General features: G+C 63.7%; 48 protein-coding genes, 3 tRNA genes and 2 riboswitches (2 of these 53 running past the window's edge). Of the genes, 29 read left to right on the top strand and 22 right to left on the bottom strand.

Annotated elements, in window-relative coordinates; genetic code table 11:
* The 16 genes from C1725_RS15340 to C1725_RS15260 all read left to right on the top strand — a co-directional run.
* Window positions 1-1,125, top strand: partial view of a portal protein gene (locus C1725_RS15340; protein ID WP_102412448.1) — the 3' portion only. Its footprint begins 630 nt before the window's first position; only the last 1,125 of its 1,755 coding nucleotides appear in the window; its start codon lies off the left edge, out of view; its stop codon occupies window positions 1,123-1,125.
* A 62-nt stretch (window positions 1,126-1,187) separates the two neighbouring features.
* Window positions 1,188-1,931 (top strand): hypothetical protein, encoded by a 744-nt coding sequence (locus tag C1725_RS15335; RefSeq protein WP_102412446.1) that lies wholly within the window; start codon window positions 1,188-1,190, stop codon window positions 1,929-1,931.
* Between the two features lie 16 nt (window positions 1,932-1,947).
* Window positions 1,948-2,907 (top strand): N4-gp56 family major capsid protein, encoded by a 960-nt coding sequence (locus C1725_RS15330; RefSeq protein WP_102412444.1) that lies wholly within the window; start codon window positions 1,948-1,950, stop codon window positions 2,905-2,907.
* A 72-nt stretch (window positions 2,908-2,979) separates the two neighbouring features.
* Window positions 2,980-3,216, top strand: a complete 237-nt coding sequence (locus C1725_RS15325; RefSeq protein ID WP_102412443.1) for a hypothetical protein — start codon at window positions 2,980-2,982, stop codon at window positions 3,214-3,216.
* Between the two features lie 27 nt (window positions 3,217-3,243).
* Window positions 3,244-4,695, top strand: a complete 1,452-nt coding sequence (locus C1725_RS15320) for a hypothetical protein (RefSeq protein ID WP_102412442.1) — start codon at window positions 3,244-3,246, stop codon at window positions 4,693-4,695.
* 352 nt (window positions 4,696-5,047) lie between these two features.
* On the top strand, window positions 5,048-6,004 hold the full coding sequence (locus C1725_RS15310; protein WP_102412439.1) for a hypothetical protein: 957 nt from the start codon (window positions 5,048-5,050) through the stop codon (window positions 6,002-6,004).
* A gap of 12 nt (window positions 6,005-6,016) precedes the next feature.
* Window positions 6,017-14,281 (top strand): coiled-coil domain-containing protein, encoded by an 8,265-nt coding sequence (locus C1725_RS15305; protein ID WP_102412437.1) that lies wholly within the window; start codon window positions 6,017-6,019, stop codon window positions 14,279-14,281.
* Entirely contained in the window at window positions 14,278-15,069 is a 792-nt protein-coding gene (locus C1725_RS15300) for a hypothetical protein (RefSeq protein ID WP_102412435.1), read from the top strand. The genes C1725_RS15305 and C1725_RS15300 overlap by 4 nt, the downstream gene beginning before the upstream one ends.
* Before the next feature lie 40 nt (window positions 15,070-15,109).
* Window positions 15,110-15,463: a hypothetical protein gene (locus C1725_RS15295; RefSeq protein ID WP_102412434.1), complete on the top strand. Its 354-nt coding sequence runs from the start codon at window positions 15,110-15,112 to the stop codon at window positions 15,461-15,463.
* Entirely contained in the window at window positions 15,456-18,695 is a 3,240-nt protein-coding gene (locus C1725_RS15290) for a hypothetical protein (RefSeq protein ID WP_102412432.1), read from the top strand. Before C1725_RS15295 ends, C1725_RS15290 begins: the two co-directional genes overlap by 8 nt.
* A gap of 566 nt (window positions 18,696-19,261) precedes the next feature.
* Entirely contained in the window at window positions 19,262-20,134 is an 873-nt protein-coding gene (locus tag C1725_RS19655; protein WP_428829605.1) for a glycine-rich domain-containing protein, read from the top strand.
* 15 nt (window positions 20,135-20,149) lie between these two features.
* Window positions 20,150-20,647, top strand: coding sequence for a tail fiber assembly protein (locus tag C1725_RS15275; RefSeq protein ID WP_346026718.1), 498 nt, complete (start codon window positions 20,150-20,152; stop codon window positions 20,645-20,647).
* A 71-nt stretch (window positions 20,648-20,718) separates the two neighbouring features.
* Entirely contained in the window at window positions 20,719-20,859 is a 141-nt protein-coding gene (locus C1725_RS19455) for a hypothetical protein (RefSeq protein WP_346026717.1), read from the top strand.
* Between the two features lie 57 nt (window positions 20,860-20,916).
* A complete protein-coding gene (locus C1725_RS15270) occupies window positions 20,917-21,648 on the top strand; it encodes an NlpC/P60 family protein (protein ID WP_102412426.1) in 732 nt (243 codons plus the stop codon).
* A gap of 12 nt (window positions 21,649-21,660) precedes the next feature.
* Complete coding sequence (locus C1725_RS15265) at window positions 21,661-22,089, top strand: phage holin family protein (RefSeq protein WP_102412424.1); 429 nt, start codon at window positions 21,661-21,663, stop codon at window positions 22,087-22,089.
* Between the two features lie 151 nt (window positions 22,090-22,240).
* Entirely contained in the window at window positions 22,241-22,582 is a 342-nt protein-coding gene (locus tag C1725_RS15260) for a sporulation initiation factor Spo0A C-terminal domain-containing protein (protein WP_102412422.1), read from the top strand.
* Window positions 22,583-22,729: 147 nt separating this feature from the next.
* Here the strand turns inward: C1725_RS15260 and C1725_RS15255 are convergent.
* From C1725_RS15255 to C1725_RS15245, 3 genes are all read right to left on the bottom strand, one after another.
* Window positions 22,730-22,806: transfer RNA gene (locus C1725_RS15255), tRNA-Pro, on the bottom strand.
* 4 nt (window positions 22,807-22,810) lie between these two features.
* Window positions 22,811-22,886: transfer RNA gene (locus tag C1725_RS15250), tRNA-Thr, on the bottom strand.
* Window positions 22,887-23,001: 115 nt separating this feature from the next.
* Window positions 23,002-23,763, bottom strand: coding sequence for an esterase family protein (locus C1725_RS15245; protein WP_346026716.1), 762 nt, complete (start codon window positions 23,761-23,763; stop codon window positions 23,002-23,004).
* 246 nt (window positions 23,764-24,009) lie between these two features.
* Here C1725_RS15245 and C1725_RS15240 point away from each other — a divergent pair, with 246 nt between their 5' ends.
* From C1725_RS15240 to C1725_RS15215, 6 genes are all read left to right on the top strand, one after another.
* Window positions 24,010-24,480 (top strand): MarR family transcriptional regulator, encoded by a 471-nt coding sequence (locus C1725_RS15240; RefSeq protein ID WP_102412418.1) that lies wholly within the window; start codon window positions 24,010-24,012, stop codon window positions 24,478-24,480.
* Entirely contained in the window at window positions 24,461-25,840 is a 1,380-nt protein-coding gene (locus tag C1725_RS15235; RefSeq protein WP_102412416.1) for an MATE family efflux transporter, read from the top strand. Before C1725_RS15240 ends, C1725_RS15235 begins: the two co-directional genes overlap by 20 nt.
* A 172-nt stretch (window positions 25,841-26,012) precedes the next feature.
* Window positions 26,013-26,942: a glycosyltransferase gene (locus C1725_RS15230; protein ID WP_102412415.1), complete on the top strand. Its 930-nt coding sequence runs from the start codon at window positions 26,013-26,015 to the stop codon at window positions 26,940-26,942.
* A 37-nt stretch (window positions 26,943-26,979) separates the two neighbouring features.
* A riboswitch (cobalamin riboswitch) is annotated at window positions 26,980-27,162 on the top strand.
* 126 nt (window positions 27,163-27,288) lie between these two features.
* On the top strand, window positions 27,289-28,257 hold the full coding sequence (locus tag C1725_RS15225; RefSeq protein WP_102412414.1) for an ABC transporter substrate-binding protein: 969 nt from the start codon (window positions 27,289-27,291) through the stop codon (window positions 28,255-28,257).
* Window positions 28,258-28,278: 21 nt separating this feature from the next.
* Window positions 28,279-29,277 (top strand): iron chelate uptake ABC transporter family permease subunit, encoded by a 999-nt coding sequence (locus C1725_RS15220; protein WP_102412413.1) that lies wholly within the window; start codon window positions 28,279-28,281, stop codon window positions 29,275-29,277.
* A complete protein-coding gene (locus tag C1725_RS15215) occupies window positions 29,270-30,052 on the top strand; it encodes an ATP-binding cassette domain-containing protein (RefSeq protein WP_102412412.1) in 783 nt (260 codons plus the stop codon). Before C1725_RS15220 ends, C1725_RS15215 begins: the two co-directional genes overlap by 8 nt.
* Window positions 30,053-30,119: 67 nt before the next feature.
* Here C1725_RS15215 and C1725_RS15210 read toward each other — a convergent pair whose 3' ends face one another.
* The 12 genes from C1725_RS15210 to C1725_RS15155 all read right to left on the bottom strand — a co-directional run bounded on the left by C1725_RS15210 (window position 30,120) and on the right by C1725_RS15155 (window position 42,128).
* Entirely contained in the window at window positions 30,120-32,093 is a 1,974-nt protein-coding gene (locus tag C1725_RS15210) for a PIG-L family deacetylase (protein ID WP_346026715.1), read from the bottom strand.
* A 26-nt stretch (window positions 32,094-32,119) separates the two neighbouring features.
* On the bottom strand, window positions 32,120-34,084 hold the full coding sequence (locus C1725_RS15205; protein ID WP_102412410.1) for a PIG-L family deacetylase: 1,965 nt from the start codon (window positions 34,082-34,084) through the stop codon (window positions 32,120-32,122).
* Window positions 34,085-34,148: 64 nt separating this feature from the next.
* Entirely contained in the window at window positions 34,149-34,829 is a 681-nt protein-coding gene (gene pflA / locus C1725_RS15200; RefSeq protein ID WP_346026714.1) for a pyruvate formate-lyase-activating protein, read from the bottom strand.
* A 39-nt stretch (window positions 34,830-34,868) separates the two neighbouring features.
* Window positions 34,869-37,100: a formate C-acetyltransferase gene (gene pflB / locus C1725_RS15195; RefSeq protein WP_102412408.1), complete on the bottom strand. Its 2,232-nt coding sequence runs from the start codon at window positions 37,098-37,100 to the stop codon at window positions 34,869-34,871.
* A gap of 54 nt (window positions 37,101-37,154) precedes the next feature.
* Window positions 37,155-37,236, bottom strand: a riboswitch (ZMP/ZTP riboswitch).
* A 73-nt stretch (window positions 37,237-37,309) separates the two neighbouring features.
* Window positions 37,310-37,753 carry a hypothetical protein gene (locus C1725_RS15190; protein ID WP_102412407.1) on the bottom strand — a complete coding sequence of 148 codons (444 nt, stop codon included), beginning with the start codon at window positions 37,751-37,753 and terminating at the stop codon, window positions 37,310-37,312.
* A gap of 26 nt (window positions 37,754-37,779) precedes the next feature.
* Window positions 37,780-38,316, bottom strand: coding sequence for a methylated-DNA--[protein]-cysteine S-methyltransferase (locus C1725_RS15185; protein WP_102413364.1), 537 nt, complete (start codon window positions 38,314-38,316; stop codon window positions 37,780-37,782).
* A 29-nt stretch (window positions 38,317-38,345) separates the two neighbouring features.
* On the bottom strand, window positions 38,346-38,816 hold the full coding sequence (locus C1725_RS15180) for a pyridoxamine 5'-phosphate oxidase family protein (protein WP_102413363.1): 471 nt from the start codon (window positions 38,814-38,816) through the stop codon (window positions 38,346-38,348).
* A 32-nt stretch (window positions 38,817-38,848) separates the two neighbouring features.
* A complete protein-coding gene (locus tag C1725_RS15175; protein ID WP_102412406.1) occupies window positions 38,849-39,232 on the bottom strand; it encodes a nuclear transport factor 2 family protein in 384 nt (127 codons plus the stop codon).
* Window positions 39,229-39,843, bottom strand: coding sequence for a hypothetical protein (locus tag C1725_RS15170; RefSeq protein ID WP_102412405.1), 615 nt, complete (start codon window positions 39,841-39,843; stop codon window positions 39,229-39,231). Before C1725_RS15170 ends, C1725_RS15175 begins: the two co-directional genes overlap by 4 nt.
* Before the next feature lie 371 nt (window positions 39,844-40,214).
* Entirely contained in the window at window positions 40,215-40,385 is a 171-nt protein-coding gene (locus tag C1725_RS19450) for a hypothetical protein (protein WP_346026713.1), read from the bottom strand.
* 53 nt (window positions 40,386-40,438) lie between these two features.
* Entirely contained in the window at window positions 40,439-41,494 is a 1,056-nt protein-coding gene (locus tag C1725_RS15160) for a hypothetical protein (protein ID WP_102412403.1), read from the bottom strand.
* Between the two features lie 67 nt (window positions 41,495-41,561).
* Window positions 41,562-42,128, bottom strand: a complete 567-nt coding sequence (locus C1725_RS15155; RefSeq protein ID WP_102412402.1) for an ECF transporter S component — start codon at window positions 42,126-42,128, stop codon at window positions 41,562-41,564.
* A 216-nt stretch (window positions 42,129-42,344) separates the two neighbouring features.
* Here C1725_RS15155 and xylB point away from each other — a divergent pair, with 216 nt between their 5' ends.
* From xylB to C1725_RS15130, 5 genes are all read left to right on the top strand, one after another.
* Window positions 42,345-43,868: a xylulokinase gene (gene xylB, locus C1725_RS15150; protein ID WP_102412401.1), complete on the top strand. Its 1,524-nt coding sequence runs from the start codon at window positions 42,345-42,347 to the stop codon at window positions 43,866-43,868.
* A gap of 15 nt (window positions 43,869-43,883) precedes the next feature.
* Window positions 43,884-44,297 carry a hypothetical protein gene (locus C1725_RS15145; RefSeq protein ID WP_102412400.1) on the top strand — a complete coding sequence of 138 codons (414 nt, stop codon included), beginning with the start codon at window positions 43,884-43,886 and terminating at the stop codon, window positions 44,295-44,297.
* A 51-nt stretch (window positions 44,298-44,348) separates the two neighbouring features.
* Window positions 44,349-46,064 (top strand): histidine kinase, encoded by a 1,716-nt coding sequence (locus C1725_RS15140; RefSeq protein WP_102412399.1) that lies wholly within the window; start codon window positions 44,349-44,351, stop codon window positions 46,062-46,064.
* Window positions 46,052-46,825 (top strand): response regulator, encoded by a 774-nt coding sequence (locus tag C1725_RS15135; RefSeq protein WP_102412398.1) that lies wholly within the window; start codon window positions 46,052-46,054, stop codon window positions 46,823-46,825. The genes C1725_RS15140 and C1725_RS15135 overlap by 13 nt, the downstream gene beginning before the upstream one ends.
* Before the next feature lie 68 nt (window positions 46,826-46,893).
* Complete coding sequence (locus tag C1725_RS15130; RefSeq protein WP_346026712.1) at window positions 46,894-48,426, top strand: S41 family peptidase; 1,533 nt, start codon at window positions 46,894-46,896, stop codon at window positions 48,424-48,426.
* A 141-nt stretch (window positions 48,427-48,567) separates the two neighbouring features.
* Here C1725_RS15130 and C1725_RS15125 read toward each other — a convergent pair whose 3' ends face one another.
* The 6 genes from C1725_RS15125 to C1725_RS15100 all read right to left on the bottom strand — a co-directional run bounded on the left by C1725_RS15125 (window position 48,568) and on the right by C1725_RS15100 (window position 55,194).
* Window positions 48,568-49,257 (bottom strand): VTT domain-containing protein, encoded by a 690-nt coding sequence (locus C1725_RS15125; RefSeq protein ID WP_102412396.1) that lies wholly within the window; start codon window positions 49,255-49,257, stop codon window positions 48,568-48,570.
* A gap of 74 nt (window positions 49,258-49,331) precedes the next feature.
* Entirely contained in the window at window positions 49,332-50,702 is a 1,371-nt protein-coding gene (locus C1725_RS15120; RefSeq protein ID WP_102412395.1) for an ATP-binding protein, read from the bottom strand.
* Window positions 50,690-51,364 (bottom strand): response regulator, encoded by a 675-nt coding sequence (locus C1725_RS15115; protein WP_102413362.1) that lies wholly within the window; start codon window positions 51,362-51,364, stop codon window positions 50,690-50,692. Before C1725_RS15115 ends, C1725_RS15120 begins: the two co-directional genes overlap by 13 nt.
* A 97-nt stretch (window positions 51,365-51,461) precedes the next feature.
* Window positions 51,462-52,856 carry an MATE family efflux transporter gene (locus C1725_RS15110; RefSeq protein WP_102412394.1) on the bottom strand — a complete coding sequence of 465 codons (1,395 nt, stop codon included), beginning with the start codon at window positions 52,854-52,856 and terminating at the stop codon, window positions 51,462-51,464.
* Window positions 52,857-53,056: 200 nt separating this feature from the next.
* On the bottom strand, window positions 53,057-53,743 hold the full coding sequence (locus tag C1725_RS15105) for a cyclase family protein (RefSeq protein WP_102412393.1): 687 nt from the start codon (window positions 53,741-53,743) through the stop codon (window positions 53,057-53,059).
* A gap of 131 nt (window positions 53,744-53,874) precedes the next feature.
* Entirely contained in the window at window positions 53,875-55,194 is a 1,320-nt protein-coding gene (locus tag C1725_RS15100; RefSeq protein WP_346026711.1) for a peptidoglycan-binding domain-containing protein, read from the bottom strand.
* A 214-nt stretch (window positions 55,195-55,408) separates the two neighbouring features.
* Between C1725_RS15100 and C1725_RS15095 the strand changes: the two genes are divergently transcribed.
* Window positions 55,409-55,484: transfer RNA gene (locus C1725_RS15095), tRNA-Lys, on the top strand.
* 271 nt (window positions 55,485-55,755) lie between these two features.
* On the opposite strand, the gene C1725_RS15090 is transcribed toward C1725_RS15095, so the two are convergent.
* Entirely contained in the window at window positions 55,756-56,751 is a 996-nt protein-coding gene (locus C1725_RS15090) for an SH3 domain-containing protein (protein ID WP_102412391.1), read from the bottom strand.
* A gap of 149 nt (window positions 56,752-56,900) precedes the next feature.
* Here C1725_RS15090 and C1725_RS15085 point away from each other — a divergent pair, with 149 nt between their 5' ends.
* Window positions 56,901-57,671 carry the 5' portion of an iron-containing alcohol dehydrogenase gene (locus tag C1725_RS15085; protein ID WP_102412390.1) on the top strand. It continues 408 nt past the right edge of the window, so only the first 771 of its 1,179 coding nucleotides appear in the window; its start codon is at window positions 56,901-56,903; its stop codon lies off the right edge, out of view.

Genomic DNA, 57,671 nt, shown 5'->3' with positions numbered 1-57,671 from the left:
GAGGGCGAGGCCCCGATCCTGCTGATCGAATACTGGTGGCGGTCGTACGAGGCGGGCGACAGGCGCTACAGGGTGCACATGGCGCAGATCGCGGGCGGGGCGCTGCTGTACGCGAGCAGCGCGAAGTCCGTATACAGCCACGGCGAATATCCGTTTGTGGCGTACCGCTACCGCAGACAGGCCGGGTCCCCGTTTGGGATCAGCCTGATGGACGACTACGCGGATCAGTGGCGGGCGACGTGCCGCTACGCGAAGTACATGGACGACAACGCGCGAGCGTCGAGCCGGCAGCGGTTCATCTACCGCGAGGACAGCGGTCTGGACGGGAAGGCACTGTCAGACTGGAGCCGGGACTTTGTGGGCACGCGAGGCAACATCGACGACGCGAGCCTGCGGGCGTTTCAGGCCTCACCGCTCAATCCGCAGGTCATGAACTTCATGACCTACCTCGTGGACACGATGAAGCAGGACAGCGGCCAAAACCAGTTTTCGCGCGGCGAGGGCGGGCTGGGGGTCACGGCGGCGAGCGCGATCCAGGCCTTGCAGGAGGCAGGCGGAAAGATCACGCGGCTGCATACGGCCAGCTACAAGGAGTGTTTCCGTCAGACGGTGGAGCAGATGATCTACGTGCTGTCGGACAAGATCACACAGGAGCGGGTCATCATGGTAGCGGGGCACGGCAGCTCCGGCGAAATGGTTCCGCGCAACGTGAAGCTCGTGCCCGGCAGCAAGGGACCGGCCATCGAGCGGCCGCCATACAACGTGCGCGTGCAGGTGCAGCGCAGGAGCCCGCTGCAGATTCAGACGAACAACGAGTTCGTTTTGCAGGTGGCGCAGATATGCGGTCAGGCGGGCCAGCCGCTGCCGCCTGTCGCGGTGGTGTCGCTGCTTCAGGGAATCGACAACAAGCAGGAGGTGCTCTCAGCCCTGCAAACCGCAGACCAGACCCGCGAGCAGCTACAGCGGCTGCAGGGGGCCTTGGAACAACTTCAGGGCCAGGTGGAGCAGGAAGGCCGGCGCGCGCAGGCGCTGCGGCAGGCGCTTGTCACCGGCCAGACAGCGAACGCGGATTATACGGAGCTACAGGATGAGGTGGCGGCGGAACCGACAACTGAAACGGCTTGACGCCGATCAGATAAAACGCCGGACAGGCTGACTACGCGGAAAGGCGCGACGATGGAGGACGTATGGACGAGATAGGCACGGTCGTGACGGCGCCGGACGACGCGGCGAATGACACGGTAAACCTGTCTGCACTTTTGGATGAGCAGGCGGAGACGGTCGAAACCGCGCAGGAGGACGCTTCTGCGCATGCCGACGACGGGCAGCCGCAGGCCGAGGAGACGCAGACGACGCTGGAAGCGGAGCGGGAGCGCTGGAAGCTGGGCAAGGAGGCCGCGCTGCGTGCGCAAAGCCGGAAATATCAGCCGGATGTGCAGCTCGCGAAGACCGCGCGCGACGTGTTTGCCGGGATGACCGACGATGAGATCGCGCAGGCGATGCTGGAATACCGTGCGGCCAGAATGGCCGAGGAAGACCCGGAGATCACGCCCAAGGCGGCGAAGCAGATCCTGGAACTGAAAACCGCGAAGGCGAAACCCACGGAGGCGGACGGCAGGCGCGCGCAGCTGGAAGACCAGCTCTTTGCGCTGCAGGGCAGCGGCGCGGACCTCGGCGGCATGTTCCAGGATGAGACGGTGGCCGCGCACATCAACGACGGCACCTGGGACGTCAACACGGCCTATGCCTACTGGCAGGGCATGCGCAAAAGCGCACAGACACGGGACAACCCGCCCGTTGCGACCGCACGGAGCACTTCCGGCGGCGCGAAGATGAAAGATTTTGCGGACATGACGCCGGAGGAATTTGCGGCGTTCAACGCGCGCATCGAACAGCAACTTCGGAGCGGGAAGCGGGTTGTCCTCGGCTAAAAGGAGAGGATAACACATGGCAGTAACCTATAACACCAATACCACAGGTACCGGTACGCTCGCTGTGACCGCGACTAAGCAGTACTACGACAAGCGGCTTCTGGAGAACATGAAGCCCCTGCTGATTCACAATCAGTTTGCGCAGAAGCGTCCGATGCCCGCGCACCACGGCAAGACCATCGAGTTCCGCAAGTGGACGCCCTTCGCGGCGCTCACCACGCCGCTGACGGAGGGCGTGCCCCCGGAAGGGCAGGCGCTGAGCATGACCAACCTGACGGCGACTATCGCCCAGTACGGCGGCTTTGTGACGGTCAGCGACCTGCTCGACCTGACGGCCATTGACAACGTCAAGTCTGACGCCGTGGATCTAATGGCGCAGCAGGGCGCGCTCACGCTGGACACGCTTGCCCGTGAGGAGCTGCATAAGACGGCGAGCGTTATTTACGCGGGAGGCAAGACGGGCCGTGCGCAGCTCACCCCCGCGGACAAGCTTACCAGCCTTGAGCTGCGCAAGGCCGTGCGCGCGCTCAAGAAGGTCAACGCGCCGATGTTCAAGGGGAACGGCACAGGCGCGGGCTACTACGTGGCGATCATCGGCCCGGACACGGAGTTCGACCTGATGGACGATCCCACGTGGAAGGACGTCAGCAAGTACCAGGACAAGGGGAACATCTACAACGGCGAAATCGGCATGCTGTACGGCTGCAAAATCATCTGCACCAGCGAGGCGAAGGTCTTCACCGGAGCGGGGGCGGACAGCGCGGACGTCGCCTCCACGCTGGTATTCGGCCAGAACGCTTACGGTGTGGTGGACATCGACGGCAGCGGCAACGTGCAGTCCAAGATCAAGCCCGCGGGCAGCGGCGAGGATCCGCTGGATCAGCGCGGCACCGTCGGCTGGAAGGTCATGGCCTACGTGTGCAAGGTGCTGCAGCCCGCGTTCATCCAGCGCATCGAGAGCGGGTTCAGCGCGTAACGAACGGGCATAGGGAGAAGAAAGGAGGAAGCAATTCATGGTTGCTTCCTCCATTTTGAAAGGATGAGGATTATGGCGGCAAGGACGAACGAGGAACTGGAAAAGGCTGCGCGCGCGCAGGAGGTCGGCGCGAAGGCCGCGTTTGCTAAGGCGGCGCGCGTAAAGGTCTACGTGCCCAAGGGCGCGGACGAGCACGACACGGAGCTCTACGGCTGCTGGAACGGCATCCCGGTGCGCTACAGGCGCGGCGAAGAGGTTGAGATGCCGGATATGGTACTGCAGATGTTCAGGGACTGCGGGGCGCTTTAAGCCCCGAGCCGACGAGGAGGTGCCGGGGTGATAGCGCGGCTGGAAGACTTTAAGGGCGTGTGGCAGGCGGCGGGCGACAGCGGGCTTTCGGGCAAGTACGCCTACGACGCCTACAACGTGAGCACACAACGCGGCGCGCTCGCGTCGGCGTCGGGCTACGAGGCGTTTCTGCCGCCCATCGCGGTGCAGAGCGGGGCGGGGGCGTATGCCCAGATCGGTACGCTGGCGCGGCTCTACCGCAGGAACGCGGCGGAGGACCAGCGCGAGGTCTTCGTGGCTTGTACGCTGGACGGCATCTACACCTACACCGCCGGGGACGCGGGCTGGACGTGCAGGCTCGCCGGGCCGCTCTACAGCGACGCCTGGGACTGGGTGACCTACGAGACGGTGGACGGAGAGGGCGAGAGCGCCGTGACCTGCGACGTGCTGATCCTTACGAACGCGAAAGACGGCATGAAGGCGCTGTACGGCAGCGACCTGCGCGTGGAGAGCAAGGAGACGCCTGCCCGGTTCGGCGTGCTGGGCAGGCACGCGGAGCGCATCTGGGGCGCGGGTGTGGAGGACGAGCCGGACAGCCTGTACTACTCGCGGCCCTATGACCCGTTCAACTGGACGGCGGACGAGCAGAACCCGGAGCTGGGCGGCGGGCAGATTTTGCAGCCGACCTGGGATGGCGACCGTTTCATCGCGCTGCGCGAGCTGGGCGCGTACCTGATCGCGCTCAAGACCCGCAGCATCTACCAGGTGCGCGGCACGGACCCTTCCAGCTTCGTCGTCACGCAGGAGTACGGCGCGGACGCGCCTGCGGCGGAGAACACCATCGCCGTGGACGGTACACGGATGTATTACCTGACGGGGCACGAGGTCGGCGTGTACGACGGCGTGTCGGCGCAGCTCCTGGCGCAGGACGCGCTGTACGAGGCGCTGAGCGCCGTCGGGAACGCTCAGGGAGCCAGCGGCGTCGTTTGCGGCCACGTATACTACCTGGCGCTGCCGGTGGGCAGCGTTCTCAACAATACGGTGATCGAGTACGACACCATCCGGCGCACGTTCATGGTGCGCCGGGGCATCTATGTGCGGGTGTTTCTGGAAAGCGAGGGACAGGTCTATTTCACGTCGAGCCAGGACCCGTTTCGCGTTTACCGCTACGGCGCGGGCACGAGCTACGACGGACAGCCGATTTCCTGCCGCTGGCAGACGGGTTGGATGGAGGGTGCGACAAAGCGCACGCGTAAGGAAGCCTTTATCCTGCGCTTTTTCGCGCGGGGCGGCGACGGCGCGGTGCTGCGCCTGACGCTGGAGACGGAAAAAAGGCGCAAGGAGCGTGCCGTGAGCCTATGCCCGGAGGGGCGGAGCTACCGCGTGCGCATACCGGTGCGCGGCGTGCGCTGGCGGCTGACGCTGGAAAACGAAGGCGTGCAGGCGTGGAGCATTCCGAGCGGCATCGAGGTCAGCGCGGAAGAGGAGGAGCTGGAGTGAGGATCACGCCAGCGACGAGTAGGCACGCGCGATTTAAAAAATCGCCGTGCCGTAGCCCGCGCGCGAAGGGCGCGGGCCGTAAAAAGAGGAGGAGCTGGAGTGAGAAAACTACAGCCTCCGGCGCTGCCGGTAATTATAGAACAGGAAATACAGCAACCCCGTGGGGCGTCAAGGTACATGGTTTCCTTGACAAGAGCCCTTCGCGCGGCGCTTGACGATATTTACCGTACACTGAGCAGGCACGAGCCGCGGGTGGGCGACATCCTGCTGACGTCGGAGAACAAGTCACCAGGCGCGGGATATGACGCCGCGGGCCAGGTTGGCGCATTTTACGCATGGAAGGTGAAGTGAGATGGCGAAGAACAGCACGGTGACGACGACAACCCATTCGTCCAGTTCGACGCAGGGTACGAGCGGAAGCCAGTCGCAGGGGCAGAGCAGCAGTCAGCAGTCTACACAAAAGGTCGTCAACCAAGAGCTCCTGAGCCAGCTGCTTGCGGGCCTCGCGGACATGGGCTACACGCCCCGCAGCGAGGAAGAGCTGCGGCAGGCAGCGGAGAATCGCTACAACCCCCTATACAACGCTGAGGTCGAGGCGGCCAAGCAGAAACAGCAGCAGACCGATCTCGCGCTTTCGCAGCAGCTCGACGATCTGCTTTCGGGCATCTCGCGCCAGAAGGAGACGCAGAACGCGGCCTATGACAAGGCGCGCGCGAACATCGAGACGGGCGCGCTCTCGCGCGGCATGGGCCGGTCGAGCTACACGACGAGCACGCTTTCAAACAACGACATTGCTCGCGCGAAGGCGCTCTCGCAGATCGACGAGGACGCGAACCGGCAGACCGGGCAGATCGGCGCGCAGCGCACGCAGCTGACGCAACAACTTGCGGAGACGCTGGGGCGGCTTTCCACAGACAAGGAGACGAACATCTCTAGTTATCTGCAGGAGCTGTACGACCAGGAGTACCAGCGCCAAATGGCGGCAAATCAGGCGAAGAACCAGAACTACCTGACGGCGGTGGACCTGTCCATGGGCACGAAGACGAGCGGTCAGACGAATTCGACGGAGAACACCAGCGGCTGGCAGAACCAGAAGGTCAACGGCACGGACACGAGCACGCAGACCACGGAATACTGGGGCGGCTCGTCGGGCGGGAGCGGCGGCGGCTCCGGCGGAAGCGGCATAAGCGGGGACGACGAGCTTGCCGGCATCCTCGAGGACGACGTCGCAGGGAAGAAGACCAAATTTGGGAATACGTGGATTTCCCCGTCACAGAAAAACGGAAAGAACGTCAGAACAACCTACTAAGGGGGCGTACGCATGCAGAGCAAAAAGCGATCGGCCGTTGAAGAAGCCGAGCGGAAAAGGGAAGAGCGCGAGCGGCAGGAGGCACAGTCGCGGGAGGCACAGTCGCGGGAGGCTCGGGAGCGTGCGCTGCGCGGGGAGACGAACGGCAGCAAGGCGGATCTGTCCCGCAGTCTCGCGGAGCATGAGGAACGGCGGCGGGCCGAGACGCAGGAGAAGCTGCGCGCCGGGGGCGACAGCGCGATGCAGGTGCTTCACGGCATTTCTGACCCGGAGAAGCGCAGCCGTGCGCTGGAGCTGTACACCAACGCAACGCGCGATAAGCAGAGCAGCCTGTACAACCCGAACCAGACGCTGACCTACAAGCAGGGCCTATCCGCGCTGGAGAAGCTGGACAAGCAGGCGGCACAGACGAAGGCGGAGAACCAGAGGGCACTGAACGATCTGCAAGTGGAGCGGAACGAGGCCAAGCTGAACCGGCTAGCGAAAAACGCCATCCGGGAAGACGACAAGCTACTGTATGAGCTGAATACGCGCCTGCGGAGCAGCACGGATAAGGGCGTCGTGGGCAAGCTGCGCCGCGGGCAGGAGTTTACGGCGGCAGGGCTCGACAGCTTGGCCGTCGAGCGGATGATCCAGGGCATCCCTGACGAGCAGAAGCGGCGCGAGGCGGCTGACATCTACACAAGGCTGCAAAAGTACGAGGGATCGCCGCTTTACCGCGAGTTTGGTCGCACAAGTGCATCGACGCTGAATAAGCCCACCGAGGATGCTGAGCTGTACGCGGAGTATGGCGGGCAGAGCTATATCGTACCGGCGACGCCGAAGGCTGAGGAGGATCAGGGAAAAGCCGAAAAAGGCATGATCGAGGGTCTTGCGGAGAAATGGCTGGAGATCACGGGAGGCTCGCCGGATTATGCAGCCGGACCGACACCTGGTGAGACGGCGGGGCAGCAGGACACAAAAGAGGCGGACGCGCCGGCAACGGCCATGAGAGTGGTGGCTGCAAGCGGCGAGGAACAAGTTATGGCAACGCCGGGAGAAGCCACAAGCGGCGAAGCCCAGGTGACGACGGGGAAAATGTATGATACGCCCGCGGGGCCGCCTGCGCCAGAGACAAACGCAGCTGAGAAATCGACGACAGGGTTCGCGGATTCGTCGGATGCCCGCGCGCTCAAGAAGGTCGACGAGGAAATCGCGGACATCGAGAGACAGATCGCCACGCTCGACCGGCAGATCGCAGAGCAACCGGGGGCATTTGGCGAATCGCTGGAACCCGTGCGCGCGCAGCTGGTACTGTCGCTGACGCAGAGGCAAAGCGAACGTCTATCACTGCTGGACGCGGCCGGGACCGTCACGGACGAAGAAGCGCTGATCTACTACAAGCGCGGGCAGTTGGACGAGCTGTCCCCTGAACAGCAGCGGATGGCGCAGACGTTCGCGGAGAACAACGAGCTGCTGCTGGAACGGGAAAACTATTTCGTCACGGGGATGCGCGAATCTCATCTGGGCGAAAGCGCGATGGACGTGCTGGCGCTCACGGACAGCGAGTACCTGACCGACCAGGAGCGCGGCGAGGTGCTGCTGGGAATGGCGGACGACCTGCAGGCGGCGAAGGCGGGCGGATACGCGAACCTGGGGGCCTATTACGGTGCCAACCCGGCCGCCAAAAAACGCTATGGCGAGTACGTCATTCGCGAGGCAGGCGTCAGGGCGGAGATGGACGCGCAGCGCGAGCATGAACAGGCGACGGCCCGCGCGCAGCTCGACCGCATGGTCGGCGTCGCGCTGACGAACGACGCTCTGGGCCAGACGACTGATGCGGATCGAAACGTGCTACGTTACCTGGACAGTATCGACGTCTTCGAGGATCAGGAACCGCTTTTCTACAATCTGTACGCGGGTGTGGACGAGCAGTTGCAAAATGAGATCCTCTATGGGGATCTGGCCGGCGGCGACTACGACTACATGACGATGGTGGACTACGCGCGGGACGCACTCAGGCGGGAAAAGCAGTACGCGGCGGCGCTGGGCATGACGCTTGAAACGTTTTGGGCGGGGCATCCTGAGCGCGCGCGCACGGCGGCGGACTACGTCTCCTATGCGACGGCGAGGTACGACACGCTGTGGAACGAGCCCATCGCCCGGGCGGTCGCGAGCGGGGAGATCACGGACGATTCGTACAAGATCGCGCGTTTTTTCATGGGCGACGAGCAGGTCGACGCGCTCATCGCGCAAGGCGGCGAGGGCGTCGGTATGTGGAGCGCTGCGGGCCTTGGCATGAAAGCTGGAACCCTGGACTTCGCTGCGGGCGTGGTGGGCGCGGGCGTGGGTCTTGTGGAAAAGCCCGCGGACAAGCTCGTGACGAACAACGCGCAGGACTACACGATGTTCTACGGTTCGGGCGCGCGCGCGGCACTCCGCGCGGACCTGCTGAAGATCGCCTACGGCCAGCCCGATGAGGCAGAGCGCGATCGCATGCTGCATCTGATCGCCAAGACGCCGGACATCTTCGACGTGCCGATCGACACGCGCGCGCATTTTAACCTGCTCAAAAACGCCCGCACAAACCTTACCCAGAGCGCCGCCGATGTGAAGCGTTTTGCGGACGAGCACATGACGGTGAATGAGCGTCTCCTGTTTGACACATCCGCGAATATTACGACGAACGTAGAGAGCCTCACGGGCGGCGCCCTGGTGACGGCGCTGTCGGGCAGCCCGACGCTGGGCCTCGCCATCGGCTACGGCCTGCCCGAGTACGGCAACGACTATTATGACTACATGGCGGCGACCGGCGGGGACGTGAATAAATCCAAGTGGGGCGCGAGCCTGAGCTTCGCCGCGACGATGGCGACGGAAAGCATACCGTTTGAGCGTTACACGGGCATGATCTTTGGCAGCGGCGTGACGGCGGGCGCCGGCCGAATTGCACAGGACCAGGGCGCTAAGGGCCTGAAAAGCGTCCTGCTGACCAGCGCGCATATTGCGAAAGAGCTGGGTGGAAACACGCTGATTGAGGCCGGGCAGGAGTATCTGGAGGGCACTATCAACGACAGCATCCAGCAGATGCTTGTCGACGGTGATTTAAACCTCCTGCAGGCGCATCAGGTAGGTGTTGAGGGCAGCAAAGCTTCGCTGCTGACGTCGCCCGCACTGTTCTTCCTGTCGTCGACGTCGGGCAAAATCGGCGACACCGTGCGCAAGTATGTCAAAGCCGCAGACGGCGGGCCGATAGACGTCGCGGCGCTGGTGACAGAGCTGAACGAATTGAGCCCGGCCGCGCGTCAGGAAGAGGCAGACACGATCAAAAAAGACGCGGTGCGGAACCGCGCGGACGCGCTCACGGCGGAGCAGGTCGCGGCCGGTGCACTGAACACCCCGGAAGCGCAGGCGCAGGCGGACAGCGCGAACATGGCGCTGTCGGAGGCGCAGGCCGAGAAAAACGCGGCAGACACGGCGCTGGCAGGTGCACAGGAGCAGAAGGTCACCGCGGTGGATGCCGTGGCCGTCGCACAGGGCGCAGAGCTCAAAGCTGCGTCGAAAGAGCTGCAGGCAGCCGCGCAAGCCGCGGCATCTGCCAGTGCAAGAGCGACTGTGGCAAATAAGGCCTATGCGGAGAAGAAGGCTGCCTCGGACGCCGCAAACAGGGCGCTTGAGGACGCGCAGCTGAATACTCTGGACGCGATCCGTGCGGAGAGCCTGCAGCAGGCGCAGAAGGAATACGGGGAAGCGGCCGGGGCCTATGTGCCCGGCTTCACGCTGGCGGACGCCACCGACGCGCAGCTCGAGGCGGCGGCGGAAAAGGCGGCTTCCGGCAGTGTCGCAAGTGCACAGAAGCAATTTGACCAGGCGAACCGCTCCGCGGCCCGCCTGACAGAAAGCCTTGCGGGTCTGACGGAAAGCGCGGGCCGCGCGCAGGCGCGATACGACGAGGCGGCAGCGGCCTACAGCCGTGACCCGTCGCGCGAAAACCGGATCGTGTTGGAGCAGTCAAAGAAGCAGTACAAGAACGCGCTGACGCGGCTACAGCGCACGCAGGGCAATCTCCTGCACGCACGGGAGCGCGTTACGACGACGCAGGCAGCGCTGGCGGCGGAGACGGCGCGCATGCAGGCGGAGACGGCCGTGCTGTCCGGCGTGATGCGCGACGCACGGGACGCGATAGCCGCCCTGCCCGCGGAGCAGCAGCAGGCTATGCGCAAGGCGTGGCAGGAGAATGTCAAGGCCTACGGCACGGCGGAGGGGACAGCCCGGACGCTTGAGGCCGCGCTGGAGCTGCGGGCCGCCGCGGAGCAGGTAAAGGCACAGGCTAAAGCGGACGCGGAGGCCGACACGGCGGACGTCGAGACGGTATTTGCCGGGCGCAGCCTGCGCGATCCGGTTGTGCAGAGGTTTGTATCGGACGTGGCGCAGCGGACGGGCACGCTCATTGAGTTTGCGCAGCTCGCGGCGGGGGACGAGGGGTACTACGACCGCACGCGCGGCGTGCTTGTACTGAGCGACGCGCTCGATGGCGCGGCCGCTGTCAAGGCGGTTGCGATCCACGAGCTGACGCACACGATCGAAGGCACGCAGAGCTACGCAGGGTTCGCGGAGGCCGCGCTAAACGCCGCCTATGGCGGCGACAACGCAGCCGTTCAGGAGGCCATAGACGCAAAGCGCGCGCAGTATGAAGCCTTTGGGAGGACGCTGGACGATGTGAGCGCGAGGGCCGAGGTCGTCGCGGAGGCGGCGCGCAGGGTCGTTTACGCCAGCGAGGCGGACATCGACAGACTGGTGCGCTCCAATCGAAGCCTGGCGCAGCGCATTTACGACGCCATCCGGGATTTCATCAGCGGCCTGGGCCGCCGGAGGAGCGATCCGCAGTATGCGGACATCCGACGGGCGCAGCGGCTCTTTGAAAAGGCGCTGAACGAAAAAGCCCCCGCGCAGAGCGGGGGAGAGCAGCATTCGATCGAGCAGGATGACAGGGGATATTACGTCAAAGCGGATCGCAAGGTTGTTCTGAGCGATAACCCGAAGCTGTGGAACGACGAGATCCAGAGGTACATACAGGACACAATCCGAAAGAACGGGGACGTCACGATTCAAACCCTCGACGGTGATACGTTAAGAATCACGGAAAAGAGCCAGTGGCACGCGGGAAGCAGAAACAAGGGGCAGAGTGATGCACTTTATAAGACAAAGCTGAACGCTTCGGCGCATTTGGATGAAGTCGCATTCGTATCGACAGACCTCGGTAAGGAACGCCCGAATAGCCCAGACAAAAACGGAAGACACGGAAAGCTGGCAGCACTTGGCTGGAGATATCGTCAAGCTTACTTTGAGGATTATGACGGGCAGCGTTATGAAATGACGATTTCGACAGCGCAAAACGAAGAAGGACAGACAGTCTACAACATAGGTAGGGTGAAAAAAATAGAAAACCACCCGACCAGCGTTAGGGGCCCTGTGAGAGGGGAAATCCCCCCTCACGTCCCAACCGATGCAAACGCATCGATTATTAGGTCGGATGGTAACAACAGTATAACCGAATCGGCTCCTGCTGTCAACACCCAGTCTACGCAAAAAGCGCCAAACGATGCACAGCATTCTCTCGGCCAACGCCAATTCGGCTCGCAGACCGCGCAGACCCTCGAGGACATTCCGGCGAGCATCCGGCGCGGCCTCGCGGAGAACAGCGGTTACGGGACGGACACGAACGACGCGCAGATCGTTCGAGCCTACAACGCGTATCAGGAGATGGGCGCGGAGGCGGCGGCCGCAGAGGTGCTGAGCCGCGAAGGCGCGCTGAGCGCGGACGACGTGGCGTTGGCGCAGGTAACGGTCGCGCACGCGATTCAGGACGGGGAGCTGCTGCTGGCAGCGCAGCTGCTGGACCGCTACAACCGGGAGGGCACGCAGCTGGGACAAGCGCTGCAAGCGCGAAAGATCATGAGCCGGTTGACCGTACAGGGGGCCCTCGCGGAGACGACGAAGCGCGTCGAGGGGTACAACCGGAAAGCCTTATCCGGCATGCATGAGAAAAGCCGAAAGGCAGACATCAAAAGAACTGTGGAGCGCGTGACGACGGCGCTGCCCGCGGGCCCTGAAATCAAGACCGACGGCGGGAACAACCGGTGGCATGTACCGCTGAACGACGCGCAGCGCGCGCTCATCCGCGAGTACGGATTGGAAGGCGTGTCCCTGCCGGGCATACACTACAACCGCGCAACGGTCGAGCAGCGCATGCTGGCAGCGATCATCGCGACGCCAGGCCTCCCGCGAGGCGGCGAACATCTGAACCTGATCGAGCAGCTGGAGTACATGCGCCGCGGGTACGCGGTGACGACGGAAGCGGATCTCAACTATATCGCCTCGCAGATGCAGGAGTTCATGAACCAGTCGCAGGCGGCGGGGGAGGCGGACGCGGACTTTGACGCGGTGACGAGCCGCGAGGCCCGGCTGGCCCTGGCGAGGGCTTACGAGGCGGCGGGGAATACCATGCCCGTGCATATGGGAGAAAAGGGAACCGGCCTGCTCTACATGAACATGCTGCAGCGGTATGTGACCGCGATCAAAAATGTGCTGAGCAACGTGTTCACCCGGCCTTTGGAGCTTACGAGCACCGCCGTCGCAAGCCTGGTCGACCAGGCAGTCGCGCGGGAAACGGGAGAGCGCACGACGGGGCTTGCGACGAGGGCAGAGGCCAGGGCCGCGCGCAGGGCTTTCGCACAGGAGGTCGCCAATACCTGGGCCGACTACTTTGTGGACAAGGCCGACACGAGCCACAGCGCGAAGTACGCGGTAGGCGCGCGGGGCCGCACCTATCAGACCGAATGGCTGGAAGCGGCGAAGGCCCTCGTGGACTTTTCCATGCAGATCGGCGACCGGCCGTTTTACGAGCAATGCTACGCCGAAGAGTTGGCGGTGCTGCGCCGCCTGAACCCGGCGCTGGACGTTAAGACCGCACGGCAGGAGGCGACTGCCAGGGCGCTGGAGCGCGTCTTCCAGGAGGACAACGCGGTAACGGCAGGCCTTTCGCGAATCGCCCAGGGGAAGTTTGGCTTCGCCGTCAAACTGCTTGTGCCCTTTGCAAAGACGCCGACGAACGTCGTGACGCGCATGGCCCAGTATTCGCCCGTCGGCCTGATCGACGCGCTGCTGCGCAAAGGCTGGTACGCGAGCCGCAGCCGAAACGGGGAATTTAACCAGCGCGATTTTGTCATGGGCGTGGGGCGCGGACTGACAGGCACGGGGCTGATGCTGGCGGGCATGCTGCTGGGCGCGGGGGGCGTGCTCAGGTTCGGGAGCGGAGACGAGGACGACAAGGACAAGGCCGCCCTGATGCAGGCAAACGGCGTGCCGTACAGCGCCTATATCGTGGACTGGAACGGCAATCAGCATGAGATCGAATGGGCCCTGCCCATGGCGGGCCCGCTGGTGCTGGGTGCGAGCTTCAGCAAGCGGATCGAGAACGATGAAGCGCTTTGGGCAGCCACGATTGGCGGGCTGTGCGACATGGGCGATCAGCTCTTCGACAGCAGCTTCATGCAGTCGTTGACCAGCGTCCTGCGGGGCAATTCGGAGAGCCCTGCGGTGAACATCAGCACAGGCCTCGCGTCCAGCGCGATGGGCATGCTGGTGCCCGGAAACCTGCGGGCAATCGCCAAAACCATTGACCCTTATGTGCGCGATACGAGCGCTGAAAACGAGTGGCAAAAGGCCTTCAACCAGAGCGTCGTTGCGGCCATACCGGGATGGCGGCAGACGCTGCCGGTGAAAGTGGACGTGACCGGACAGCCGATGAGCCAGAACGCGGCCTACAGCGGCGTGGCGCACTTTCTGGACAGCTTCCTCGCGCCGACGGCAACGCTCGCGCCCCGCAACGACCCGGCACTCGCGGAGCTGCTGGAGATCGCAGGCCGGACGAGCGACGGGAGCTGGCTGCCGGGCAACCCGTTGTACGGAGCGAAATACAGCCTTACGGTGCCGAAGACGTATGCGAAGAGCTTAAGGTTGAATCAGGGCGAGGACAGCTACAGCTGTACGCTGACGCCTGAGGAGCGCGCAGCCTATAACATGGACTTCGGCCGGCTGCTCTTTGATGGAGGTACAACGATAGACAACAAGGGAAAGCGGGTCATCGTGCCAGGTCTGCGCGAGACCTTGGAGAGCCGCAAGTGGGCAAAAATGGACGATTTGGAGCGCATTGAGCTGGTGAAAGAGATGAGCAGCATCTGCAAGGCTGGTGTGACTTACGAGTGGGCCAAACAAAAACATAAGGAGGCGGGCCAGTGATCTACGCGGCGTTTGACGGGCAGTCGCGCGAGGCGATCGCCTCGGACGTGTTTCAGTACGACACGGGCGAGGGGCTGGAGCTCAGCGGACTGCCGGGCGAGCTGGGGGGCGTGGCAGTCGAGGTGCACTTCGGCTACGAGGGCGACGCCAAGGCGGAGGCGCGCATCGCTCAGTTCGACAAGCGCGGGGGCGTGTGGCGTGCGGACGTGCCGGACGTCTACCTGCAGCGGGCGCGGACGGTGAACGCCTACGTGTACGTGATCGAGACCGAGCTCAAGAAGCGCACGCTTTACCGGGTGACGTTCTCGCCTATCGAGCGGCCCGCGCCCTCCACGGAGGTGACGCAGGCGCAGGCGGACGCGTGGGCGCAGCTCGTGGTCGAGGTGAACGGCGCCGTCGCGGGAGCGGACGCGGCGGCGGGGCGCGCCAACGCTGCTGCGGCAAGTCTGACGACAGAAGGAGAAAAGTGGGAAGCACGCATCCAGGAAGTCGAACGTCGAACGCCTGGCAGCATGGTCACGGAGGTTTCGCGGAAGACCGTGTCCGTGCCGACGAGCGGCTGGACGAAGAACGCGCAGGGTATGCAGGAGCTCTCGGTCAACATAGCGGGAACGAAAAAGGAGAGCACGACCCAACGCGTGGATGTGGCTGTACAGGGGGAGCAGATCGGTAGGGTACTGCTGGCGGGCGCGCGAGTAGACACGGACAATACGCTGACGCTGGTATGTCTGGCCGTTCCCCCCGCAGCGTTTGAGCTTATGGTGATCGTAGGAGAGGTAATTCCATGACGTCGTGTAGGCAGATACTTGTCGTAAGGCGGGAGAAGAAATGTTTGAGATCAGAGGGAAACGGATACGGGTGTCGCGCGGAGATACGGGGACGCTGGTAGCCAGCGCGCGCGGCGTGACGCTGGGCGAGGCGGATCGGGTGCTGCTCACGGTGCGCGGAGAGGACGGCGCGGCGGTCATCGAGAAGGTGGAGACGCCGGACGCGGAGGGCACGGCGCGATTTCATTTTGTGAATGCGGACACGGAGGAATTGGAGCCGGGCGGGTATCTGTGGGATCTTCGCTACGTGCTGGGCGCGACGGTGACGGACGGGCGCGTGACGGACGGGGAGCGGGTCGTCACGCCCTTTGCGCCGTCGGGCTTTGAGGTGCTGGAGGTGGTGGGTGATGTCTGAGATGTGCGTGGAGCTGAACAGCGGCGAGATGATCGTGCGGCTGGAGGCGGAGGAGACGGAGGCCGCGAGGAAAGCGGCGCTGGCGGCGGAGCAGGCCGCGCGGGCTGCCGGAGATGCCGAGGCGCTGACGCGGGAAGCGGAGGCGGTGCGCGTCGAGGCGGAACAGAGACGCGCGGCCGCGGAATCCGCGCGCGCCGTTGCGGAGAGGGGCCGCGAGGGAGCGGAGGCGCAGCGGGCGTCGGCGGAAGCGGAGCGCGACGGCGCGGAAGAGGTTCGTGCGTCGGCGGAAGCGGAGCGTAACGGCGCAGAGGCGCTGCGCAAGGTGGCGGAGCAGGTGCGCGCGGGCGCGGAGATGGAGCGAGAGAGCGCGGAAACCGCCCGCGCGTCTTCGGAGGGCGCGCGAGAGCGCGCTGAGACGGGACGGGAGAGCGCGGAAACCGCCCGCGCGTCTTCGGAGGGCGCGCGAGAGCGCGCTGAGACGGGACGGGAGAGCGCAGAAGCCGCCCGCGCGTCTTCGGAGGACGCGCGAAGGGCCGCTGAGACGGAGCGGGAGGGCGCGGAGACCGCCCGCGCGTCTTCGGAGAATGCGCGCAAGACGGCGGAGGACGCACGAAAGAGCGCGGAGACAGAGCGGGAGCAGGCGGAAGCGTCGCGAGCAGCCGCAGAGGGCGCGCGAAAGGGCGCGGAGACGAAACGAGCGGAGGCGGAGGCTGTCCGGGAGACTTCCGAGGATGCGCGGAAGAGCGCGGAGACGAAGCGAGCGGAGGCGGAAACAGCCCGGTTGCTTTCGGAGGACGCGCGGAAGAGCGCGGAGACGAAGCGAGCGGAGGCGGAAACAGCCCGGTTGCTTTCGGAGGACGCGCGGAAGAGCGCAGAGACGAAACGAGCGGAGGCGGAGGCTGTCCGGGAGACTTCCGAGGATGCGCGGAAGAGCGCGGAGACGAAGCGAGCGGAGGCGGAAACAGCCCGGTTGCTTTCGGAGGACGCGCGGAAGAGCGCGGAGACGGGCAGGGCGAATGCGGAAACGGCGCGAGCAGCCGCAGAGGACGCGCGGAAGAACACGGAGACGAAGCGGGCGGAGGCGGAAACCGCCCGGTTGACCTCGGAGGACGCGCGAAAGAGCGCGGAGACGGGCAGGACGAATGCGGAAGCGTCGCGTGTAGCCGCAGAGGACGCGCGGAAGAACGCGGAGACGGGCAGGGAGAATGCGGAAACGGCGCGAGCAGCCGCAGAGGACGCGCGAAAGAGCGCTGAGACGGGACGGGAGCAGGCGGAAGCGAAGCGCGCCGCGGACAGCGAAAAGGCGCTGCTGGACGCGCAGGCCGCCGTGGACGCCGCAGACGGCTGGGCGCGCGCGGAGGCGTCGGCCCGGACGCTGGACGTCGGCGCGGCGGCGAGCGCGAGCGTGGCGACCGCCGAAGGCGGGCACAAGCTGCTGACGCTGGGCCTGCCCAGAGGCGAGCGTGGGCCGCGGGGGCGCGGGCTTACGGCGATGGGCGCCTGGACGGCCGGTGTGCAGTACCTGTGCAGCGACGACGTGCAGCATTTCGTGCTGTACGAGGACAGCAGCTACGTATGCCTTCAGTCCCACACGTCGGGCGCGGAGAGCGCGCCGCCCGCCGCGGCCTATTGGACGCTGCTCGCGTCCAAGGGAAGCGTGGACAACCTGCCCGGCATGCGCGGGGCGACGGCGGATACGGCGGGCGAGGCGGGGCTCGTGCCCGCGCCTGCGGCAGGCGCACAGGGCCGGTACCTGCGCGGGGACGGCACGTGGCAGACGCCGCCGAACACGACGTACGGCGTCGCGACGGCGAGCGCGGACGGCCTGATGGCGAAGGGCGACAAGGCGAAGCTGGACGGCGTGGCGGAGAACGCCAACAACTACGCACACCCGACGGGCGACGGCAATCAGCACATGCCCGCGACGGGCACTGGCAACAGCGGCAAGTTCCTCCGCGCGGGCGCGGCGGCGGGAAGCGCGGCATGGTCGGAGCTCGCAAAGGCCGACGTGACGGGCGCGCTGGGATACACCCCGCCGACGCAGGATACGAAGTACGGCGTCGCAACGGCGAGCGCGAACGGCCTGATGGCGAAGGACGACAAGGCGAAACTGGACGGCGTGGCGGCAAACGCCAACAACTACGTGCACCCGACGGGCGACGGCAACCAGCACGTACCCGCGACGGGCACCAGCAATAGCGGCAAGTTCCTCCGCGCGGGTGCGGCGGCGGGAAGCGCGGCGTGGTCGGGGCTTGCAAAGGCCGACGTGACGGGTGCGCTAGGCTATACTCCGCCGACGACGAACACGACGTACGGCGTCGCAACCCAAAGCGCAGACGGCTTGATGGCGAAAGGTGACAAGGCAAAGCTGGACGGCGTGGCAGCAAACGCCAACAACTACGCGCACCCGACGGCGGCTGGCAGTAAGCACATCCCGGCTGGCGGCGCGAGCGGGCAGATTTTGCGCTGGAGCGCGGACGGCACGGCGGCGTGGGGCGCCGATAATAACACGACGTACAGCGACATGAAGGGCGCGACGGCGGACGCAGCAGGCGCGCACGGCCTCGCACCGGCCCCGGCTGCCGGCACACAGGGCAAATACCTGCGCGGGGACGGGACTTGGCAGACGCCGCCGAACACGACGTACAGCACGGCGACGGCGAGCGCGGACGGCCTGATGGCGAAGGGCGACAAGGCGAAGCTGGACGGCGTGGCGACGAACGCGAACAACTACGCGCACCCGACGAACGCGGGGAACAAGCACATCCCGGCAGGCGGCGCGAGCGGCCAGATCCTGCGCTGGAGCGCGGACGGAACAGCGGCGTGGGGCGCGGACAACGATACGACGTACGGCCTGGCGACGGGAAGCGCGGACGGCCTGATGGCGAAGGGCGACAAGGCGAAGCTGGACGGCTTCGGCGCGGCTTCGGCCTACGCGCTGAAGACGGACCTGCCGGGGACGGTCTTTGAAAAGGGCAGGAAGACGATCAACATCCCGGCAAGCGGCTGGGCGGCGAACGCGCAGGGCTGGCAGGAGAAAACCGTGGACTGCGCGGGAACGATCGCGGGAAGCACGACGCAGCGGGTGGACGTCGCCGTACAGGGCGCGCAGATCGGAAGCGTCTTGCTCGCGGGCGCGCGGGTGGACGCGAACGACAAGCTGACGCTCGTATGCCTGGCCGCGCCGCCTGCCTTTGACCTTATGGTGATTTTGAGCGAGGTGAGGACATGAGCGCGACCTTTTGCCGGGTGGTGAACGGCGGGGCGCTGGTGACGGCGTGCAAGGCGGTGACGGCGGTATCGCTCAGTGCGAACAACGTGGGCTTTGGCGCGGGCGTGACGCTCTCGTGGTCGGGCGCTGCGGGCGGGGCAGGCAACCCGATCCGCGGCTACGAGGTGTACCGGGACGGCGTACTGCTCACGACGGTCTTTGACGGCACGAGCTGCACGGTCACGTCGCCCACGAGCAACGGCAGCTACAAGTACACCGTCAAGGCGCTGGGCAGGATTCCGGGATTCGACTCGCCGGTGAGCACGGCGTCAGCGACGCTGACGAGTATCGTCACCGCGCCGACGGCACCGACGTCGGTGTGGCTGTCCGCGACGGACGTGCGCATCGGCAAGAGCGTGACGCTCTCGTGGTCGGGCGCTGCGGGCGGCACGAACAACCCGGTCGCGAAGTACCACGTTTATCGGGGCGGCGCGTACCTGACGGAGACGACGGGTACGAGCTGTGCCGTCACGGCGTCGGGCACGGCGGGCGGCAAGTACACGTACACGGTCTACTCCATCGGCAGCGTGAGCGGCTGGAATTCCGGCGCGTCCGCGGGGGTTACGCTGACTGCGCATGGGGCGGAATACGTTGACAGCTACTTCACTTCGAGCGGGACATATACCGTACCGAGTTGGGCGGAGCGGGTGGATCTTACCGTTATCAGCGCAGGAGGCAGCGGAAGTGGAGCTAGAGAGAGTCGTGGAGGATGCGGAGGAGGATCTGGTTATATTGGAACGTGGGCTGCTATTTCATTATCCAAATCGCAAAGTGTTTGGGTTAGTGTTGGAGCAGGTGGCGCGTCGGTTACTAACACGTCCAACGGCCTGGCTGGCGGTACATCAGGAATTGAAGGCTATTATGTAGGCGGCGGTGAAGGTGGCTATTATGATTATCGAGGAGGACACGGAGGAGCCGGTGGTGGCGGTGGTGGAAGAGCAACCTGGGGTGGAAATGCGGAGACGTCCAGCGCAGGAGGTAATGGTCTAAATACCGTTGGAGGAGCAGCAGCTACCGGTACATATGGTGTGTCTGGTGGAACAGGGGGAGGTTATAAAGGAACAAACGGGGTACGAGGGACAACTAATACTTGGGGTGGCTCTAACCAACAGGCAGGGGTTGGAGCAAACACTCACGAGTATTATTGCTTTTCAGACCCGGGCACACAGCGTTACCTAAATGCTACCGGTGGAGATGGAGGAGCCGGAAGATATGGCAATACTCCATCTGGTGGAGGATGGGGAGGCCGTGTTGGAAAAGACGCGGCTGGAAATGCACTCTACGGTATCGGATATGGGCAAGGAGGCGGCGGCGCAAGCGAACCAGACAGCGGTGATTCTGTGTCGGTCGCAGGCGGTTCCGGCATGGTAGCATTTCGTACGTGGCGTTATCTATCATAAAGAGGATGAAGCAGAATGCAAACATTTGTGGTTAAAGATGGTATTGTGCAAAACGTCATTGAAATCAATGGCATGAGCCGCATGGAGTATGAACAACTCGAACAATGCAAATTGGTCGATGTAGAAGGTTACATCGGCGTAAACATCGGTGACACGTACGACGAACAGACCGGGCTCTTTTACCGGGACGGCGTCCGCCTGGATGTGCTGAATGCCCTGACGATCCGCAACAATAGGCTCAAGGCCAGCGACTTCGCGGTGATGCCCGACTATCCCTGCGGTGAGACGGAGCGCGCCGGGTGGCTTGCCTACCGTCAGGCGCTGCGGGACATCCCGGAGCAGCAGGGCTACCCGGACGCCATCGTCTGGCCGGAGCCGCCGCAGCGAGAAAAGACCGCCCAAACGCTGCTGAAGGACGTAGCTCTTTCGCAGGCGCAGATTCAGGCGGTAAGCGACCGCGGCGAGTTCGTCGAGGACTGCCTTGCGGAGATGGCGACAGTGGTTTACCCATGAGACGGATAGCAAGGGCGGTTCGCGAACGCATCTTGTTTTCCATATTAAACTACACAGAAGGAGGAATTTTGATGATGGCGATGTTTTTTGCGCAGAGGGTCATCCTCGGTAAAACGCTTTTCGCGGACGTTCCGGCGACGCTGCGGCCGCAGGTAAAGACGCTGCTCGACGAAAGTGGCCTGGGCGATCTGGCGGTCGAGACGGTGGGCTGACAAGACGACGGGGCGGGCTCTTCGCCCGCCCCCTTTTTGAAACGAGAAGGTGTCGGAATGATAAAAGCATCGGATTTCGTATTTCAGGCCGTCGCCCTCGCGCAGCGCACGCCGCCCATCCCCTACGCGATGGGCGGGACGACGCCTCAGGGCATGGACTGCCGGGGGCTCGTGGTGTACCTCCTGCGGCAGCTGGGCCGCCCCGACTACCGCACGGCGGGCGCGACGAGCATGTGGCGCGACGATTGCGTGGACAAGCGCCCGCTCGCGCAGGCCGATCTGCGGCCCGGCGACCTGCTGTTCATCCGCAGCGGCGAGGTCAGCGAGCACATGGGCGTCTACTGCGGCGCGCCGGGCTGCGAGGTCGTGCATGCCAGCGCGACGAAGGGATGCGTGTGCGCCTCGACGATACAAAACGGCTGGACGCACGCGGCGCGGCACCGGCTGATCGATTACGACAGCGCCGACAGAGAGGGAGGCGACAGCATGACGGCGGAATACATCGTCCGCGCACAGGGCGGTCTTCGCCAGCGCAAGACGCCGGGCGGGACGTACATGCAGATGATCCCGGACGGGACGTGCCTGGCCGCGCTGCAGACGCAGGGCGACTGGACGCAGGTGAGCTACGGGGGATTTACGGGGTGGGTGAGTACGGCGTATCTGGTGGACGCGGACGGAGCGGCGGAAGCGCCGCAGGCGCCCGAGAACACGGATAGCGCGGATGACGACAATAGGGTACGGGTGCCGCGCGCGCTGATCGAAGCGCTCTGCGGATACTTAAACGACTGAGGAGGAAGGCAAATGTGGGAGAAAATCGTGAAGGGCGCCGCGGCGGCGGTGGGCGCGGTCGCCGGCTTCTGGGGAGGTCTGCCGGTGCTTTTGCAGACGATGGCGGTCTTCATGGCGGTGGATTACCTGACCGGCCTGATCTGCGCCCTGAAGGGCGTGTCCGGCAAGAGCGAGAACGGCGCGCTGTCGAGCAAGGCGGGCTTTGAGGGACTGCTCAAGAAGGGCGTGATGGTGCTCGTAGTGTTCATCGCCTGGCAGCTCGACCAGGCGATGGGGACGGCGGTGCTGCATAGCGCGGTGGTGTGCTTTTACGTGGCGAACGAGGGCATTTCGATTCTGGAGAACACGACGTTGCTAGGCGTGCCGTGGCCAGAAAAGCTGAAGGACGCGCTGGACGCCATCGGAAACGGCGACGGCGGCGAGCCGCCCATGACGGTATAAAACGGATGACGATACGCAGAGGCCCCGGCGGGAGAAATCCTGCCGGGGCCTTTTTGCGTCCCTACATGACATATACGGACGTAAATGATCGAACAAAGGAAGTAATGGACTATTATTATGAAATAAAATTACAAAGGAGGAATTATACCCCATGAAAAATGCTTTTTCCTGCGCCGTATCGCTCGGAGGCAACACCTCGAAATGTGGCTTCACCTACCTTGCTACATCATCGTCTATTGTCGTTGATCTGGGATATTTTCCGCGCAACGAACTGCATGAAAAAGTCTACAAGCCGGTAGCAGCCATTTATCGTACGAAGCCGCAACTGGTTGCCCGTGAAATCGCGCGCGCCGTGGAGGAGATATGGGAGCATGGCGATCGCGAGAGGTTGCGGGATGTGCTAGGGCACAAGCTTATCGGTAAGCCTACACCCGCCGAAGTCATACAGGCGCTGGCAAACTACATCGCGGAGGGCGGGAGGATCATCATGTGATTTCGTGTTGCATTTCGTGTTGCACGGTGCTCGAAAATATAATATTTTTACATCAAAAGCAAAATTATAGTCTATGATCTTGGAAGCTTAAAAGCCTTATAAATCAACATAAAATAAAGAACCGTTGAATTTCAACGGTTCTCATTTTGGTCGAGGTGACAGGATTTGAACCTGCGACCTTTTGGTCCCGAACCAAACGCGCTACCAAACTGCGCTACACCTCGATAGTGGAGCCAATGAAGGGACTCGAACCCTTGACCTGCGGTTTACGAAACCGCTGCTCTACCAGCTGAGCTACATTGGCGAACCCGCAAAACGGCGTGTTCGCCGTTCATCGGACAGATAGAGATTATAGCAGAGGAACCTCGCTTTGTCAAGCATACATGTCGAAAAATTTCCTCCGCAAAAGTGGGACGCGCTCAGAGCATCTTTTCCATGAAGTAGGGGAGCTGCTTTTGCCACCAGCACCAGTCGTGCGCCACGTCGTAGCCCCAGAAATCCACCCAGCCGTGAATGCCCTTCTCGAAGAAAATTTGTGCCAGACGGCGGTTGGAGGGCAGCATTTCGTGCTCCCAGGCCCCCTGTCCCACGCAGATTGCGATCTTGCAGGCGTTGTAGCGGGCGATGTAGGGGTGGTCGGCGGACATGCCCGTGAGGTAGTCCACCGGAGAATTGAGATAGACGAGGTCGTCGTAGTAGTCGCCGAAGCAATAGTGCGCGTCGTACAGGCCGGAGAGCGCGATTACCGCGTCGAACAAGTCCGGACGGCGAAAGAAGAAGTTCGCCGCGTGAAAGCCGCCCATCGAGCAGCCTGTTGCCAGGATGCCGCCTGCCCGTCCGCCGCCGTTTGCGGCCTGGTTAATGTCCAGAATGCGGACAGCGAGCTCCTCCGTGATATAACGGAACCAGCGTTCGTGCTGTTCAATGCGTCCGCGGCCGTCTCCGTCTATCGCAGACCACGTCTCCCGGTCGATGGAATCGCAGCAGAACACCTGGACGCGCCCGGCTTCGATCAGGTGAGCGATGCAGTCTATCATGCCGTTGTTCTTAAAATCAAAAAAACGCCCGTCCTGCGAGGGAAAAGCCAAAACAGGCCTGCCCGCATGACCATAGACCTTGAATTCCATCTCCCGCCCCAATGCGCGCGCGTGTTCGCGAAAATACTGTTCCTGCAAAGCCATCCCTCTTTTTCTCATCAATCTGTCTGTTAGTATACGGGCATGCGGGAACATCTGTCAACTGGGCATGTTGGACTCTGATACGGCGGAGAAAATCGTCTATCGGGCGGCACCGTTCGCCGTTCTGCTTTTCTTAGTCGCTTCTTTTTAGGAAATCCGAACTGTAGCCCCTTGACAATCATAGGTTGTCGGTATATTATATCTCAGCGGGTAAACCGTCTACAAGTAAACTATGCGGAGGCGTATCGCATGCGGCCGTTTGAGGAAGGCTTTTTTGTGGGTCTGTCCAAGCTGGAGAGGCTTTATAAGCGATATTTCCAGGAGTCCGTTTCAGAATATCAGTTTACGCCCAACGAGATTGCGGTGCTGATGTTTCTGCACAACAATGCGCCTGCGCTGGATACGGCGACCGATATCGCCCGCTATAAGCGCATTTCCAAGGGCCTCGTGGCACGGTCTGTGGACTCGCTGGTGAGACGTGGCCTTATAACGACGCGGCGTGACGAGACCGACCGGCGAATCGTGCATCTGGCGCTGAGCCCCGACTGCGCGGAGATCGCGGGACGCCTTCGGGAGAGCGAACGGATGCTGATGGTTGAGATCGCGTCGGGCATCGATCCGGCGCGGCTGGAGGTCACGAACGAGACGCTGCGCCAGATCAATCAGAATATGAACCGCCTGTTGGAAGGAGACGAAGGAAATGAACCGATCGAGGAGTAATGCGAAAGAGGTCGATCTGGGCAGCGGAAGCGTCGGAAAGCTGCTCTTTAAGCTGGCGCTGCCGGCCATCGCGGCGCAGATCATCAACGTGCTGTACAACATGGTGGACCGCATGTACATCGGCCACATCCCAGGCGTCGGCGCGGACGCGCTGACCGGCGTGGGGGTGACGATGCCCTTTATCATGGCGATATCGGCCTTTGCGGCGCTGGTCAGCATGGGCGGCGCGCCCCGCGCGTCGATCATGATGGGCAAGGGCGACAAGAAGCAGGCGGAGAACATCCTGGGAAACTGCACGGCAATGCTGATCGTCATCGCGGTAATATTGACGACGGTGGTGCTCGTCTTCGGCAAGCCGATCCTGCTGATGTTCGGCGCGAGCGATAGGACCGTGGGCTACGCCTGGGCGTACATGCAGATTTACGCGCTGGGCACGATCTTCGTGCAGCTTGCGCTGGGGCTTAACGCCTTCATCAATGCGCAGGGCTATGCGACCATGGGCATGCTGACGGTGCTCATCGGCGCGGTGCTCAACATCATCCTCGACCCGATCTTCATCTTTACGATGGGCCTGGGCGTGCGCGGCGCCGCGCTGGCGACGATTCTTTCCCAGGCGGTGTCCAGCTTCTGGGTGGTCCGCTTCCTGACGGGCAGGAAGAGCTTTTTGCGCATTCACCTCAAGTACCTGCGCCCGCGTGCCCGGATCCTTCTGCCTTGCGTCGCGCTGGGCGTGTCGCCGTTCATCATGCAGTTCACCGAGAGCGTGCTGTCCGTGTGCTTCAACACCTCCCTGCTCAAATACGGCGGCGACGTGGCGGTAGGCGCGATGACCATCCTCACCAGCGTCATGCAGTTTTCCATGCTGCCGCTGCAGGGCCTGACGCAGGGCGCGCAGCCGATTTTGAGCTTTAACTACGGCGCGGGCAAGATCGAGCGCGTCAACCACACGTTCGTCCTGCTGCTGGCCTCCTGCCTGACCTATTCGACGCTGCTTTGGGCCGTGTCGATGTTTGCGCCGCAGGTCTTCATCGCCATCTTCACGGGGGACGCCGCGCTCACAGAGTACAGCCGATGGGCGATTCGCATCTACATGGCCGCGTCGCTGCTCTTCGGCGCGCAGATCGCCTGCCAGCAGACGTTCATTTCGCTCGGCAACGCCAAAGCCTCCGTCTTTCTGGCGTTGCTGCGCAAGGTCATCCTGCTGATCCCGCTGATCTTCATCCTGCCCGCCTTCTTTGAAAACAAGGTGATGGCCGTGTTCCTCGCGGAGCCGATCGCGGATACCATCGCCGTCACGGTGACGGTCACGATGTTCCTCGTGTCCTTCTCCCGGCTCAAACGACGCATGCGAGAAGCGTGACGGCGGCGTTATAGCGGGGAGAAATTGTGGAAAACGCGTCGAGGCGGCGAAGGCTGCCTCGTCTTTTTTCGTTAAGAGCGGGCGTAGCTGGCCGATTTTGCGCGCGATAGTTGTCAAAACGCGCGAATTCATGTAAGATGAAGGGAGATTTTGTGGAAAACGGGGAGAGCGTATGCAGAAGATTGCGGTGTTGATTCCGTGCTACAACGAGGAAAGGACGATCGCCAAGGTCGTCTCGGATTACCGTGCCGCGCTGCCGGAGGCGGACATCTACGTGTACAACAACAACTCCACCGACGGTACGGTGCGCGCCGCACGCGAGGCGGGCGCCATCGTTCGCAACGAGTACAGACAGGGGAAGGGCAACGTCATTCGGGCGATGTTTCGCGACATCGACGCGGACTGCTACCTGATGATCGACGGGGATGACACGTACCCTGCGGAAAGCGCGCGGGAGATGGTGGAGCTGGTGCTCTCGGGCAGGGCGGATATGGTGGTGGGCGACCGCCTTTCCTCGACGTACTTCACCGAAAACAAGCGCCCTTTTCATAACTTTGGCAACGTACTCGTGCGCGGGCTCATCAACCGGCTGTTCGGCGCGAACATCCGCGACATCATGACGGGCTACCGCGCGTTCAGCCGCGCGTTCGTCAAGGGCTTTCCGGTGATCTCCAAGGGCTTTGAAATCGAGACGGAGATGACGGCGCACGCTGTGGACAAGAACTACCTCGTGTGCGAGGTGCCCGTCACGTACCGTGACCGGCCCGAGGGCAGTGTCAGCAAGCTGAACACGGTGCGCGACGGCATGCGCGTGTTAAAGACCGTATTCCGCCTCTACGAGGAATACCGTCCGCTGGCTTTCTTCGGCTTCTTTGCGGGGCTGCTGCTGCTCTTCGCGTTGGTCCTGTTCTTACCGGTGTTCGTGGAATATGTGAGGACGGGGCTGGTGCCGCGCTTCCCGACGCTGATCGTCGCTTCGGTGCTGGGCGTATGCAGCCTGCTGTCGTTTTCCGTGGGGGTCATACTGGACGTGGTGGTCAAAAAGCATCGCCAGCTCTACGAGCTGCTGATGCGAAGGGAGGGTGCGGGAAAGGACGCATGACGTCTTGCATTCGCGCCGCGCGCGTGGTATGATAAACCGAATCGTATAGCCGTCGAGTGTCCCCGGCCCTGCCGGGGGGTGAAAAGGGAAGCGGGTGCAAATCCCGCGCGGTCCCGCCGCTGTAAGCGCCAACAAAACGCGTCCGATAGGCCACTGGGGAAACCCGGGAAGGCGGACGCGCGGCGTAAGCCAGAAGACCTGCTCGGCGCGCGCTGCACGCTGCTTCCACGGTGCATGGACGGCGCGCGTACGGGCAGGCGTCCGTGCGCTCCCTCCTTGACGTCCGGATGCGGCGTGCCGTCGGCGATGAACGACGGCCCGCAAGGGCGGAAAAGAGGGTTTTTTTATGTTCAAACGGTCCTTGGGAATCCTGCTGGCGCTCGTCCTGCTGCTGCTGCCTGTGTTCGGACTGGCGGAAATCACCGTGACGGGCGCGGACGGCGCGCAGGTGACGCTTGAAAGCGCGCCGCAGCGCATCGTGGCGCTGCCTGTATGGGCGGGCGAAATGCTGCTGGACATGGTGGAAACGGAACGCATCGTGGGCCTCTCCGCGTGGGGCGACGATCCGTTGATCTCCGCGACGGCGGACAAGGCCGCGCAGGTGAAGGCGCGCGTCGCCTCCTCCGACCTGGAGAGCCTGATCGCCCTTTCGCCGGACCTCGTGGTGCTGGACACGTTCAGCGACTACGACGGCTCCATGACGAAGACGCTGAAGGACGCGGGAGTGAGCGTGCTGACGCTTTCGTCGCCCACGACGTTTGAGGCGGTGGAGGAATGCCTGCTGACGCTGGGCGAAGCGACCGGCGAGCCGGAAAATGCGCACAGGCTCGCGGACGGCATGAACGCGGAGCTCCTATCGGTTTCGCAGGCCGTGGCGGCGGTTCCGGAGGGCGAGCGCGTGCGCACGATGTACTACGAGGACTATTACGACGCGACCGGCGCCTCGGCGGGCATGCTGTGTGCTTACGGCGAGGGCTCGACATTCCAGGCGCTGTGCGAGGCGGCGGGCGTCGTGAACGTCTGTGACGCGCCGCTTTACAGCGCGGTGAGCAAGGAAAAGATCGTCGGAGAGTGGAAGCCGGAGCTGCTGATCGTGCCGGGGCTCGCCTATGGCGCGGACTTTTCCACCGTCTTCGATGGCGGGGAGGCGGCAAAGGCGGGCATTTTGGCCGACGCGGCGCTGTCCAGCGTGCCTGCGGTGCAGACGGGGCGCATCGTCGCGCTGACCGAATGCTACAGAAGCTCTACCTCTCATTACATGGCCAAGGCCGTGCGCGAACTGGCGCAGGCCGCATACCCGCAGCTCTTCGAATAAGCGGGGGAAAGGAGGGCGCGCATGCGCAAGAAGAAGTCCCTGTCCCTCGCGCTGCTGACGCTGCTCCTGCTGATCGTGCTCGCGCTGTGCCTCGGCGCGGGCACGGTCTTTGTCGCTCCGGCGGACGTGCTGTTTGCGCTGCTGGGGCGTGCGCGCGATGCGTCCCAGCAGGCGGTGATCCTGACGATCCGCGCGCCGCGCGTATTTTCCGGCGCGCTCGCAGGCGCGGGGCTGGCGGTCGCGGGAGCGCTGATGCAGGGCGTATTCCGAAACCCGCTCGCGGAGCCGGGGCTGCTGGGCGTATCCTCGGGCGCGGGCATGGGGGCGCTGTGCAGCATGGCGCTGGGCATGCGGGCGTTTCTTTCGTTGCCCGCGATGGCGTTCCTGGGCGCGATGCTGGCGGTCGCGGCGATCGTGCTGGCGGCGTCCGGCGGCCGCGGCGGCACGGTGACGCTCATCATGAGCGGCATGGCCGTCTCAGCGCTGTGCGGCGCGGCGACGAGCGTGCTGCTGACGCTGCTGCGGGAATACCAGGTGGCGGCCTACGTTTTCTGGACGCTGGGATCGCTCGCGAACAGGCGTTGGGAGCACGTGCTGCTCCTCTTGCCCGTGGTGGGCGCCTGCGCGGCGGTTTCGCTGTGCCTTGCGCCTCGGCTGGACGTGCTGATGCTTGGAGACGAACAGGCGAAGGCGTTGGGCGTTCGGCCCGTTGGGACGCGGCTGCTCATGATCTTCGTCGCCTCCGCCTGCACGGCGGCGATCGTCTCCGTCACCGGGCCGATCGGCTTTGTGGGGCTGATCGTTCCGCACTGTGCGCGCATGCTCTTCGGCGCGTCTCACCGCCTGCTCATTGCGGCGAGCGCGCTGCTGGGCGCGATCTTTCTGCCCCTTTGCGACCTGGGCGTGCGGCTTCTGGGCGCGGCAAACGGGACGGAGCTTTCCGTGGGCGTGGTGACGGCGGCGCTGGGCGCGCCCTTCTTCCTCTATCTGCTGCGCAGAAAGGGAGGGTATCATGGATGAACTGATCCGCGTCCATTCCGCCTGCGCGGCGCTCGGCAGGGGAGAGGGGCGAAGCGAGATCCTGCACGGCATCGAGCTCTCGGCGCGGGCCGGCGAGTGCATCGGGCTGTGCGGGCCGAACGGCGCGGGTAAATCGACGCTGCTGCGCCTGATGGCGGGGCTGATCGCTCCCAGCGCGGGGCGCGTCACGCTGGAGGGCCGCGACCTGCGCGAGTGGGGCGGGCGGCTGCCGCGCCGCATCGCCTTCATGCACCAGCAGACGGAGCTGCCCTTCGACTTTTCGGTACGGGACACCGTAGCGCTTGGCCGCTATCCTCACCGCGGCGTGCTGGGCGCTCCGGCGCGGACGGACGGCGCGGCGGTGGAGGAAGCCATGGAGCAGGCCGGCTGCCTGGCCCTCGCGGAGCGCTGCGTGCGCGAGCTCTCCGGGGGCGAGCAGCAGCGGGTGATGCTGGCGCGCGCGCTTTGCCAGCAGACGGACGTGCTCTTTCTGGATGAGCCGACCGCCAGCATGGACATGGGCTTTTCGCGCGAGGTGCTCCTGCGGCTTCAGGGCCTTGCGCAGGAAGGACGCATAGTTGCGGCGGCGCTGCACGACCTGCGCGCGGCTGCGGCGCACTGTTCGCGCATCGTGCTGCTGAGCCGGGGCCGCGTGGTCGCGGACGGCGCGCCGCGCGCGGTGCTGACGCCAAAAAACATCCTTCTCGCCTACGGCGTCGAGGTGCGGGTGTTTGAAAACCCGGCGGGGCAATGGGACTATTACATAGAGGCGTGAAAAAGGGCTCCGCCGCCGGGCTCGTCGAACGATTGCTTCGACGACTCCGGCAGCGGAGCCCTTTTGATCATATGATCGTCTTGCGATCCGCCCAGGTCTTGTCGTAATACCAGTAGTCCAGCGCGTCATAGCGATACTCAAACCATTGCAGGAAACGCTGCCAGCACAGCGGATCGCCCACGCGCAGCACGCATTCGTCAAAGAGCGATGCATCCTGCTCGCAGGTCACGCGCACACGGTACGTCCCGTTTTCCTGCGCGCGGAAGGCGAGCGCGTCCGCTGAAAGACCGCTTTGCTTTTCCGCCTGCCCCGCGCCTTCGCGCAAGACGGAAAGGGTGAACGTTTCATTCCCCGAGAGTGCGGGCCAGGCGTAGAGCCGGAGCTTCATCTCCGCCTGCGAGGGCGCTTCGTACAGGAAGTCGCCGTTGCCGTCCATGAGCTTGATGAACTGCGTGGGCTGTGCGGCTTTCAGGGCTGCCTCCCACTCGGTGAGGCCCGCCTTTTCCCCCTCTACGTCGGTGAGCCGCAGCTCGATCCATTCGATCCCGCGCTTGGTGTCGAACGAGATTTCATTTTTTGCGCCCAGCGGGTCGAGCGCGGGGACCTGCACGCATGAGCCGTCCGAGAAGAGAAGCTCTGCGTGAAGCACGTTGTCCGACTCGCTCGGGTTGTCCCAGAGCGTCACGGTGTTCACGTCCTGCGGCGCGTCGAACGTCACGCGCACGGTTCGCTGAGCGTCCGTCGGACTCCAGACGCCCCGATCAAAGCGGGTGAAAGCGCGCAGGTCGGAGGAATCGTAGAGCTTGAAGTCGGTAAGAAGCGCCGCGTCGCCGGAGGAAGCGGTCATCCGCTGCCCGTAGAGCAGGCTGTCCGTCGCGCGCTCGAAGAAGACCTGATCGCCGTTCGCGACGTTGCCGCTGTGCACGACGGCGTGCTGCGAGGCGTAGATTTCGTGAAGCGCGTGCACCCGGCTGGCGGCCTTGGTGTAAGCGGCGTAGCCATTGAGCACCGGGAAGCGCACGCGCTCCTGCCAGCGATAGGCGGGCGTGACGAGCGGATAGGGGGAGCTCTGGGGACAAACGGTCTGGCGGAAGGGGAGCGCGTAGTAGTCGCTGGGCCCGTTCCACGCGGTGCGGTACGTCAGCGCCTTGAAGACGCGCGGACGATAGGCGGGGTCTTCATTGAGCATCTGCCCCAACGCCTCTTCGAGCAGCAGGGAGGTCATGCGGTGGTCGGCATGGTCGTCGTAGTCTACGCAGTAGATGACGTCCGGAAAGAGCAGGTCCACGAGCGCACGTACGTCGCGCAGGCAGTTTGCGCGCGTGTACAGGCTGGGCGTACCGTCCAGCTGCGTGCGCAGGTCCTCGTGGCCGAACAGGCCGTAGGTGCGGTCGCGCCCGATATGCGATATCGCGGGCTCGTCCGGGGCGCGGTCGTAAAGATGCGCGCCCTGCCAGCCGTCGCCGTAGCCCAGAAAATACGTGTTTTCCTGAGGCACGCCCATCGCCTCCATGCAGGTCAGCGCTTCCGTCAGGCGCAGGCTGTTCAGCCCGTCGTGGTCGCCGTTCGTGAGGAAGGCGACGTAGACCTCGCTGCCCGCCTGAACGTAGGCCTCGATGGTCGAAGCGGCCATGTTGACGTCGTCGTCCTGATGGGGGACGAGGAAGAGCACGTATTGATCCCGCAGCAGGCCGCTTTCGGAGAAGCCCGTTTCGAGCGACGCGAAATGCGCGTCCGGAAGCGCGCGGTAGGCGGCGAGGCCCAGCCCCAGCGTGCCCACGAAGACGAAGAGCAGCGCAAGGCCGGTCAGCGCCCGCCGGACGCGCCCGGTAAAGAAGAGACGGGCGAAGAGGTTGACCTTGCGCGGCGCAAACAACGCGTAAGCGGAAGCAGCGCCCACGACCCAGGGCAGCCAGGAAAGAGAGGGCGTCCGCTGCCTAGAAAACAGAGCGGCGGCCACGCAGAGAAGAAAGAAAAGGAGCCGCCACAGCAGGCCGTAGAGCAGGCCTGCCGCGCGGCGAAGAAAACGAAGAAACCGCACACGAATTTCCCCTTCCCCGTTTGGCTTTAGTAGATGTAGACCGCCTTTTCCTTGAAGAACCTTGCGGCCGCGTCGAAACGGGGCTCGAACCACTGGATGAGCCGCTCCTTCAGCAGAAGGTCGCCTACGCGCAGCACGCATTCGTCGTAGAGCGCATCGTCCTGCTCGCAGGTCACGCGCACGCGGTACGTGCCCTTTTCGAGCGCGCCGATGGACAGCGCGTCCGCGGTGAGGCCCGACGCGGTGGTGGCGTACCCCCCGCGCTCGTTTGTAATCGTCAGGGTAAACGTGGCGTCTGAGGGGAGGGCGGGCCAGGCGTAGAGGGAGAATCGAACGTTTTCGTTTGCCCGCTCAGGCGTCTCGTAGAGGAAGTTGCCGCCTTCATCCATGAGCTTGATGAACTGCGTGGGCCGTTCCTCACGCAGGGCGGCCTCCAGTTCGGTGAGGCCCGCCTGCTCGCCCTCCACCTCGGTCAGCATGAGCTCCATCCACTCGATGCCGTCCCGCTGCTCGAAGGTGACGGTGTTGGATGCGCCCAGCGGGTCGAGCGCGGGGATGTCGATGCGCGTGCCGTCGGAGAGCGTCAGCACCGCGGCGAGCACGTTGTCCGCAGCGCTCGGGTTGTCCCACAGCGTCACGGTGTTGAGGGATTGCGGGGCATCGAAGTCATAGCGCACGGTGCGCGCCTCGTCCGTGGGGCTCCAGATACCTGCGTCGAAGATCGTCTCGCGGATGTCCGTGGTGTCGAAGAGCTTGTAGTCGGTGAGCAGCGCCGCGTCGCCCGAGGAGGCGGTGACCCGCTGTCCGTAGAGCAGGCTGTCCGTCGCGCGCTCGAAGAAGACCTGGTCGCTGTTGGCGACCGCGCCGGAGCGCATGGTCGCGTACTGCGAGGCGTAATAGCTGTGTAGCTTGTACACGCCGTTGGCGCGCAGCGAGTAGGAAGCGTAGCCGTTCGGTACGGGGAAGCGCACGCGCTCCGACCAGCGGTAGGCGGGCGTCCCCAACGGATAGGTAGGTTCGCTGGGCGAAAGCGTTTCGAGCATGGGGATGTTGTAAAAGTCCTGCGGACCGTCCCAGGCGGTGAGGTAGCTGATCGCCTTGAACACCTGCGGGCGGTACGAGGGGTCTTCATGGAGCATTTGCCCCATCGCCTCTTCGAAGAGCAGGGAGGTCATGCGGTGATCGGCGTGCGGGTCGTAGTCCATGCAGAAGATCATGTCCGGGAAGAGCATGTCCACGAGATCGCGGATGTCCTTCAGGCAGTTGCCGCGGGTATACAGGTGCGGTTCTCCGTTGACCAGCGTGGAGAAGTCGTCGATGCCCGTGGTGCCGTAGGTCTGCTCCCGCTCGATCCACGAGAGCGCGGGCTCGTCCGGCGCGCGGTTGTACAGGTGCTCGCCGCGCCAGTCGTCGCCGTAGCCCAGAAAGTAGACGTTCTGCCTGGGGATGCCGAGGGAGTCCATGCATTCGACGGCTTCGTTCAAACGGTCGCTGGAAAGGCCCACGTTGTCGCCGTTGGTGACGAAGGCGACGTAGACTTCGCTGCCCGCGTTCACGAAGCTTTGGATCGTCGCGCCCGCCATGTTGACGTCGTCGTCCTGATGGGGGACGAGCACGAGCACGTACTTATCCCGCAAAAAGTCGCTGTTTTGAAAGCCCGTGTCCAGCGTCGCGTAGGAAGCCGTGGGGAGCGCCTGATAGGCGTACGCGGCGAGGAAGGGCGATGCGCCCATCACGACGACGAGCAGAAAGGCGGTCACGGCGCGCATGAAGCGAGGCCGCCAGAAGATGCGCGCGAACAGGTTGCCGGGAATGAACAGCGCGACGGCAAACACGAGCGCCGTGACCGCCGTCGTGACCGCGCAGACGACCGGCGCGTAGTGAATGGTGGAAAACGCCGCCAGCAGCGAGAAAAACGCGAGCACCAGTATGCGCCAGAGCCCGCGACCGATCAGCGATAAAGTGTAAAGAAAAAAGCCCCTTTTACGCATGGAACGCCTCCTTATAAAGAGAATACCGTTCCATTATAGGGCTTTTTGTCGTTTTCCGCAAGGATTATAAGGTGGGCACGGCCCCGCACTCCGGCAGGTGCCCAAAGGGGAAAGGAACGCCCAGCGCGTCGTACTTTTGCTGGCAGAGCTTTCGGAAGGGCAAAAGTTCCACCCTTTTGACGCAGGGGGTTCGCTCGGCCAGCGCCTTCAGCGCGAGAAGGCCCTCCGCGCCGTCCGTGACCGTGGGGATGACGACGCGGCGAAGCCACGTGTCGATGCCGCGCGCCGAAAGCTCCGAAAGGAAGCGCTCCGGCCCTGCGAGCGGACAGCCCACGTAGCGCCGGTACATCTCGTCCGTGGGCATTTTGTGGTCGAGCAGGCAAAGGTCGGTCACGTCCAGCACGGAGAGCGCCTCGTCCGTCAGGATGCAGCCGGAGGTGTCCAGCGTCGTATGGATGCCCGCTTCGCGGCAGCGGGCGAAGAGGGAGCGCACGAAGCCGCTTTGCAGCAGCGGTTCGCCGCCGGAGACGGTGACGCCGCCCTCCTCCCCGAAGTAGTCGCGGCAGCGCAGAATGCGCGCAAACGCCTGCGCGTCGTCGATTTCCGTGCCGCCCGCCGCATCCCACGTGTCGGGATTGTGGCAGCAGGCGCAGCGCAGCGGGCAGCCCTGCAGGAAGAGCACGAAGCGGATGCCGGGTCCGTCCAGCGTGCTGAAGGATTGGATAGAGTGCATGCGTCCGAGCATGGGCATATCGCCTCTCTTTCTGTGGATGCCGCGGCGCGGTTACATCGCCTCGTGGAACGTGCGCCTTATGACCTCGCGCTGCTGCTCGCGCGAGAGCTTCACGAAGTTGACCGCGTAGCCGGACACGCGGATCGTCAGGTTCGGGTAGTTTTCCGGGTGATCGTAGGCGTCCTGCAAGAGCTCGCGGTTCATGACGTTCACGTTGATGTGATGCGCGCCGCGGCCGAAGTAGCCGTCCAGCAGCGTGCAAAGGTTCCGCTGGCGCTCCGGCAGGGTCCTGCCCAGGGAATCGGGCACGATGGAGAAGGTGTTGGAGATGCCGTCGCGGCAGTCCGCGTAGGGCAGCTTGGCCACGGAATTGAGCGAGGCGAGGGCTCCGCAGGCCTCGCGCCCGTGCATCGGGTTCGCGCCCGGCGCGTAGGGCTCGCCCTTTTGGCGGCCGTCGGGTGTGGCGGCTGTCTTCTTGCCGTAGACCACGTTGGAGGTGATGGTCAGCACCGAGAGCGTGTGCGTCGCGCCCCGGTAGGCGGGGGTCTTACGGAGCTCCTCGATCATCTCGCGCACCATCTGAACGGCGATCTGGTCCACGCGGTCGTCGTCGTTGCCGAACTTGGGGAAGTCGCCCTCGCGCGTAAAGTCCACGATGTAGCCGTTTTCGTCGCGCACCGGGCGCACCTTGGCGTAGCGAATTGCGGAGAGCGAATCCGCGAGCACCGAAAGGCCCGCGACGCCGAACGCCATGAAGCGCTCCACGTCCGTGTCGTGCAGGGCCATCTGCGTCTTTTCATAGGCATACTTGTCGTGCATGTAGTGGATGACGTTCATCGTGTTCACGTAGAGCTCGCACAGCCAGGCGCGATAGGCGGCAAACCGCTCGCAGACCTCGTCGTAGTCGAGCACGTCGCCCGAAAGCACCTGCGAGCGCGGGCCGATGTCGAGTCCGGAAAGCGTGTCGTGGCCGCCGTTGAGCGCGAGCAGCAGCAGCTTGGGCAGGTTGCAGCGCGCGCCGAAGAACTGCATCTGGCGGCCCAGCTTCATCGCGGATACGCAGCAGGCGATGCCGTAGTCGTCGCCGTAGATCGGGCGCATCAGATCGTCGTTTTCGTACTGGATGGAGCTCGTCTCGCACGAGACCTTCGCGCAGAAGCGTTTAAAGGCCTCCGGCAGCGCCTTGGCGTAGAGCACGGTGAGGTTGGGCTCCGGCGCCGCGCCCAGCGTATACAGGGTGTTCAACATGCGGAAGGCGTTCTTCGTCACCAGCGTGCGGCCGTCCTCGCCCATGCCGCCGACGCTCTCCGTGATCCACATCGGATCGCCGCCGAACAGCTCGTTGTATTCCGGCGTGCGCAGGTGACGCGCCATGCGCAGCTTCATCACGAAGTCGTCCATCAGCTCCTGCGCGCCCTCTTCCGTGAGCAGCCCGCGGGCGATGTCGCGCTCGATGTAAATGTCCAGGAAGGTGGAGACGCGCCCGAGCGACATGGCCGCGCCGTTCTGCTCCTTGATGGAGGCGAGGTAGCCGAAGTACGTCCACTGGATAGCTTCGCGCGCGTTCCCGGCGGGCGCGGAGATGTTGTAGCCGTACAGCGAAGCCATCTCCTTCGTCTTTTGCAGGAAGGCGATCTGCTGGAAGAGCTCTTCGCTCTGGCGGATGCTGTCTACATCCATCAGGCTTTTGCCGATGGCCTGCTTGTCGCGCTGCTTTTCCTCGATCAGCCGGTCGATGCCGTACAGCGCCACGCGGCGGTAATCGCCGATGATGCGGCCGCGGCCGTAGGCGTCCGGCAGCCCCGTGATGACGCCGATTTTGCGGGCGCGGCGCATGTCGTCGGTATAGACGCGAAACACGCCGTCGTTGTGCGTGGTGCGGTACATGAATTCGTCCTTCAGCTTTTGAGACATCTCGCAGCCGTAGGCGCGGCAGGCGCCCTCTGCCATGCGCATGCCGCCGAAGGGATTGACGCCGCGCCGCAGCGGCGCCTCGGTCTGAAGGCCCACGATGAGCTCTTCCTCTTTGTCCAGATACCCCGGCGCGTAGTTGAGCAGGCTGGTCGCCACGTCCGTATTGATTGAAAGCACGCCGCCGCGCGCCTGCTCCTCTTTTTGCAGCGCCTGCAGCTTGCCCATCAGGCGCTTCGTGCGCGCGGTCGGGCCCATGAGGAAGGACTCGTCGCCCGAATAGGGCGTGTAATTCCTTTGAATGAAGTCGCGCACGTCGATGCGCTCCTGCCAGATGCCGGGGACAAAACCTTCGTAAGACGAATGATTCATACGCTCACCTCGTGAAGTGCTCCCGGAATTGCAACAAAAAAGGCAATCCCGGTGCGGGATTGCCCAGACGGTCGGCATACATCCTTCATGCTCCCCCGCGGTTGCCCGCGTGAATCCGTCAGTCACATGAAGTGAAATCAGTATAGCAGAGGGGCGCATCGTTGTCAACGGCGATTCCGGTGAAATTTCGCGGCTGGTTTTAGGCGCATTCAGGCGTCAAACCGGATGCGCAGCGTGAGCAGCGCGGCGGCTACGAGAAGCGCAGCGACGGCGGCGACGTCCAGCCAGGTGGGGAGGCTGAGCAATGCGCTGAGCGCAAGGTACAGCGCGCCCGCGCACGCGGCGCCGCAAAAGAGGCGAAGGTGCGCGCCGGCATAGGCGCGCCGCCTTTCGCGCCCGGCATCCCGCGCCGCCTCGAAGCTGGGGCCGCCGTTGATCCAGTAGACGTATTCGCCGCGCCAGATGAGATAAAAGAGCAGCGTAAGCAAGAGCAGCGTTAAAAGCAGGCTTACGCGGGTGATCGCCGCGCCGTCTAGGTGCAGCAGGGCATGCGCGAGCAACGGCACGCCGATGGAGAGGCAGAAAAACACCGCAAGCCAAAGCACGAACGGCTTATACGTCTTTCGGTAGGGATGGGATTGGAAATCCGGCATGCGCTTTTCCTCCTGAATTTTTTGCGTTACAGCGCCGTCCCACGGCTCGGCGCGAACAGCCGCTCCATCGCCGCGCCCTCGAGCGTCAAAAGCTGAATCTTCCTGTCGATGCCGCCGGCGTATCCGGTCAGGCTGCTGTTTGCGCCGACCACACGGTGGCAGGGGATGAGGATGCTGATGGGGTTGTGACCGACTGCGCCGCCCACGGCCTGCGCGCAGACGCTTTTGCCGGCGGCGGTCGAGAGCTCCCTGGCGATGGCACCGTAGGTGGTCACCTGACCATAGGGGATCTTTAAGAGGATGTCCCACACCGACCGGCGAAACGGGCTTCCCTCCGGCGCAAGCGGCAGCGTCATTTCCGGCGCTTCGCCGAGAAAGTAGCGGGTGAGCCACGCGGCGGCCTGCTGAAAGACCGGCAGCGAAACACAGGGTACCGGATCGGGCAGCTTTTCTCTGAAGTATTTTTGCCCCTGAATCCAAAGGCCCGTGATGCTTTGGCCGTCGCTGGCGAGGGTGAGCAGACCGACCGGCGAGGGATATTCCATCGTAAAACAGCTCGACATTCTTCCACGCTCCTCTGCGCCGCCGCGCGTCATTCGTGTTCCTTGCCCGTCATCTCGCGCACCTCCAGGCGAAGGAGCGCGGTGGCTTCGAGGGCCTTTTCCTCAAACGTCCAGCCGTCCCTGCCCGTCATGTGCTCCATGATGGCCTCAAGCGCCGCGCGCTTCGCCTGCGCATCCTCAAGGATGCGAACCGTGCCGTCGCCCATCACGCTTTGAAACCGGAAGGCGTGGGTGCAGGCTGTCTCGCCCGCATGCAGCAGGTGGTTTGTGTCCAGCTCGAAGCTGGCTTCGCCGCCGTTTTGAATCAGGCCGATCTTGCGTCCCTCTCGCGCGCTGTGAAAGTAAAAGACGCCTTTTCCGTTTTCGCGGCGGTAGCCGAAGTTCATCGGCACGATGTATGCCCGGCCCGCGTCCACAAGCCCCAGCCGGCAGCAATCGCAGCGGCGGATGATTTCGTCAATGCGCGCGGCGTCGGTAATCTCCCTGTCTTTTCTGCGCATCTTTGCCATTCCTTTCTTTTCTCCGACGGGCTTTAACGGATGGGAGCGCTTAAGCGCAGCCCCTGCCGCCACGCGGGCGCGGGGCCATCGTCGCCCCAATATTCGTCCAGCCGGACGATTTTGCCTTCCGCGAGCTCGAAGAAGGAAACCACGTGGAAGGAAGGGCCGCCGCCGCGTATCCAGACGCGGGCGACGGAAAGGACGCGGCCCTCCCCGAGGGATTCGGCGCGCTCCACCTCACCCGCCCAGCTGCCGGGGTATTCGCAGTTGGCGCGAAGGAAGCCATCCAGCGTGAAGCGTTCGTTCGTGTTGTGCCAAAGGATTTGGGCGTCCGGATGAAAAAAATTCCGTATCGCCTCTGCGTCCTGCGCGGCGATGGACGCAAAGTAGGGATGCAGCCATCGCTGGCTGTTCATGGATTTCCCTCCTTTTCGTCCTTTTCCGTGCCCAGTTCCCGCCGGACGACGGCCTCAAAATCCGGCAGGTCGCTCAGCGTGTAGCGGAAGGAGAGCCCCTCCAGCTTTTTTGCGAGCGCGCGCAGCTCGGATTCGGAGCAGTCCCGGCAGCACTTTGAAAAAATCGCGCCGCAGCTGAAGTAACCATGGCGGTTTGAAAAGGCGCACGCCGTCTCCTTGCACGAGGCGGGGAAGGACATGACAAAGTCGTATGCACATCCGCGCGCCCATGACAGAAAGGTCGCCTGGTATTCGTATTTTTTGCTCTGCGATTTCTTGCCGACCTCGTTTTGAAACTGCACGAGATGCAGCATCTCGTGTGCCGCGATGCTGCGAAGCTGAAAGGGCGTATACGCTGTGAGCGCTCTTTCGGGTACGATGATGTGAAGAACCGGGTCGTATTCCGCGAAGAAGCCCTTCTTGCGAAGCGCCAGGTAGACCTTGCCGTAAAGCTCCGGATAGCTCGCGAAGAGGGGCTCGATGTACTGCTTTGCGTAAATTTGCAGGAACTCCCTGCGCTCCGGCTTCGCCCGCTCGCACAGATAGCCCCAGCCCGCATCCGTCATGCGCATAGTGAGACCTTCTTTCTCCGAATTCACCGCCCTGTTTTCATCCATTATACACGCCGGACCGCGCCGCGTCCACCCGTTTGATAGGGCGGCCGGCCAAAATAGGAAGACGGCCCCGATGTCAGGGCCGTCTACTGGCCATCGACAAAGTCGATGGCCTCGTGCAAAATGAATAAACATTTTGCACGAATGTCACGGGAGAAGTTTTCCTCCGCAAATGCTGCGCATTTGACTACGGAAAACACCCCGCCCGACCGGCAAAGCCGGTCGATACGATTCCCCATGAAGGGGAAACTTCCCCTTCATGCATCCCCTTTTACAAGGCGATACTTTGTCAACGGTCTGAGACGGCCCCGATGTCAGGGCCGTCTCGCTTATTGATCCGGATACTGCCTGCTTACGAAGTCGCGGAATTCCTTTTCGGAATGGATGTTGCACGCGTGCTGCTGCACAGCGCCCTGCACGTAGTCGGGCAGGGAACGGAACAGCCTCCTGGCCTCCTTGTCGTCGGCCAGCACGTCGTACAGATCGGTATACTCAGCCATGCTCATCACCTCGGCCTTAGTCTTCGCAGAGGCGGCCGCCGTATGCAGGGAAATCAATCCGTACAGATCACGGCGTGGCAGGCTTTTTCGATGGAAAAAGCTTCAAAATAACGCTCTTCCAGCGGGATCCATTCCCGCTCAAAGCGGGCGAGCATCTCTGCCCCGCTGCGCGCGAGGATGCGGCGGCGCTGCGTCTGGGACGAAACGGTCAAAAAGAGCTTTACATGATAGGAACGCGCGATTTCGGGGTGCAGGCAGTAGACGCCCTCCACCACGCGAACGCGCGCGGCGGGCACCTGCACCGCATCCTGGGAAAGCGCGCCCGCATGGCAGTTGTAGGGGAGATAGGCGAAGGCCTCCCCGCTCAGCAGCTCCGGCAGCACCTCGCGCGAAAAGCGCTCGCGGTCCACGTTGCCGCCGGGCTGCGCGAGGCGCTCGGGCGTCTTGCGCTCCGGCGACAGGAAGAAGTCGTCCATGTGCACGGCGGGTGCGCCGTAGAGCTCGCAGAGCAGCGCGGAGAGCGTCGTCTTGCCGGAGCCGCAGCGCCCGTCGATGGCGACGATCGTTTCCTGTCCGCAGGAGAGACGCGCGTCGATTCGGGTCAGGGCGGGGAGGTATTTAAGGTCGTCTTCGAGCACCACGCGATAGGCGGGCGCGTACGCTTCGCGGTAGGCATCGCTGTGGTGCACGGCAGGGCTTCCGCGCAGCTTGTAGTCCGTCAGGTAGGCTTCCAGCGCCTGCGGCGTGAAGGGGCAGCCTCCCGCCTGACAGAGTGCGCGCAGGGCGGAGAGCCGCTCGCTGAAATCCCGCATCGTGCCCCGGCAGCGGTTGGCCGCGCGCACGAACAGGGCGTTCATCGTCTCGGGCAGAAGGCCGAGGCGGCGCGCGCCGGCGAGGTTCAGCCGCGCGTAGCCGCCGCCGATCGGTTCAAAGAGCGGCTCGTCCCGGTCCGGCAGCGCGAAGAGCTCTTCCTTCAGGAAAGCGAGGCTCTTTTCTGCGTCCGCGATCATGTGACCGCCTGCAAAGGCGCTTTGATAGCATAGCTTGACCGCGTCCGCGGGCTGCGATGCGGGATGGGCGCGCAGGGATGCGCGCAGAAATTCTGACATGCGAGGACCTTCCTTTGGAATGGCGTTGAGATTGCCCCGGGGAGATGTTTTCCCGCGCGGGGACGGCTCAGGCGGCGGTGCTTTTCAGATCCTTTACGCCCGGCACGCGCTCGATCAGCGGCACGAGCAGGGGAATCGCGACGAGCTGGATGACGATGCCCGGCAGGGCGTTGACGAACGCGCCCGCGATGAAGGCGGCGAACGTGTAGGCGTTGCCCTGCGCGCTGTAGAGCAGGGTGTTGACCACGCCCATCACCACGCGCCCGAGCAGCAGCGAAAGCACGAGGGAAAGGAGCACGGTGAGCGGCTGCTTGAGCGGGAGCCTTGGGCGCAGCACGCCGTAAAGCAGTCCGCTGAACGCGCCGTAGGCGGCCAGCTCACAGGCCATCGAGACGGCGGTGGGGAAGATCGGCGGCATGCCGCTCATGACGCTGGAGAGCAGCGGCGTCAGCGCGCCGCAGGCCAGTCCATAGGGCCAGCCGCAGATGAATCCGCACAGCAGCACCGGGATGTGCATCGGCAGAAAGACCGAGCCGACGGTGCGCCAGGCGGAGTGGAACACGGCGGGCATCACGACGCCGAGGGCGGTAAAGAGTGCGGCGAGGACGAGGCGAAGGGTTGCGTTGCGTTTCATGAAACATTCCTCCATTTCTTGCCGGCTCCCTGGGGGAGCGCAGGGCGCCTTCATGACGCCCGACATAAAATGGAAAACAGGGGATGCGCGCGGCCTTCTGGCCGTAAGTTTTTTTATTATACCGCAACCGATGCCGGGTTACAAGAAGGGCGATGACTTTCATAGACAAATGTGATAAAATATACGCAGAATTGAAACGCGAAAGGGCGTGGCGACGTGCGTTATCTGTTAGGCGTGGATTTGGGCACTTCCGGCACCAAGACGGTGCTTTTTAATGAGGCGGGGCAGGCCGTGGCAAACCACACGGCGGAATACCCGATGCATCAGCCGCACAACGGATGGGCGGAGCAGGACCCGGAGGACTGGTATCGCGCGGTGTGCGAGGGCGCGCAGGCGGTCCTCGCGGCGGCGCATGTGAAGTCGGGGGACGTGGTTTCCGTCGGGCTTTCGGGCCAGATGCACGGGCTGGTGATGCTGGACGCAGAGGGGCGCGTGCTGCGGCGGGCGATCCTGTGGTGCGACCAGCGTACAGGCGCGCAGGCCGAGCACATGAAGCAGCTCATCGGCGCGCAGCGGCTCATCGAGATCACGGCCAACCCCGCGATGACGGGCTTTACCGCGGCGAAGATCCTCTGGGTGCAGGAAAACGAGCCGGAATTGTACGCGCGCTGCCGGCATATCCTGCTGCCGAAGGATTACATCCGCTACCGCCTGACGGGCGAATGGGCGACCGAGGTGTCGGACGCCTCCGGCATGCAGCTCATGGACGTGGCGAACCGCTGCTGGTCGGCCGAGGTGCTGGAGAAGCTTTCGATCGACCGGGCGCTGCTTTCGCCCATCTACGAATCGCCCGACGTGACCGGCCGGGTGCATGCGCGGGCTGCGGAGGAGACGGGCCTGCGCGCGGGTACGCCCGTCGTAGGCGGCGCGGCGGACAACTCCGCCGCCGCAGTCGGCACGGGCGTGGTCAGGAGCGGCGCGGCCTTTACCACGCTGGGCACCTCCGGCGTCGTGTACGCGATCTCTGACAGCGTCTCCATCGACCCGAAGGGGCGCATCCATACCCTGTGTGCCTCCGTGCCCGGCAAGTGGACGGCCATGAGCTGCACGCTGGCCGCAGGGCTTTCCCTGCGCTGGCTGCGCGACACCTGCTGCGAGGGCGAGGTGCTCCGCGCGCGGGAGGAGGACGTCGATCCCTACGTGCTGATGGGCAACATGGCCTCCTGCGTGCCGTTGGGCTCCGACAGGCTGATCTACCTGCCCTATCTCATGGGCGAGCGCTGCCCGCATCCCGACCCGGACTGCCGCGGCGTGTTCTTCGGCCTGTCCGCGATGCACACGCGCGCCCACCTCATCCGCGCGGTGATGGAGGGCGTCGGCTATTCGCAGGCCGAGTGCGTGGAGGTCTTCCGCGAGATGGGGGTGCCGGTGGAGCGCATGACCGCCTGCGGCGGCGGCGCGCGCAGCCCCCTGTGGCGGCAGATGCTTTCCGACCTGTACGGCTGCCCGGTTTCCACCCTCGCGGTGGACGAGGGCCCGGCGCTGGGCGCGGCCATTCTGGCGGGCGTGGGCGCGGGCGTCTACGAGAGCGTAGAACAGGCTGCGGACGCTGTGATCCGCAGGGACGCCACGCAGCAGCCCGACGCGGCGGCGCACGCGGCCTATCAGCCGTATTTCGATCTGTATAAGCGCCTGTACCGCAGCATGCGGGCGGACTTCAAGGCGCTTGCGAGCCTTTGAGAAGGGGATGCTTTCATGAAATTTCTGGACGATCTGCGCGACCGGCTTGCCCGGTTCATGCAGGGCCGGTGCGGCCCGGACGCGCTTTCGCGCACGCTGCTCTACGGCGCGCTGCCTTTTCTGGTGCTGGGCGTCCTGCCCCCGCTGTCGCTGCTCACGCTCGTCGCTTACGCCATGATCGGCTGGGCGCTGTTTCGGATGCTTTCTACCAACTTTACGTCCCGCCGTATGGAAAATGAAAAGTTCCTGCTGATGGCGCAGCCGCTGCGTCATAAGGTAGAGGAGCGCTATAACCGCTTCAAAAACAGGGACAAGTACGCCTACTTCACCTGCCCCAAGTGCCGCGGCAAGCTGCGCATCCCGAAGGGCGTGGGCGAGGTCACCGTGACCTGCAAGCTGTGCGGCCACAAGTTCGACCGGAAGGCCTGAGGGCGGGCACGCAGGATACGGCGGGCCGCTTGCCCGTAGGGGAGGTGCGCAATGCGCCGGGGACTTAATTTTTTCGAGCGGCTGTTGCTTTGCCTGTGCGTGATCGCGCTCGTCCCGACGGGCCTGCTGGGGCTATACTTTCGGCGGATGACCACGCGCACGCTGATCGAGGCGCAGGCGCAGCAGACGCGCGAGACGGCTTACGCGGTGAGCTTGGCCGTGGACGCGCTGTGCGCGCGCTACAGCGACACGCTGACCGTCCTCGCACGCACGCCTGCGGTGCACGACTTCATACGCGGCGACGGCGCGCAGGCGCGCGGCGTGAGCGCTCTGCTCGACCTCGCGCTTTCGAGCGCGCAGGAGGAGGCGGCGCTCTACGTGGTTTCGGAGGAGGCGGTGCTGCTTTCGACCGACGAACCGCCGGAGCAGATCGACCCGGCGCGCGGCGGCGAAGCGCTTCGGCGGGCGCACGCGGCCGCCGACCCGTTCGTGCTGGTGACGCCGTACCGCTCGGCGCACGGCCAAAGGTACGCCGTCACGCTCTGCCGGGCGGTGCGCTACCGGGCGGAGGTCATCGGCTACGTCGCCTGCACGCTCACCCGCGACGCGCTGACGCAGGCGTATTCCCCTTACGTGCAGAAGGCGGGCGCGCAGGCGCTGCTTTGCGACGCGGCGGGCGCCGTGGCGCTGGACATGCTCGATCCGCGGCGCGAGGGAAGCGTCCTTTCGGACGAGCAGACGCTTCAAATGCTGCAAACGCCGGGCGACGCGCGCCTCGACGACGCATGGATCGGGGTGCAGCCCGGCGCGCATGGAGCGCTGCGCATTTTGTGCGCCACGTCCCTTTCCTCGGTGGAGCGCGCGGGCGAGATGTTCACGAACATCACCGTGCTGGCCTGCCTCGTCACGGGAGCCAGCTGCATCGCGGTCGCGCTGCTGTTCGCGCGCTACCTTTCACGGCCCGTGCGTAGGCTTTCCAAGGCCATGGAGCGCGTCGCGGCGGGCGCGATCGGCACGCACATCGAGGAACGAAGGGGGGACGAATTCGGCGCGCTCGCCCACTCGTTCAACCGCATGTCCGATCAGCTTCAGGACGTGGTCGATCAGCTGGTGCGCCGTCAGGACGCGGAGCGCAGCGCGCAGTACCGCGCCCTGCAGGCGCAGGTCAATCCCCATTTCCTGTACAACACGCTGGATACCATCAAATGGCTCATCAAGCTGAACCGAAACGACGACGCGGCGCAGGTGACGACCCAGTTCGCCCGGCTGATGCGCGCGAGCACCGAGCGGGGCGAGGAGTTCGTGACGCTTGACGAGAGCCTGAGGCTCATCAAGAGCTACGTAAAGATTCAAAGCCTGCGTTACGAGTCGTTTACCTACGAAGAGGACGTGGACGCGGAGCTGATGGAGGAACGCCTGCCGCGCCTGCTGCTCCAGCCGCTCGTGGAGAACGCGATCGTGCACGGCCTTGCCGGGCGCGCGGACGGCAGGCTGATCCTGCGCGCCCGCGCGCAGGAAGGGCGGATGTGCATCGAGGTGGAGGACAACGGCGCGGGCATCGAGCCGGAGCGGATGCAGGACGTGCTGGACGGAAGGCGCGCGGAGGACGGGCGCGAACACGTGGGCGTCGCCAACGTGCAGGGAAGGCTTCGCCTGCACTACGGCGAGGATTGCGGGCTGGAGCTCGTCAACAGGCCGGAGGGCGGCCTGTGCGTGCGGCTCGTAATACCCAGAATGCGCGGGGAGGAAGAGACGTGTACAAGGTGATCCTCGTGGAGGACGAAACGCTGCTGCGGCGCGGCCTGCTCATGACGACCCCCTGGCAGCAGCTGAACATGGAGGTCGTGGGCGAGGCGGCGACCGGGACGGAGGGGCTTGCGCTGATCGAGCGGGTTCATCCGGACATCGTGATGACCGACATCAGGATGCCGGGCATGGACGGCCTTGCGATGATCCGCGCGGCGGAGCCGGAGGGCGCGGGCGCGTACATCGTGCTGACGGGCTTTGGCGAGTTTCAGCTCGCGCGCGAGGCGCTGCAGCTGGGCGTGTGCGATTACCTGCTCAAGCCCGTGGACGACGAGGAGCTGGTGGCGGCCTTGCGCCGCGCCGCGGCCCGCGCGGACAGGCGCAAGCTGCACGAGCAGATGGTCGAGCAGGCGGGCACGCGCCTGGAAGAGTTCGAGCAGCGCGCGCAGCACATGGGCGGCGACCAGTATGTGGAGGCGGCCGTGCGCATCATCCACGAGCAGTACGCCATGCCGCTGACCCTGCGCGAGGTCGCGCAGACGCTGCATGTGTCCGAGAGCCACCTCAGCCATCTGTTTCAGAAGCACACGGCGTTTTCGTTTGTGGAATTCCTCACCTTTTACCGCATCAAGCGGGCCGTGGCGCTCCTTCAGGATCCCTCTATCCGCGTCTACGAGGTGGCGGACTTGATCGGCTACCGCGATTTTCGCTACTTCAGCCAGACGTTTAAGAAGATCGTCGGCGTGACGCCCAGCGAATACCGAGAGGGAAAGCGGGCCTGACCCCAAGCCCGAAGGCCGGGGAGAACCGTTGTCGATTCAAATGTGAAGAATTGAAGAGGATGCAAAGCGTGAAAAAACGAACCGTCATTCTTCTCCTCGCGTTTTTGATGGTGCTGCCAGGCTGTTCGGCCTTACGGCCCGATTCCCCGGCAGAGCGATCTCACGCTTTAGCCGGTCAACCGGCGGCCGGATCGGAAGTCGCCGCGCCTGCGCCGGAACGAATGGAAACGATGCCTGCGCTGATGGAGGAGATCAACCGCAAGCACGAGGCCGTTGTAAAGCCCGAAATCAAGTTTGCGGACTACATCCACGGCTCCCCTGACAAGGCGTTCGATTTAACCGCCTACGGGCAGGGAAAAAGATACGACGAGGCGGCGCTTTTGTCGGCCAAGCAGGTGATGCGCGATGTGGACGTTTTGTTCAAGGCGCTGCAATCCGCCTACGGCCCCTATCATTATTTCGGCGGCGACGATGTCTTCCTGGAGGCGGAGGGAAGCGTTCTTGAGCGGTGCAAGGCCCAAAAGAGCCTGACTGCGGGCGAGCTGTCCGCCCTTCTCGTCGAGCAGCTGCGGTTCATTCGCGATGCGCATTTTACGATAAACGGCGTACGATTTTTTGAGCCGGTAAAAGCGCACGTTTACAACCTGGGTTCTGCCTACCTGAGGGCTGGAGAGGCGTATGTCACGGCGGACGGCGGGCGTGTCGTAGCGTCCATCGCGGAGAAACCGCCCGAAGAGCTGCTCCGCCTGTCCATTTCCCCAGAGGGAGAGGTCGTCTATTATCCGGTTGTGCTGCTGGAAAATGGGCTCGTCCCCGAACCGCTGTGTGTGCGGTATGCTGACGGCGGCAGTGAAACACTGCTGCCGCCCGAGTGGAAATCCGGTTATGAGCAAAGCGGCGTGCAGGTGGAGCTGCGCGATAGGCAGGGCATCCCCGTGCTCTTCGCGCGCAGCATGGATTTTGATCAGGCGCCGGGCGGAGAAAATGGGAAGGTGTTTTTGCGCTACGCGGAGCAGCTGCGGGAATCGCCTGTATCCATGGTAGACATGCGTTCCAATGGCGGAGGCAACGGCATCTTGCCCCTCAAGTGGCTTTCGGCCTTCACCGGCACGCAGGTTACTACAAACCATCTGACGTTCCAGCGCTGGAACGAAGAGGAGATGCGCGCCTACGGGCAGGACCCGAAAAATCCCTATTACGTCCCGATAGAGGAAATGCAAACCTATGACGGAAGCGCGCCCTTTAACGCAGAGTATAGGATAAACGGCGATTTGCCGGACAACTTTGTCCCCAGCGAGCCGCTGCTCTTGATACTTACGGGGAAAAATACCGCCTCCGCCGCCGAAATCTTTGTGGATGCGGCTATGAATGTGGAAAACACCTTGATAATAGGTCAGAACACCTACGGCATGTTGCTGAGCAACGCCTACACAGCCTTGGTCTTGCCGGAAAGCGGAATTGTGGTTCAGTTGGGAAGCGATCTCCGGGTGTTTGCAGAGGGCAGTTTTGAGGAATACGTCGGGTACTCTCCTGATCTTTGGGTGAGCGAGGCGGAGGCGGAGGAGCTTGCCGTCAAATTGGTCCAGAACCTGATGCGCTGACATCGCAGCCGGACGGATGGATTGGATGTGCGTTCCTCGCGGGCGCTTTAAGCGACTTTGCGTCTCCTCCGGTTGACGAAATCACAAAAGGGCACATCCCATGCGGCGATGTGCCTTTTTCTGGTTCAGCATATTTTGGCGTCAGGCCGCCTTTTCCTCCCGGCTCAGCTTCCGGTAATACCAGAGCCCGGCCGCGCTGATGAGCCCGGTCAGCAGGAACACCGCCGCGGCGAAGAGGTAGTTTTGCTGCCCCAGCGCGCTGCCGCCGAGGGTGGAGGTGATGATCGACGGGATGCGCGCGATACCGGTCACCAGCAGCACGTCGGTGAGGCGCATGCGCGTCAGCCCAAGGCCGTAGTTGAGCAGATCCTTGGGCGACCCGGGAATGAAGAAGATCACGAACACCAATAGCTTCAGGCGCTTGGTGTTTTGCAGAAAGCCGAGGGAGTCGATCTGCTCCTGCTTGAAGAAGAGGCGCATCAGCCGCGTGCCGTAGCGGCGGGTGAGCGGCACCACCACCAGGCAGCCGAGCAGCGCGCCAATCAGGCAAAGCGCCATTCCCTGCCAGGCGCCGAAGGCGTAGCCCGCCGCGATTTCGAGCGGCTCGCCGGGGAGCACCGCGATGGCGACCTGAAGGAACATCAGCCCTACGCAGGCGAGCTGGCCCCAGATGCCCTTGTCTGAAACCCAGTCGCGGAATGTCTGGGGATCCTTCACCAGGTTCATCAGCGGCTCCGACAGCGCAAGCGCGAGAACCGCCAGGCAGGCAGCGCCCGCGAGCAGAAGACAAACGCCCTTTGCCTTCGATCGATCGATCTTCTTTCCGTTCAAAAAAACACGCTCCTTGCGATCGGGCGGCGGCGAAAGCCGTCCCTTTTTCGTAAGGAGAGTGTACCTTGAAATGTTCAACTTTTTTTCGATTCTGAAAAACTTTCAAAAAACGCGTCGATGCGCGCGCCGCCCGCTTCGCCGTTGGCCAGCACGAGGCTGCCGCCGTGGCGCTCGCACAGAACGCGGCAGATGTTCAGCCCAAGGCCGAAGTGCGCGGAGTCGTCGCGCCGGTCGCCCCGGTAAAAGGGGCGCGTCGCGTTGCGCAGGGCGTCTTCGGAAAAGCCCGGCCCGTCGTCTCTGAGGCGCAGAAGGAACGTTTCGCTGGCCGCGGCGCACTCCAGGCGCAGCCCGGCGGAGGCGTAGCGAAGGGCGTTGGAGAGCAGGTTGTCGCACACGCGCTGAATGAGCGCGGCATCCAGCGACAGCTCGATTTCGGGATGCGACTCGCTGAGGGTGAGCGCGAGCCCCTTCTCCCGGCAGAGCACTTCGGCCGAGGCGCGAAGCATCCGCGCTATTTCCCCGCAGGTGATTCGCTGCGGGCGCAGCTCGATGTCCTCCAGACGCTGCAGCTCGTTCATGGTGGCGACGTAGCCTTCCAGGCGGCTGATGTGCGCGCTCATGGTGTCCAGCGTGGCGAGCGCCTTTTCGGTCGAGATCCTGCCGCTGGGCATGAACTGGCGCAGCATGTCCGTCTGCCCGCGCAACACGGTGAGCGGCGTGCGCAGGTCGTGCGAAAAGGCCGCGTTCAGACGTTTTCGTTCCTCCATGGAGCGCCACATCGCGCGCTCGTTTTGAAGCAGCGCGGCGCGCATGCGCTCAAAGGCTGCGCAGAGCTGCCCCAGCTCGTCCTTTCGGTCGTACTCGATGTGAAAGTCGAGGTTGTTCTGCTCGATCTGTCTGGAGGCATCCCGCAGCAGGAGCAGAGGCCTGCGCATCCGGCGCTTGTAAAAGGAGAAGCTGCACGCGCCTACAGCGCCCAGCAGGCACAGCGGAATCGTCAGCAGCTGCCCCGCGTGGATGAAGACCAGCAGGAGGCGGTCGCCGGGGGCGAGCTCGACGTTCTGAAGCAGCACGCCGTCCTCCGTAACCTGATACGCGGCGACGTCCGACAGGGAGATGTAAACGTTCCCGTCCACCGGGGGACGGGGGAAAGCGGACTGATAGGCGTTTCGCAGGTTGCTGTACAGGGTGTCGAAGATCCCCAGCAGCATCATGCAGACGAGCGTGCCGGCGGCCAGGTAAAACAGGATGTACGCGGGAAAGGCCTTGCGCATGGCGAGGTTATCGAACCACACGCGCAGACGTCCGCGCTTTGAGCGCCGGCCGCTTCGCTGGGCGGCGCGCCGCTCCTTTTTTGCGCGCCGCTTCTCCTGCTGCCGGGCGCGGCGGCTTGCGCGAGCTGCCCTGCGGGCCTCCTTTCGCTGCCGCCCTTCTATTTTACCCATTTGTAGCCCACTCCCCAGACGGTTTCGATGCGCGCGCTGCACCCCGCCTGCGCGAGCTTTTGACGGAGCCTGCGGATGTGCTCGGGGATGACGCCGCTGTCGCCTTCCGCGTCGTAGCCCCAGACGGCTTCATAGATTCGCTCGCGGTCGAAGACCTGCCCGGCGTTTTCCGTGAGCAGCGCCAGAATGTCAAATTCCTTCTTCGCCAGCGGGATGGGCGCTCCCTTGGCGTAGGCGCAGCGGCTCGCGTAATCGACGGTGAGGTCGCCGTCGAAGCGCACGCGCGTGCTTTGCGCGCGCCGGGCTTCGCGGCGAAGGTGCGCCTTGACCCGCGCCCCGAGCTGCTCGATGCTGAAGGGCTTCACCACGTAGTCGTCGCCGCCTACTCCGAGCCCCCGCAGCATGTCGGATTCCTCCACGCGCGCGGTGACGAAGACGATGGGGCAGGCGACGTGCTCGCGGATGCGCTTGCAGATGGTAAGCCCGTCGATGTCGGGCAGGCCGACGTCCAGCAGGATGAGGTCGGGCCCCTGCTCAGCGCGGCGGAGCGCCTGCTGGCCGCTGCTTGCGGTGACGACGCGATACCCCTCCATTTCAAAGTAATCGCGAAGCATGGACAGGATGTCCGCTTCGTCGTCGACGATGAGCAAGGTCGGCTGCATAAAAATCCCTCCTGCTGACAGCATAGCCCGAAAACATCAAAAAATGTTCAACGAAAGAAAGCCGCTTCGAGCGGCTTTCGGAAGATCGACTTTAGGTTCAGGCCTCGGCGCGCACGAAGCCCTTGCTGCGCCACTTCCCGTTGCGGTAGCACACGAACGTGATGAGCGCGCCCAGCACCCAGGAGATGAGCAGCGAGGCGAAGAGGCTGTCGGGCGAGCCGTTCGGCAGCTCGGGCGTCTTGGTGAGGTTTGCCCAGAGGTAGGCGATCGGCACGCGGATGATGACCGTGGTGATGATGGAAATCCACATCGGCGTCATGGTGTCGCCCGCGCCGCGCATGACGCCGGAGAGCGACTGCGTGACCGCCATCGCGATGTAGCCGACGGCCAGGATGCGCATCATGTGCATGCCGAGGTTGACGACCTCCTCCGTGCCGGTAAAGAGCTGCATCAGGTTCCGCCCAAAGAGCAGGATGCAGGCCGTCAGCACGCAGGAGACGCCGATCGCCATCTTGAGCCCGTCGCGCGTGCCCTCGTCCACGCGGTGCATGAGCCCCGCGCCGACGTTTTGCCCGACGAACGTGGTCATCGCCATGCCGAAGGTGAAGTTGGGCATCATCGCGAAGCCGTCCACACGCATGACGACGATGGAGCTGGCGATGACGCTGGTGCCGAACGTATTGGTGAGCGCCTGCACGACGATTGCCGCCATGGAGAAGATCGCCTGCGTCAGCCCCGAGGGCAGGCCCAACTTGATCGTCCGGCTGGTCATGGCGCGATCCAGGCGCAGGGTCTTTCTGTTCAGGTCGATTTGACTCTTCATCTGGAAGAGGCGAAGGAAGCACAGCAGGGCCGAGATGGCCTGCGCGATGATCGTCGCCCAGGCGACGCCCGCGACGCCCATGCCGAACTGCGCCACGAACAGGATGTCCAGCACGATGTTAAGAAAACACGCGATGAGCAGGAAGAGCAGCGGGGTGAGCGAATCGCCCATGCCGCGCAGCACGCCGGAGAGGATGTTGTAGTAGCCGCACCCCAGAATGCCCAGGAAGATGATCGTCAGATACGAGACCGACATGCCGTAAATCTCGTCCGGCGTGCCCAGCAGCGCCATGAGCGGGCCGGAAATCAGGGGGCCGACCACCATGATGATGATGCCGGACAGCAGCGTGAGCATGATGCACGTGCCGATGGTGCGGGAAAGCTCGTCCCGCTGCTTGGCGCCGAAATACTGCGATACCATGATGCCCGCGCCCGTGGAGATGCCCATGAAGAGCAGCAGCAGCAGGTTGAGCACCGGGCCGCTCGCGCCGACCGCGGCGAGCGCGCTGTCGCCTACGTAGCGGCCGACGACGATGGAATCGACGGTGTTGTAAAGCTGCTGAGCGAGATTGCCCACGAGGAGCGGCGTCGAGAACATGACCAGGTTCTTCCATGGGCTGCCGACCGTCATGTCCTGCGCGCCGAAAAGCGCCTTGAGTTTGCCTGCCATAATGAATGACTCCTTATAACCGTAATGCTCTTATTGTATCATAGATGACCTTCGCTGAAAAGACGAACAATAAAATGAATGATGCGAAATATATTTCTAATTGGGGCCGATTTGCCCCTGGCGGGGCATGATGACATCCTGAAAATGACAAAAATGCCCGCCGCGTAAGCGTTCGCGGCGGGCGTATCAATGTGGATGCATTATTCCGTGAACCCCGGCAGGCCCTCGATCGCGTAGGCGCGCACGGGGCAGGAATCGAGCCCCTTGATGGGCAGCGGCGCGTAGGAGAAGAAGAAGACGTCGCTGGTGAGCTCGTCCAGGTTTTTGAGCACCTCGAGGAACACGCAGTCGACCTCCATCAGCACGTCGTGGAACGCGCAGACATCCTCGTAGCAGTTCTCGATGGAGACGCCGTCGCCAAAGCCTACGCACTTGACGCCCATCTTCTTGAACCACTCCGCGCTCTCCCTGTTGATGAACAGGCGCTTGTCGTCCGGCGAATTGGTGCCGGGCGTAAACGGGGGATAGGGGTGATTGGAGTCGAGGATGACGATGTCGCCCTCACGCACCCGGCCGCGGCTGATGCGGTCGAGGTCGGCGGCGCCAATGTGCGCGTTGGGGGCCAGATCCTCGAACTTGAGGTATACGCAGCGGCCCATGAACGTCGTCAGCGGAAGCTGCTGCACGTCGTGCCAGTCGTCGCTGTGATGATACGGGCACTCGACGTGCGTGCCCAGATGGCTGGTGAGATCCATGATGGTGTGAAAGTCCGGAATCGGGCCGCCCGTGTTGAAGCGGTACATATGGCAGCGGCGGGACTCGGTCTTCGGATCGAGCGTCTTGGTCAGATCGACCACGCGCAGGGAACCCAGCTGATATACGCTCACGTCAATCACTCCTGACAGATTCTTTTGGAAGTATCCACCTGTAGTATATACGCGCCGGGCGTGCGGTGTCAAGCGCAGAAAGCGCCGGAGGAAGCGGCGGTGCCGCACCCTCCGGCGCGATAAAAGGTGGTTTATTGCGCGGCCATCTTCTGTGTCTTGTCCCAGCCGGTGACGATCGCCTTCTGCATGCTGACGGCCCAGTCGCCGATCTCCTCCGCCGCGGACATGGAGAGCGGGAAGTGCACGCAGATATGACCGTTGAAGTTGTTCTGCGTGTTGTGCTGCGTGCCGTGAGCGACGGTGTAAGTCGCGGCGATGTAGGTGTTGCCGTCCGGGAAGGTCACCCACACGGGCTTGATCGTCCACTTGCTGAGGCCCAGAAACGCCTTGTACATGTTGTTCGTGTCGTCGGCGGTGACGGGCTCCGTGTCGCAGTGCTTGTCCTTGGACATGACGGACAGGTTCCAGCTGTAGCCGGTCGAGAAGTCGTAGACCGTCATGATGGTGCCGTTCGGGTACTTGCCGCGCATCGTGTACCAGTTGACGTTCTGCACCTTGGCGGCCGTGCCCGCGTTCGGGCTCGTGGTCGAAGACGAGCCGGAGGACGAACCGCCCGAACCGGACGACGAGGCGCCGTTCAGCAGGGAGAGCGTCTTCTTGCCGGCAATGCCGTCGGCGCTCAGGCCGTTCTTGCGCTGAAAGCTCATGACCGCCTGGGCGGTGAGGCTGCCGAAGTTGCCGGTGAGGTCGCCGGAGTAATAGCCCTGCTCCTTCAGCTTCTTCTGCAGCGAAAGCACGTCATCGCCCTTGCTGCCCATCTTGAGCACTGCCGACGTGGGCAGGGTGGCCGATTCGGACGAGCTGGAGGAGGATCCGCCGGACCCGGACGAGGAATTATTCAGCAGCGCGAGCGTCTTTTTCCCGGCGACGCCGTCGGCGCTCAGGCCGTTCTTGCGTTGAAAGTCCATGACCGCCTGCGCGGTGAGGCTGCCGAAATTGCCGGTGACGCTGCCCTTGTAGTACCCCAGATCCTTGAGCTTCGTCTGAAGCTGGCGGACGTCGTCGCCCTTGCTGCCTTCCTTGAGCAGGCTGGACGAAGAGCTGGCGGACGGGGAGGACGTTGAAGAAGAGGACGAGGAGGACGAAGTTTTGCCCTCAAAGAGCATCTCCTGTGTGGACTGACCGGCGATGCCGTCCGCGTCGAGCCCCTTGTCCTTTTGAAAGGCGATGACGGCAGATTCGGTCAGTTCTCCGTAGTGCCCGGAGATGCGGCCCGTGTAGTACCCCAAATCCTTGAGGCGCTGCTGCAAATCCGCTACCTCCGTGCTTTCCTTGCCCAGCTTCAAATTTTTATAGTCCTTGGCCAATGCGGCGCAGGGCGCCAGAAGCATCGCCGTGCAGACACCGGCTGCGCAGGCGCGGCGCAGCGAAAAAAGCATATTCTGCTTCAAGTCCATCTCTCCTTTGCATAACTCTGTGACTATTTTATGACATCCGTTTTCGGATGTCAATGAAGAATTTAACAAAATCGAAATATTTTTGAAATAAATACGATATAAACCAGAAAACCAAAATATATTTCAAAAAACGGCCTTTTTCGCTTGACACAGACAGGGAAAGCATATATAATATCATCCGTTGCCAAGCTATGTGCTTGCACGTTATGCGCCATTAGCTCAGTTGGTAGAGCACCTGACTCTTAATCAGGGTGTCCCGGGTTCGAGTCCCTGATGGCGCACCAGATGCATAGAATCCGAACTCGTCAAGGCAGGTTGAACTGTTGTGACGGATTCGGATTTGTTTTATGTAAGGGAAAATATCTTATGCTTTTAGGAGATGACGGAAACGGCATCTCCTTTTTGCTTGCCTTTTTGCCGTACATTAAATGAAAGAATTGTACGGCGAAAAGCGGGAGTTGAGAAAATTTGCCTGTCCGCTTTGCGGGAGGCGGTTCACGGATGGCGCATCCGCCGGAGCTGGTTTTTTACCGCTTTGTGAACGCCGTCCTTTGCTCATTCCGCTACGTCCTGCTCGCTTACATAGGCGATCAGCGGAAAGTCCGCGCCCTCCCCGATGCGCACCGGCCGCCAGCCGTCCTCCGGGGGGCCGGCCAGGAGCGCGTCCCCGTTTGCGAGCGCCTGCGCGCCCTCGGGCAGCGTTTCGACGGCGGGCCATTCCTCGCCCGGCCCCGTGCGCAGCTTCGTCTCGCGCACGGCGCGCACGGGCAGGCGCAGGCTCTGCGCGTAGACGCGAAGGTCCACGTCCGTCCAGGGGCGTGCGGAACGGGACACGTAGACGATCGAGCCGGTCATGGAGGCCGCGTAGTCTTGCTCCGTCGTTTGCAGGAGCGGCAGCTGTGCGTAGGCGGGCAGCACGATGAGCGGCGAACCGGCCTCGCCGGGGGCTGCGTAGACGGGCGTTTCCACGCGCAGCACGAGCACCGTGGGCGCTGTGGCCTGCGCGGAGGCTGTAAGCTGCGGCAGCGCGGTGGGCGAGGGGGAGGAAACGGCCTGCGGGGCTTTGGGATTCGGGACGAAGCCCGAGACGTTCCCCGCGCTCACGTGCAGCCAGTCCCTGGACATGCCCAGCACGACGCCCTGATCTTCGGCTTCAAGCTCCAGCAGCGCCGGCGCGCCGGCGCTTCGCGCGCTCAGCAGCGTCCAGGCCGTGCCGGGCGCGTAGACGGGTAAGGCGGAGGTCTCCGAAGCATCCCCGTCGAACGCGAGAAAGGATACCATCATGTAGCCGTGCATCTCCCCCGCGCCCTCCCCAACGCGAACCTCGGCCCATTCCTCCGAGGGGGAGCTGAGGACCGCGACCTGAACGCCGGTGTAGTATTGCATCAGCACTTCGGCCTCCGCCGAGGGAGCGGCGCGCAGGTTGAGGCGGGACGTGGCGCTCGGGTTACGCACGAACGCGGTGGCGGGTTCCTCTGCCTGAGCGAAGGGGGAGAGGGAGAGAGCCAGAAACAAGAGACATGGGAGCAGACGGAGCCGGACGGGACGCATGGCGATTCCTCCTTTGGTCGATAGGCATTGCGAAAAGTGCTTGCAAGTCATTGTACCCGGGATGGGATACGCTATACACCGGCGCGCGGGTGAATAGGAAGAAACCGCCGCGTCATACTAATCCCATCTCAAAAAGGAGGGGAATCTTTATGGAAGACAGGCGTTTTACCATTCCGCGCGATCTTTATTTCGGCCGGGGGGCGCTAGGCCGGCTCCGCGAGCTCGACGGCAGGCGGGCGATGCTCGTCGCGGACCGGGCCATGCGGCAAAACGGCTTTGCGCAGCGGGCGGAGGAGCTGCTTCGAGAGGCCGGGCTGGAGGTGCGGCGATTTGAGGAGGCGGAGCCCGACCCCTCGGTCGAGACGGTGATGAAGGGGGCGAAGGCCCTTGCCGCGTTTGAGCCCGATTGGATCGTGGCCGTCGGGGGAGGCTCCGTCATCGACGCGGCCAAGGCGATGTGGGTTTTTTACGAGCATCCGGACCTGCGCTTCGACGAGGCGAAGAAGCCCTTTGAACTGCCCGCGCTGCGGAAAAAGGCGCGCCTGGCGGCGGCGGCCTCCACCTCCGGCACGGCGACGGAGGTGACGCCCTTTGCGGTCATCACGGACGGAAGCACGCACGTGAAGTATCCGCTGGCGGATTACGGCCTGACGCCGGACGTCGCGATCGTCGATCCCGACCTCGCGATGTCGATGCCCCGGGAGCTCGTGGCCTGCACGGGCATGGACGCGCTGACGCACGCGATCGAGGCCTACGTCAGCACAGCGGCCAGCGCGTTTACCGACCCTATGGCGCTCGCGGCCATCGAGAAGGTGATGGACAACCTGCTTTCTTCCTATAAAGAGGAGGACGAGCGCGCGCGGGAGCAGATGCACTACGCGCAGTGCCTGGCGGGCATCGCCTTCTCCAACGCGCTGCTG

Source organism: Beduinella massiliensis (assembly GCF_900199405.1).
Taxonomy (GTDB): domain Bacteria; phylum Bacillota; class Clostridia; order Christensenellales; family Aristaeellaceae; genus Beduinella; species Beduinella massiliensis.
The sequence above is the reverse complement of the archived record's forward strand: the minus strand, read 5'-3'. Positions and strand labels throughout refer to the sequence as shown.

Excerpts from the sequence above, each read along its gene's own strand:
- C1725_RS19450 (WP_346026713.1), bottom strand. The coding sequence starts at position 40,385 with ATGGCTGAGTATACCGATCTGTACGACGTGCTGGCCGACGACAAGGAG.
- C1725_RS15275 (WP_346026718.1), top strand. The coding sequence starts at position 20,150 with ATGCAAACATTTGTGGTTAAAGATGGTATTGTGCAAAACGTCATTGAA.
- C1725_RS15240 (WP_102412418.1), top strand. The coding sequence starts at position 24,010 with ATGCGGCCGTTTGAGGAAGGCTTTTTTGTGGGTCTGTCCAAGCTGGAG.
- C1725_RS15260 (WP_102412422.1), top strand. The coding sequence starts at position 22,241 with ATGAAAAATGCTTTTTCCTGCGCCGTATCGCTCGGAGGCAACACCTCG.
- C1725_RS15305 (WP_102412437.1), top strand. The coding sequence starts at position 6,017 with ATGCAGAGCAAAAAGCGATCGGCCGTTGAAGAAGCCGAGCGGAAAAGG.
- pflA (WP_346026714.1), bottom strand. The coding sequence starts at position 34,829 with ATGCTCGGACGCATGCACTCTATCCAATCCTTCAGCACGCTGGACGGA.
- C1725_RS15245 (WP_346026716.1), bottom strand. The coding sequence starts at position 23,763 with ATGGCTTTGCAGGAACAGTATTTTCGCGAACACGCGCGCGCATTGGGG.
- C1725_RS15205 (WP_102412410.1), bottom strand. The coding sequence starts at position 34,084 with ATGCGTAAAAGGGGCTTTTTTCTTTACACTTTATCGCTGATCGGTCGC.
- C1725_RS15190 (WP_102412407.1), bottom strand. The coding sequence starts at position 37,753 with ATGCCGGATTTCCAATCCCATCCCTACCGAAAGACGTATAAGCCGTTC.
- C1725_RS15270 (WP_102412426.1), top strand. The coding sequence starts at position 20,917 with ATGATAAAAGCATCGGATTTCGTATTTCAGGCCGTCGCCCTCGCGCAG.
- C1725_RS15335 (WP_102412446.1), top strand. The coding sequence starts at position 1,188 with ATGGACGAGATAGGCACGGTCGTGACGGCGCCGGACGACGCGGCGAAT.
- C1725_RS15220 (WP_102412413.1), top strand. The coding sequence starts at position 28,279 with ATGCGCAAGAAGAAGTCCCTGTCCCTCGCGCTGCTGACGCTGCTCCTG.
- C1725_RS15185 (WP_102413364.1), bottom strand. The coding sequence starts at position 38,316 with ATGTCGAGCTGTTTTACGATGGAATATCCCTCGCCGGTCGGTCTGCTC.
- C1725_RS15265 (WP_102412424.1), top strand. The coding sequence starts at position 21,661 with ATGTGGGAGAAAATCGTGAAGGGCGCCGCGGCGGCGGTGGGCGCGGTC.
- C1725_RS15170 (WP_102412405.1), bottom strand. The coding sequence starts at position 39,843 with ATGCGCATGACGGATGCGGGCTGGGGCTATCTGTGCGAGCGGGCGAAG.
- C1725_RS15155 (WP_102412402.1), bottom strand. The coding sequence starts at position 42,128 with ATGAAACGCAACGCAACCCTTCGCCTCGTCCTCGCCGCACTCTTTACC.
- C1725_RS15090 (WP_102412391.1), bottom strand. The coding sequence starts at position 56,751 with ATGCGTCCCGTCCGGCTCCGTCTGCTCCCATGTCTCTTGTTTCTGGCT.
- C1725_RS15120 (WP_102412395.1), bottom strand. The coding sequence starts at position 50,702 with ATGGGTAAAATAGAAGGGCGGCAGCGAAAGGAGGCCCGCAGGGCAGCT.
- C1725_RS15215 (WP_102412412.1), top strand. The coding sequence starts at position 29,270 with ATGGATGAACTGATCCGCGTCCATTCCGCCTGCGCGGCGCTCGGCAGG.
- C1725_RS15110 (WP_102412394.1), bottom strand. The coding sequence starts at position 52,856 with ATGGCAGGCAAACTCAAGGCGCTTTTCGGCGCGCAGGACATGACGGTC.
- C1725_RS19455 (WP_346026717.1), top strand. The coding sequence starts at position 20,719 with ATGATGGCGATGTTTTTTGCGCAGAGGGTCATCCTCGGTAAAACGCTT.
- C1725_RS15145 (WP_102412400.1), top strand. The coding sequence starts at position 43,884 with ATGAAATTTCTGGACGATCTGCGCGACCGGCTTGCCCGGTTCATGCAG.
- C1725_RS15140 (WP_102412399.1), top strand. The coding sequence starts at position 44,349 with ATGCGCCGGGGACTTAATTTTTTCGAGCGGCTGTTGCTTTGCCTGTGC.
- C1725_RS15225 (WP_102412414.1), top strand. The coding sequence starts at position 27,289 with ATGTTCAAACGGTCCTTGGGAATCCTGCTGGCGCTCGTCCTGCTGCTG.
- C1725_RS15325 (WP_102412443.1), top strand. The coding sequence starts at position 2,980 with ATGGCGGCAAGGACGAACGAGGAACTGGAAAAGGCTGCGCGCGCGCAG.
- C1725_RS15310 (WP_102412439.1), top strand. The coding sequence starts at position 5,048 with ATGGCGAAGAACAGCACGGTGACGACGACAACCCATTCGTCCAGTTCG.
- C1725_RS15160 (WP_102412403.1), bottom strand. The coding sequence starts at position 41,494 with ATGTCAGAATTTCTGCGCGCATCCCTGCGCGCCCATCCCGCATCGCAG.
- pflB (WP_102412408.1), bottom strand. The coding sequence starts at position 37,100 with ATGAATCATTCGTCTTACGAAGGTTTTGTCCCCGGCATCTGGCAGGAG.
- C1725_RS15175 (WP_102412406.1), bottom strand. The coding sequence starts at position 39,232 with ATGAACAGCCAGCGATGGCTGCATCCCTACTTTGCGTCCATCGCCGCG.
- C1725_RS15295 (WP_102412434.1), top strand. The coding sequence starts at position 15,110 with ATGTTTGAGATCAGAGGGAAACGGATACGGGTGTCGCGCGGAGATACG.
- C1725_RS15330 (WP_102412444.1), top strand. The coding sequence starts at position 1,948 with ATGGCAGTAACCTATAACACCAATACCACAGGTACCGGTACGCTCGCT.
- C1725_RS15235 (WP_102412416.1), top strand. The coding sequence starts at position 24,461 with ATGAACCGATCGAGGAGTAATGCGAAAGAGGTCGATCTGGGCAGCGGA.
- C1725_RS15115 (WP_102413362.1), bottom strand. The coding sequence starts at position 51,364 with ATGCAGCCGACCTTGCTCATCGTCGACGACGAAGCGGACATCCTGTCC.
- C1725_RS15290 (WP_102412432.1), top strand. The coding sequence starts at position 15,456 with ATGTCTGAGATGTGCGTGGAGCTGAACAGCGGCGAGATGATCGTGCGG.
- C1725_RS15230 (WP_102412415.1), top strand. The coding sequence starts at position 26,013 with ATGCAGAAGATTGCGGTGTTGATTCCGTGCTACAACGAGGAAAGGACG.
- C1725_RS15180 (WP_102413363.1), bottom strand. The coding sequence starts at position 38,816 with ATGCGCAGAAAAGACAGGGAGATTACCGACGCCGCGCGCATTGACGAA.